Genomic DNA, 54,756 nt, shown 5'->3' with positions numbered 1-54,756 from the left:
AGACCGACACCACCGTCGTCCACTGTCCCAGCTCGAACATGAAACTCGCCAGCGGGATCGCACCCGTCGAGGGCTACTTGCAGCGGGGGATCACCGTCGCGCTGGGCAACGACGGCCCTCCCTGCAACAACACGCTCGACCCGTTCACCGAGATGCGCCAGGCGGCTCTGCTGGCGAAGGTCGACGGACTCGACGCGACGGCGCTGCCGGCCGCGACCGTCTTCCGGATGGCGACCGAACACGGGGGGCAGGCAACTGGCTTCGACGTGGGCGCTCTCACGCCGGGGCGGCCCGCCGACGTGATCGGCCTCGCGACGGACACCGCCCGCTCGACGCCGGTTCACGACCCGCTCTCGCACCTCGTCTTCGCCGCCCACGGCGACGACGTTCGGTTCACGATGGTCGACGGCGAGATCGTCTACGACGACGGCTCGTTCGCACGCGTGGACGGCGACGCCGTCCGCGCGGATGCTCGACGGCACGCAGACACGATCTACGCTGAGCTTTCGTCCAAGGATTAATGCCCGTTTCGTCCCAACGACAGGCCGCGGAAGGGTGGCTCAGTGGTAGAGCGCCGTGGACCGACTCCAGCACCGGTCGACGGTCGTCCCCTTCAGGGCTTCGCGTGGTTCGAATCCCGCCCCTTCCATCGTGCTCCGAACGACAGTGAGGAGCCGACGGTGTACGCGCGGCTTCATGCCGACGGGAGACTGGCGACCGACAGGACAGTGTCTCGTACGAGCGCTTCGGCTATCGATCGTGAAAAGCGTAGGAAAGGGGTGGTGGGTGGTGGTGGGTGCTGGCACCGGGATGGTGCCGTACTTACGCATTGTCGGTGGATGGTGATAAATGCGTCGGCCAATTATCAATGGATATAATTGGGGTGGACGGCCGCCGTTCTCTCCACTCTGACAGTACCGTTCGAGTGTTCTGCCCAGTGCCGACGGCCGGTACCGACTCCGCGACGACTCTCCCGAAGTAGTCGAGTCGGAAACTGCGTGGGACCGGATTCGAACCGGAAGAAGACTCGCTCACGCTCGTCTTCTGGGGCTCGAATCCTCGGGACGATCTTGCCACTCACGAGCTTGTTCGTGGCAAAAATGCGTGGGACCGGATTCGAACCTGCGGAAGACGGTCGGCCTCGATTCACTCGGCCGCTGCGACTTCCCGGGTTCGAATCCTCGGGGCGATCTTGCCACTCACGGGCTTGTTCGTGGCAAAAATGCGTGGGACCGGATTCGAACCGGCGGACCCCTACGGGACAGCGCCCTCAACGCTGCGCCGTTGGCCTGGCTTGGCTACCCACGCTCGTTGCGTCGTGCGCATTCAGTCCTATTCCGTGGTTGGGTAAAAGCGCTTTCGTTTGCGACTCTCCGCGCGAACCTCTCACACTCGCGACAAAGCGGGCATTTCAAATACGTTCGGTCCGCTACGGCCCGCATGGCAAAATACTCGACCGGCAGTGGCAGTGGCAGCGCCGGCGAGAGCTGTGAACTCTGTGGCGCGTCCGACGCCGACCTCGAAACGGCGAACGTGGCGGGGGCGACGCTGCAGGTGTGTGCGGACTGCTCTCAGCACGGTGAGACCTCGAAAACCGAATCGTCCGACGGTTCTCGTGGTGACCGAGACACCGATCGAAAGCGCCGTGCGGCCCAGAACGCGGCCAAGATGGCCGACGCACAGCAGCCCGACGCCTCCCACTGGGAGGACGGCGCGAACTACGAGGACGACCAGCTCCCGTATCTCGTCTCCGACTACGGCTCCGTGGTGACCGAGGCACGCCAGGACGCGGGCCTCCAGACCCAGGAGCTGGCCGAGGAGCTGGATGTCGACGAATCCGACGTTCTCGCCGTCGAACAGGGCCGTGCGACGCAGGCCGGCGTCGGCGGGTCGGTCGTCGCCAAGCTCGAAGACTTTCTCGACGTCGAGCTGACCGAGTGACGGGTACGCCGTGGCACCTATTGGCAATGGGGCTGTACGTAGCGTATGGAGCTCTCGTCCGAACAGCGTGCGATCCGTGACACCGTCCGCGAAGTCGCCGACGAAGAGATCAGGCCGGTCGCACGCGAGTGTGACCGCGAGCAGACGTTCCCCGAGGACGCTTGGGACACGCTAGCCGAGATCGACGTGACTGGCCTGACAGTGCCCGAAGCCTACGGTGGCCTCGACGTGGACCGCCAGACGTACGCGGTCGTCAACGAGGCCGTCGCCCACGGCTCGCTGGCGGTGGCGACCGCGCTGTCGGTCCACTGTCTCGCGACCTCCTGTGTCGCGACGTTCGGTGACGAGCAGCTCCGGGAGGCGTGGCTCCCCGATATGGTCGCGGGCCGTCCGGTCGGGGCCTTCGCCCTCTCCGAGCCCGAGGCGGGGTCGAACCCTCGCCAGATGCAGACCGTCGCGCGCCGCGAGGGCGACGAGTACGTGATCGACGGCGAGAAGGCCTGGATCACGAACGGACAGCGCTCCGGAGTCGTAATCGTCTTCGCGAAGACCGACCCGGACGATCCGGACTCGGTCACCCAGTTTCTCGTCCCGAAAGACAGCGACGGACTGACCGTCGGCTCGAAAGAGGAGAAGCTGGGGCTGCGAGCCAGCGACACGACGACGCTGACCCTCGATGGCGTCCGCGTCCCGGACCGGTACCGGCTCACCGAGGAGGGCCGCGGGCTCGCTGCGGCCCTGTCGATCCTGACCGGCGGACGGGTCGGGATCGCCGCGCAGGCGGTCGGCCTCTCGCAGGCAGCCCTCGACGAGACCGTCGACTACGTCACGGAACGCGAGCAGTTCGACGGCCCGATCGGCGACATCCAGAGCGTCCGGCACACGATCGCGGAGATGGAGACGACCGTCCGGGCTGGCCGCGAGTTGACGCACGCGGCGGCACGAGCCATGGACCGCGACGAGGACACCCGTGCGAGCGCCAGCGTCGCGAAGTACTTCGCCACCGAGGGGGCCGTCGACGTGACCCAGCAGGCCGTCCAGCTCCACGGCGGCTACGGCTACACGACAGAGTTCGATGTCGAGCGATTCTACCGAGACGCAAAGGTGACGACGATCTACGAGGGGACGAGTCAGATCCAGAAGAACGTCATCGCTCGCTCGCTCCTCTCCTGATTTCCGACACGACGGCGCTCCGAGCGCGTCGGCAGTGCCACCAGCCGGTCTCTCCGCTCCGCTAGGGACGGCGAAGCGACCGAACGCTCTTCTCTGTCGGGGCCGTGCCCACGTGTATGAGTGCCGACTACGACGCCGTCGTCTACGACCTCGATGGCACGCTCGTGCGTCTGGCGGTCGACTGGGACGCGGTCGCGAGCGACGTCGACGACGTGTTGCAAGCACGCGGCGTCGACACGGCGGGCCACTCGCTGTGGGACATGCTCGAACTCTCAGCGCAACGGGGCCACCGCGACGCGGTCGAGTCGGCTATCGCCGATCACGAACGCCCGGGAGCGCGCGACTCGGAACGACTCCCGGCGCTGGACGAACTGCCCCTGGACGTTCCCGTGGGTGTGTGTTCGCTCAACTGCGAGGCGGCCTGCCGGATCGCCCTGGAGACCCACGGCGTCGAGGGCCACGTCGATGCCGTCGTCGGCCGCGACTCCCTGTCGGCGTACAAACCCGATCCGGCCCCGCTCCGGGCGCTGCTTGCGGAGTTCGACGTGTCGCCGTCGGCGGCCCTGTTCGTCGGCGACTCGGAGAGCGACGCGACCGCTGCGCGACGCGCGTCGATGGACTTCCAGTGGGTCCGCGAGCGTCACTCCCTGTAGCGTGCGTAGGCGTACACACCGGCGGCGGTACAGAACCAGACGACGGCACCGACCCGGATCGCGAACTCGGCCCACTCCGCCCAGCCCGTCAACTGGACGAACAGCGAGAGGGTGGCGACGATCGGCGCGCCGACCAGGATGGTCGTCACGAAGGTCATCTGCATGACCCAGCCGAAGTCGACGCCATCCGGGTCCGTCTCCTCGACGTGTGGCATGGCACACACTCGTGGTGTCCGGCGCTAATCAGTTACGGAACCGTCGAACGCGCGTGCCTGTGAGTGCATGGCAGGGCTTATGCGCCGGGGCGTCCCAGCCCAAGCCATGCGGGCCAAGGACATTCGCGCGAAGGCAGGTGAGGAGCCGGTGACGATGCTGACGGCCTACGACGCACCGACCGCGGCGGTCGTCGACGAGGCCGGCGTCGACATCGCGCTGGTCGGCGACTCGGTCGGGAACCTCCGTCTGGGGTACGACTCGACGCTGCCGGTCACCGTCGAGGAGATCGCCAGCCGCACCGCTGCGGTGGCGCGGGCCACAGAGGACGTGTTCGTGCTCGCGGACATGCCCTTCCTCTCGTACGGTGCCGACGAGGCCGAGGCGATCCACAACTGCGGTCGCATGGTCAAGGAGGCGGGTGCGGACGGGGTCAAACTCGAATCCGGCCCCCACACCGTCGATCTCACCCGTCGGCTGACGCAACTGGGCATCCCGGTCCAGGCACACCTCGGACTGACTCCCCAGCGCGAGAACGAGACTGGACTGTTCCGCCAGGGCACCGACGAGGAGTCGGCCACGGAGATCGTCGAACTCGCACGGGCCCACGAGGAGGCCGGCGCGTTCTCGCTCGTCCTCGAACACGTCCCCGCCAACCTCGGTGCGGCGGTCACGGACGCGCTCGACGTTCCGACCATCGGCATCGGTGCCGGCCCCGACTGCGACGGCCAGGTCCTGACCGTCGACGAGGTGATCGGCCTCTCCGAGGACGTGGCCCCCTTCTCCAAGCGCTTTGGCAACGTCCGCGAGGAGATGGCGTCCGCGATCGAGGGGTACGTCGACGCCGTCGAAGACGGCACCTTCCCGGCCGAAGAACACAGCTACGTCGAGGAGGAACTGGACGACCTGTACTGATCGAGCGCAGGCCGTTCGGTCGTCGTGACGGCGGCGAATTCGTTCGTTTGACGGGGGTATAGAAGATATGATACCAAAATGTTGATTTACAATCCAATAAGTCACTTCTCTATGGTCTCTGATCGGTCCCCCACAGAAGATATCCTCCTTCGGACGAATCTATGGCGGTGGCTCAGTGTGGTGTTTGCTCCGTTCGTTCTCACGGTTATCGTGCTCACTGCTGTGTTCACCGTGACCGGCGGTGAGTCACCGATTCCGCGCCTATCGACCGGTGTTTACTCACTTCTCAGTGCCCTCGTCGTCGTATTGCTCCTTCTACGGCTATCGCCGACGGTCCGGGCGGAGGTGTTTCCGACACAGATTCCGAAGCGGACAGAGGTCGGTGCCGTGATCGCAGCAACGCTGGTGACGGTGCTGCTATTCGATCCTATCGGTACGTTCATTGCGGATGTCTTCGGCAGCGGTGGTGGAACCGCCGACGCGTTCGATTCGTCACTCGGGGCAGCTATTTTCGTCGTCAGTTCCGTGGCCATCGCACCGATCGTCGAGGAGTATCTGTTCCGTGGTGTTGCCCTCGACGCACTTCGCTCGAGGTACGGCGTGGCAACGGCCATCGTCGGGTCGAGTGTACTCTTCGGCGGAATCCATTTTTTGACCGGGGGCATCTCGGTGCTTGTTTCGGCGACGCTTTCGGGGTTCCTGTACGCGGGGATGCGCGTCAAGTTCGAAAACCTCACCGGAGCGATCGTCGCTCACCACTTGAACAATCTCTACTGGGTCTTGACGATGGCCGGTGTACTTCCGAATGTGGTTCCGACGTAATGACGCCGAGAGAGCCCGTCACTTCGCACACCCACTACCCAGCGTTCATAGCCGCTTCGACGACCGAAGCGACCTCACGTCGCCCGTGACTGCTCGATACTGCCGAGGAACGAGGCGACGGCGTCGTCGAACGCTTCCGGCTGCTCGATCATCGCGAGGTGTGCAGTGCCGGGAATGGTCTCGAACTCCCCCGCCGGGATCTCCTCGGCGAGGGTCTCGTGGTACGACGGCGGTGTGAGGCGGTCGTGCTCGCCACACAGTGCCAGCGTCGGCACGTCGACCTCACCGAGTCGGTCTCGAACGTCGAATCGATGGCAGGTCTCGAAGTCCCGGCGCGTCACTCCCTGTCCGACGGCGCGCATCGTCTCGATCGAGTGCTCGCGCGCACGCTCGGGCGGGTCGTGGAAGAGCATATCCTCGCCGTGCAGGAACGAGACGGCCGCCTCGAAGTCGGCCGCCAGATCGTCCCGGAGCGTCTGGACCACCGGGAGCTTCGCGCCGCTGCCGGCGAGGACGAGCCCGTCGAGCGGGACGGCGCGTCGCAGGACCGTCGCCAGTGCGACCGCACCGCCGAGCGAGTTGCCGACGAGGACCGCCGCGTCCGTCGCTTCGGCGACGGCCACCACGTCGTCGACGTAGCTCGTCAGCGTCGCTTCACCCGGTGGGGTGTCGACGTCCTCGCTCGCGCCGTGGCCGCTCAGATCGAGCGCAACGGCCGACGACGCCGGCCCACTCGGCGCGTACTGCTGGCTCCAGAGCGCGTGTGTGCCGGCGCTGCCGTGGACGTACAGTACTGTGGTGCTCTCGCCTTCGCCCGGGACGGACCGGTACGCCGTCGTCCGCCCGTGGTGTTCGACCGTCTCCATGCCACTGCTTTCGTGGGGATCCCGTATAGTGGTGGGGCCGGCGTCGGTGTGAACCGCAATCAGTGGGTTCTTTCTCTGTCCGAACGCCTTATTGCGATTTTTGCCGAAAGGTTTATATACTCGCCTCACTAACTCGTAGTTAGCATGACTGACCAACAGCAGCTTGTCGGCGATGCCCCGTTACGACGCTACGAGTACGACGACGCGGTCGTTCTCGCGGCGGACATCGGTATCACCGGCGATGCGACGGTCGACGTCGTCGACGACACCGCGATCGTCGTCGTCGGTGACGAGCAGTACGACTTCGATCTCCCGGCGGGTGACGCACGAGCGTTTATCCGGAATGGGGTTCTCACTGTCGAGATGAGCGAGGTGTCCCACTGATGAAACTTACCGTCAAACCACTCAAGCAGAAAGACGCTGGACGCGGTCTCGCGGCCGTCGACCGGGCAGCGATGGACGAGATGGACCTGGAGAACGGCGACTACATCGTCATCGACGGCGAGGGCGGTCGCGCGGTCGCCCGCGTCTGGCCCGGCTACCCCGAAGACAGCGGCAAGAACGTCGTTCGAATCGACGGCCAGCTCCGACAGGAAGCCGGCGTCGGCATCGACGACCAGATCGAGGTCGAGAAGGCCGACGTACAGGTCGCAAAGCAGGTCACCGTCGCCCTGCCCCAGAACCTCCGGGTGCGGGGCAACGTCGGTCCGATGATCCGCAACAACCTCAGCGGCCAGGCGGTCACGCAGGGCCAGACGGTGCCCGTGAGCTTCGGGCTCGGCCCGCTATCGAGCATGAGCGGCCAGAAGATCCCGCTGCGGATCGCCGAGACCGACCCCTCGGGGACGGTCGTGGTGACCGACCAGACCGACATCGAGGTCAGCGAGAAGCCCGCCGAACAGATCGCGGGCGACGCCCCGACCGAGGGCGGCGGCGAAGCCACGCCGGACGTGGCCTACGAGGACATCGGCGGCCTCGACAGCGAACTCGAACAGGTCCGCGAGATGATCGAGCTGCCGATGCGCCACCCCGAACTGTTCCAGCAACTCGGCATCGAGCCGCCGAAAGGCGTCCTCCTGCACGGCCCGCCGGGCACCGGGAAGACGCTGATGGCCAAGGCCGTCGCCAACGAGATCGACGCCCACTTCACGACCATCAGCGGCCCGGAGATCATGTCGAAGTACTACGGCGAGAGCGAAGAGCAGCTCCGCGAGGTCTTCGAGGAGGCCGAGGAGAACGCCCCCGCCATCGTCTTCATCGACGAGATCGACTCGATCGCGCCAAAGCGCGGCGAGACCCAGGGCGACGTGGAACGCCGCGTCGTCGCACAGCTCCTCTCGCTGATGGACGGGCTCGACGAGCGCGGTGACGTGATCGTCATCGGCGCGACCAACCGCGTCGACGCCATCGATCCCGCACTGCGCCGTGGTGGCCGCTTCGACCGCGAGATCGAGATCGGCGTCCCGGACAAGGAGGGCCGCAAGGAGATCCTTCAGGTCCACACCCGCGGCATGCCACTCTCGGAGGACATCGACCTCGAGTCCTACGCCGAGAACACGCACGGCTTCGTCGGTGCGGACCTCGCACAGCTGACCAAGGAGGGCGCGATGAACGCGCTGCGGCGCATCCGCCCCGACATCGACCTCGAAGCCGACGAGATCGACGCCGAGGTGCTCGAATCGCTGGAGGTCTCGAAGCAGGACTTCAAAGAGGCGCTGAAGGGGATCGAACCCAGCGCGCTGCGTGAGGTCTTCGTCGAAGTCCCAGACACCTCCTGGGAGTCCGTCGGCGGCCTCGAAGACACCAAAGAGCGCCTGCGCGAGACGATCCAGTGGCCACTGGAGTACCCCGGGGTCTTCGAGCAGATGGACCTGCAGGCCGCCAAGGGCGTCTTGCTCTACGGCCCGCCGGGCACCGGGAAGACGCTGCTGGCCAAGGCCGTCGCCAACGAGGCCCAGTCGAACTTCATCTCGATCAAGGGCCCCGAACTGCTGAACAAGTTCGTCGGCGAGTCCGAGAAGGGCGTGCGCGAAGTGTTCAGCAAGGCCCGAGAGAACGCCCCGACCGTCGTCTTCTTCGACGAGATCGACTCGATCGCGGCCGAGCGTGGCTCGGGCGGCGGCGACTCGCAGGTCGGCGAACGGGTCGTCTCCCAGCTACTGACCGAACTCGACGGGCTCGAAGCGATGGAGGACGTGGTCGTGATCGCCACGACCAACCGGCCCGACCTCATCGACTCGGCGCTGATTCGCCCCGGTCGACTGGACCGTCACGTCCACGTCCCGGTCCCCGACGAGGACGCTCGCCGGGCGATCTTCCAGGTCCACACTCGTGGCAAGCCACTGGCCGACGGCGTCGACCTCGACCAGCTCGCCCGGAAGACCGAGGGATACGTCGGTGCCGACATCGAAGCGGTCGCCCGCGAGGCCTCGATGGCCGCGACCCGGGAGTTCATCAACAGCGTCGATCCCGACGACATCGACGACTCCGTCAGCAACGTCCGCATCACGATGGACCACTTCCAGCAGGCGCTGGACGAAGTCGGACCGAGCGTCGACGAGGACGTGCGAGAGCGCTACGACGAGATCGAAGAGCGCTTCGACCACGCCGAGGCGGAGCTGGACGACGGCGAGACGGTCTCGCGAACGTTCCAGTAGTACCTTTTTACTTCGGCGGGTTTCCTCGGGCCTTCGGCCCTGCCTGAACCCCCGCTCGCAAAAATCTACGCTAAAAACACGCCGAAAGTCGCGCTCTGCGAGCGCGCTTGCGGCGAACCGCCTCACTTCGCTCGGCGGACGTTCGTGGTTCAGTCCACCGTGTCTACCGAATCGGATCACGACAGCGTCACGCTCACTCTCCCATACTCTGTTCGAACCGATCTCGTCCGCCGTCACGGCTGTGTCCTCTACGAGATCGTGGCAGAAGCCAGCGACGACGTGTTTCTCGTAGTTCCAGTAACTGCGTACTTACTGAATTTTTGGCTCGGACGCGGCTTCTGTCCGGAGCTGGACGAACGCGTCGGCCAGGATGCCGTAGTTGACGATCGTGACGATGGAAATGATCGTCAGGATCACGATCTGTCCGACGGCCGGGCCAGCCATCGCGAAGAGGGAACTCAGACCGCCGACCGCGCCCGCGACGATCCCGACGATCAAGACGAGCCCGAACAGTCGCCAGCGGTTGCCCGTCGCGAGCTCCCAGCTCCGTCGGAGCGCGTCGATCGGTCCCTGATCTTCCACGCCGATCGCGAAGAAGGCGAACGTGAAGCTCACCGACAGGAAGAGGCCGGGGACGACGAGCGCGATCAGTCCGAGCGTGACGGTGATCGAGACGACGACGTTCGCGACCACGGCGGCGACCAGTGCCCGGCCGACGCGGTGGGTGAACAGCTCGCTCGGGAGCGACGACAGCTCGCCGGGTTCCCGCACGAGGAGTCGCGTCGCGACGAGGAGGACGTACGTCCCGAACAGGATCGAGACCACTGCCAGCAACCCGGAGACGCTCGTCGAGATCGGCAGCGTCAGCCCGATCTGTCCCTGCTGGGCCGTGTCCGGCAACAGGCCGGCGACGGCCGTGTTGATCGAGCCGACGAACACCAGTTGATACGCGACGGTCAATGCCATCAGGGCGATACCACTCGTCGACAGCGCACGTCGGCTTCCGCGGCCGAGTGCAGTTCCTATCTGGAGGGTCACGACCGAATCCACTCCCGGACGGGACTTAAATGGTGAACGTGAGTTACAGAGCCAGAAAGTTTACAGTTCTGTTCACGAAGACGGGAGAGTATTCTCCATTCGTTCATCGCTCGGGACAGCTACCGGGAGAGATTAGCGTTTGACATCCTCCTCCGCGTGAACGCGGAGGAATCCCGAGCGGTGGGAGTTTCAGGTCTGTAGTCCAATCACCGGACTCCCAGTCCTTTCGGGCACGGGTAGTCCCACAGTGTCGGACTGGTGGACTGCTGGCCATGCCAAGTGGCCGTTACCCCTATCCTCGACCGTATATGGCGTCCCGGTGTTGTTTTTGCCACAGGGACGCCAGTAGGCGTCAGCAGAGTCGGGGGTACCTTCTGACTCGCTTTGAGCAGTCGGCACAGACACACTCTGCTGGAATGTGCGTTCACCGACTCCCCTTTCGGATACTGTCTCATTGCGTGGGTGGACAGGCCACCTCCGAAGGACGGTTCGGAATCCGCTCCGTTCCGACCGATTCCTACCTACTGATAGGGTTCCCTGTCGCTTAAACACCAGTATTCTGAAACTCAGAATGCTGTCGAACGTGGATACTTTCCCCAAGTGACGGCGCGTATCCACGGCGTGAACGCCGTGGTATTGCGCCTGTTCAGCGTATAAGGTGTCTAGATGCACGACACCACAATTAGGGAAACGCGTTTTACTGACTCTACTGTGAGTGAAGGTAACATGGTACAGTGTGACAGCTGCGACGCCGACGTCCGCGAAGTGTGGCGACACCGCAAACACGCCGAATCGATGACCCACCGGAGTATCGAGTGGGTCTGTCCCGACTGCCACCCGGAGCTGCCCGCGACGGCCGAGACGCCGCCCAGCGCCGGGAGGGCCATCGCCGACGGTGGCCAGCCGACTGCAGCGTGTCCGATCTGCTCGGCGGCGACGGTCAACGGACAGGGCCTGTGCAGTTGCACCGAGTGTGGCTGGACCGGACGGCTCTGACATCGCCGCCTGTCACGATCTCTGGCCCGTCTTCGCGAGGGCCGCACGGTAGCTCCCGTCCCGGTTGGGTCGGATCACGTCTTCGACGCTCCAGGGAGTCGGGACCGTCGCTTCTCGCAGTCGCTCCGGACCGAACAGTCGAAACTGCAGAATCTCGCTCGTCTCGCCCTCGTACTCGAAAGTCATCACCCGGTGGGCGAGTCCCGGCGTCGGGTCCGCTCGGTAGCCGACGAGTTCTTCGGTCCCGTCGACGGCCGGATCGTAACTGTGGACGACGGCGGTCGCGTCTGCCGTCGTGACGTGGGCCAGATCGGCGAGAAACTGCCGGAGTCCGTCCATCGAGCCCGCGAGACACATCTGCGTGCCGATGGCCAGGGCCGACTGGAAGCGGTCGCGCTCGAAGCGGTCGGGCAGCGCGAACATGTCGCCACGTCTGGCGTCCTCGACGCCTCGCTCTCGCATGGTCTCGACGAGCGCGTCGCTGGGCTCGATGGCGACGGTCTCGAACCGCTCCTGGAAGTACAGCGCGTGTCGGCCGGTGCCCGCCCCGAGATCGAGCAGGGGGCCGTCGAGCCAGGCTTCGAGCCACTCGCCGTGGCCCTCACCGTCGAACGGTTCGAAGTAGAACGTCTCGATGGGGTGTTCTTCGGTGTCGTCGCCGTCTCTCACGAGCAGGGGAGCCGACCGCTCTCCCCGGTGGTGGTCGCGGATCGCGCGGCCGAACGCGTCGGACATGGACGACGGTGGTCTCCCCTCGAACTTGTGTGTTATTGTGACATGGTGTCGTGGGACGTGATAGCGATCGGCCGCGTCAGTCGAGGTCAGTCAGAATTTCCTCTGCGTGTCCCTCGGGCGAGACGCCCTCGTAGACGCGTTCGATCACGCCGTCGGGGTCGATCACGTACGTGTTCCGGAAGACGCCGTCGAAGGTGTTTCCGAACATGTTCTTCTCTCCGTAGGAGTCGTACTGGGCGGCGACAGCGCCGTCCTCGTCCGACAGGAGCGTGAACGGGAGGTCGTACTCCGCCGCGAAGGCCGCCAGGTCGTCGACGGGGTCGTCGCTGATCCCCAGGATGGCGACGTTTCGATCCGCGAACGCGTCCCACTCGTCGCGGAAGCCACAGGCTTCTTTGGTACAGCCCGGCGTGTCGGCTCGGGGATAGAAGTAGAGGACGACGCGCTGGCCCTCGTACTCCGAGAGTGCGACGGTCTCGCCGTTCTGATCTGGCAGTTCGAACGTCGGGGCGGTGGCTCCGGCTTCGAGCATGTCGCTCTCTCCGTGGGGGCGTCCCAAAGCCGTGGCGTTCCACGAACGCAACCGCCTTGTCCGCGCGGACCAACTGCCGCCCATGGAACGACTGGTCCGAGAGCGTACCGGGGTCCTGACGACCCTCCTCACGATCGTCTCGCTGGCGCTCGTCTTCGGTGCCGTCTTGCGGGTCGGTCCCGCGACGGCGCTGCCCGCAGCGCCCGACTCCGTCCTGGCGGCGATTCCCCACGCCAACGCGGCGATCAGCGCGACCGCGATCGGGACGATCGTCGTCGGCGTCCGTGCGATCAAGCGTGGCGACGTTGGCCGCCACAAGCGACTGATGGCGACGACGTTCGCGCTGTTCGTCGCCTTCCTCGTCCTCTATCTGTACCGCGTCTCGCTGCTCGGCCCGACCGGCTTCCCCGAGAGCGCGCCGGCCTGGATCGAGACGTACGTCTACTTCCCCGTGCTGGCCGTCCACATCCTGCTCGCGATCGTCTGCATCCCGCTGGTGTACTACGCGCTCTTGCTGGCGTACAGCCATCCCATCGCCGAGCTACCGGACACGCCACACCCGCGCGTCGGCAAAGCAGCGGCTGGCCTGTGGCTGATTTCGTTCGCCCTCGGAATCGTCGTCTACGCGATGCTGTACTGGCTGTTCTGAGACGGTCGGAAGAAGATCGCGGGGCTCAGTCGTCGGCTTCCATCGTCTGGTCGCCGATGACGGGGCGGTCGACCTCGCGGTCGGTCTCCTCGCCCTCGATGTCGTAGGGGTACTCGCCGGTGACACAGCCCAGACACAGCTCGTCCTGGCCCTTGTCGAGGCTCTGTGCGATGGCCTCGACCGAGAGATACGACAGCGAGTCGGCCTGGATCTCGTCGCGGATCTCCTCGATGGACCGGTCGGCCGCGATCAGCTCGTCGCGGGTGGCCATGTCGATGCCCATGTAGCACGGCGAGATGATCGCGGGGGCACCGATGCGGACGTGGACTTCCTCTGCGCCCGCGTCCTTCAGCAGCTCGATCAGCTGCGTCGAGGTCGTCCCGCGGACGATCGAGTCGTCGATGATGGTGACGGTCTTGCCCTCGATCGTCGACTTGATCGGGTTCAGCTTGAGCCGCACTGCCCGCTCGCGCTCGTCCTGGGTCGGCATGATGAACGTCCGGCCGACGTACCGGTTTTTCATCAGCCCCTCGGCGAACTCGATGTCGACGCCGCTCTCCTGGGCCGCCTCGGCGTAGCCGGAGGCGAAGGCGCGCCCGGAGTCGGGCACCGGGAGGACGACGTCGCTGTCGACGCCGGACTCGTCCCAGAGCTTCCGGCCCAGTTCGCGCCGCACCTCGTAGACCAGATTGTCGTCGATGGTCGAGTCGGGGCGCGCGAAGTAGACGTGTTCGAAGAAGCAGTGGGCCGTGTTCTCCTGTTCGACGAGCTGGTAGCTGTCGAAGCCGGTGCCGTCGTCGTGGAGCACGACCAGCTCGCCGGGCCTGACGTCTCTGATCAGCTCGCCGTCGAGCGTGTCGATGGCGGCCGACTCCGAGGTGAGCACGTAGCCGTCGTCGAGCTTGCCGATACACAGCGGGCGGTTGCCCTCCGGATCACGAACGCCCATGACGGTGTCGTCGTGAGAGATCGTCAGGGCGTAGGAGCCGTGGATCCGTGACATCGTCCGCTTGACCGCACGGACGAGGTCGGCTTCGAGGAGGTTCCGGGCCAGATCGTGGGCGATGACCTCCGTGTCGCCGTCGCTCGTGAACGCGTGGCCGAGGTTCGCGAGTTCGTCGCGAATCTCGTCGGCGTTGACGAGGTTCCCGTTGTGGGACAGTCCCAGCGAGCCGGACTTGAACGAGACCGAGAACGGCTGTGCACAGCAGGAGTCGACGCTGCCGGCCGTCGGATAGCGAACGTGTCCGATCCCGTTCGAGCCGTTCAGCGACGCCAGATCGTCGGGCTCGAACACGTCGCCGACCAGCCCCATCTCGACGTGGCTGTGTTGCTGGAAGCCGTCGTGGGTGACGATACCGGCCGACTCCTGGCCGCGGTGCTGGAGCGCGTAGAGAGAGTAGTAAAGCGGGCGGGCGGCGTCACGGTCTTGGAGTGCGATGCCGACGACGCCGCACTTTTCGTGCATGTTGGGTTATTCGCCGGATTTGCTCTGCCACTCGTAGTCGCGGCGTTTGGCCGAGTTACCGAAGCCACACGCCGAACAGACTTTCTTCTTTGTATGATAGGACTTTTCGCCGCACCGACGACACTTCGTGTGCGTCGTGGTGTTCTTCTTACCCTGGCTCGGAGTTCCTGCACCAGTCATGGTTTGATAGAGACGACGTTGTCGCCGCGTATAATCGTTGTGTCTTCGTCTTCGATGACGAGATTCATGTGCTGATCGTAGCCCGAGAGCTCACCTTCGTACAGCTCGCCGCCCTTGAGATGTACGGTGACTGTCTCGCCCAGTGACGCCTCGAGCACGTCGAGCGGTCGTCCACTCATACCCCAACGGGCTGGCGACGAGTGTATAAACGTACCGCTTGCGAACTCACAGGTCGACGCTGAACGGCGCGAGCGCGTCGGCCTGGGCCGCGAAGCCGGCCAGGAGGTCTGCCACGGCTTCGAGGTCTGCGGGGTCGATCACCTCGACGGGGGTGTGCATGTAGCGGTTGGGGAGACCGACGTTGAGCGACGGGATCCCGCCACGCGACGTGTAGAAGGCGTCGGCGTCGGTGCCGGTTCGGTTGCCCGTCGCCTGCAACTGCACGTCGATGTCCTCGGTCTCGGCGGTGTCTCTGACCGCGTCGACCAGCACGGGGTGGTTCGCGCTCCCGCGGGCGATCACCGGGCCGTCACCGAGCGCGACGCCGCTGGAGCGCTTTCCCGGCGAGTCCGGCTGGTCGGTCGCGTGGGTCACGTCCACGGCGATCGCGGCGTCTGGATCGAGGTCGAAGCCGACCATCTTCGCGCCCTGGACGCCGACTTCCTCCTGTACCGTCGAGACGGCGTAGACCGTCGCGTCGGTACCGGTCTCTGCGGCCCGGCGCAGTCCCTCCGCGGCCGCCCAGATGCCGATTCGGTTGTCCATCCCGCGGGCCGAGAGGTAGCCGTTCTGCAGTTCGCTGATCGTCTGTTCGAAGGTGATCGGGTCGCCACGCGAGACCAACTGTTCGGCCTCGTCGCCGTCCTCGGCCCCGATGTCGACGTGTTGTTCGTTGATCCCGGGCACGTCGTCGTCCTCGCCGTTTCGCAGGTGGATCGCCGTCTGTCCGACGACGCCGTCGATCGGGCCGTCGTCGGTGTGGACGGTGACGTGCTGGCCCCGCGAGACGGTGCTGTCCGAGCCGCCGATGCGGTCGATCCGAAGGAAGCCGTCGTCGGTCACGTCCCGGACGATGAAGCCGATCTCGTCGCCGTGGCCCGCCAGCGCGACCTCGGCGTCACCGCTTCCCTTCAGCACTGCGACGGCGTTGCCGTAGTCGTCGACTCTCACCTCGTCGGCGTACGATTCCACGTAGTCGATCCAGACTCGCTGGCCCGCCGTCTCGTAGCCGGAGGGCGTGGCGGTCGAGAGCAGTTCGTCGAGAAACCTGCGTCGGTCCTCGTCCATGGCCGGGCTTTCGCCGGCATCCGTCATGTATCTTGCCAGAGACCTGCGGGTCGTGTTTAGTTAAGCGTGAAAAGTGAGGCGGGAGAACTTCTTGGTGCTCTATGCCAGAAATCACCCGCCTCAGTGGGAGTAGAGAGTGGATTGATTTGGATTTTATGGAGCGTGAGCGGACACCCGAACCGGCGATGGCGCTGGGTATTCAGTCCCATCTTGCGGGACTCTCGCTGTCGAATACCGTCGATTTGCTCGAAGCACTGGGTGTCCAACGCAGTCGGAAGGCGATCCACGATTGGGTTCAGAAAGCCGATCTACAGCCAGACTCTGGCCGATCTCCGAATCAAGTTGCGGTGGATGAAACAGTGATTCGGATCAACGACGAGCAATTTTGGCTGTACGCCGCCGCAGATCCCGCCACAAACGATCTGCTTCACGTTCGTCTCTTTTCGACTACCACGACTTCCCTCACCGAAATCTTCCTGCGCGAACTTCGGCAGAAACATGATGTCGAAACTGCCGAATTTCTCGTTGATGGCGCTCAACACCTCCAAACTGCGCTACAACGAGCAGGACTGCGATTTCAAATATCTCGCCACGGAAATCGGAATGCTGTCGAACGGATTTTCCGAGAACTGAAGCGCCGAACCTCGTCGTTTTCGAACTGCTTCAGTCACGTCGAACCGGAGACAGCCGAAAATTGGCTCCAAGCCTTCGCCAGCTGGCACAATGCTCCAAACTAAACACGACCGACCTGCGGGCGAAGCGATAAGTGTCGCCCGTTCGAAACGCCGCCATGGCCGAGTTTACGTTCCTCGAACTCCACCTCGACGACGCGACGATCACGAACAACGCACCCTATAGCGGTGCCCAATCGGAGTCACAACGAGCGGACACCGACGACGAGGACGACAGCGGGCGTTCGATCGTGCGACTACTGGCGGTCGCGCTCGGCGTCGCCGCCGTCGCGGCGGTGGCCGGACGCGCACTCTCCGGGGGCGAGGGTCTGGTCGACACCGACGATCTGTCTTGATCGGCCGGTCTCCCCACTGTTTGGTCATTAGTTTAAGTAGTTTCAGTGAGAACACGTTTCTCGTGAGTCAAACAGACAATCCCGAAGAGCGCATCGACGAAACGACCACCTGGCCCGACCTCGCGATCAGCCTCTACGACCGCCTGACCGGCCGCAACGCCGAGATCACGTACGAGTTCGAGGATATGGAAGTCGACGTGCCAAGCGGCACCGGCGACGACGCCGACCACGCTCACTGGCGGGTCGACGGAACGCTCCGGGTCACGACCCGTGAGCAAGACTGATCGGTTCCCGCCGCTGTCGGTCGACGCGGAGCTGACCCTGACCGTCGACGGCCACGAGTACTACGTCCGCGATCGCGGGAACCGGCTCGTCGTCGACGCACCGACGCTCTCGGCGGCGCTGGCGTTGCGCGATTCGCTGCCGGAGGGTGGCGTCGGCAGGCTCCTCTCGACGACCGACCTGACCGTCGACGTGGCGGTCCACGACGCCGTCGTCGCCACCACCGGTCCCAGCGCCGACGGCCCGATCGGGACGACTGTCGGTGGGTCGCCGACGACGGTGCGACCCGCTGGACTGGCCACGGCACTCGTCCGCGAGGGGCGGGCTCGCCCGGTCGCCACGGCGGCTGTGGTGGCGACTCTCCTCGCGCTGGTCTGGCTCGTCGGACGCGCGGTCGACGCCGTCGGAGCCGACTAGTCCGGAGTCCGAAGACGGGAACGGACCACGGGGAGAAGGCCTATCCCGACCCGTCGCCTTGTGCGCGTATGGGATTGTACCACAGCGTGCAGGCCGTCGCCGGGGCCTCCGGTGACGGACCGATCGACTGGAACGCCGTCGCGGCGGCGGCCAAGAGCTCGACCGATCCCGGCTCGCTGGCACTCACCGATCGGCAGGAGGCGGCCTACGCCGACGACGTGCGTGCCGCTCGCGACCGCGTTCGGAACGTCGCCGACGTCGGCTTCGACCTCCCGGAGACCGTCGAGATCCAGAACCGCCACCACTGGATCGACGCCAACGTCGAGACCTTCGAGCGGGTGATGCGCCCGATCGAACAGCAAGCCGACCTCATGCCCGGCGTCGCCCGTGTCGCCAACACCGGCTCGATGGCGTTCGCGCTCTCCTTTCTGGGCCGGAACGTCCTCGGCCAGTACGACCCGCTCTTGCTGGCCGACGACGGCGACGACCACGCGCTGTACTTCGTCCACCCGAACATCGAACAGGTCGCGTCGACGCTCGCCGTCGACCCCGACCGCTTCCGTCGCTGGATCGCCTTCCACGAGGTCGCCCACGCCGCGGAGTTCGGCGCGGCCCCGTGGCTCTCCGATCACCTGGAGTCGACGATGGAAGACGCCATCGGCGCGCTCACCGAGGGGTCGATCGACCGGGCCTCGCTGGGCGAACTCGACACGACGATGACGGCCGTCGAAGGGTACGCCGAACTCGTCATGGATCGTGCTTTCGACGACGAGTACGACGACCTCCGGCGCAAGCTCGACGAGCGCAGAGGCGGCCAGGGACCGATCGCGAAGTTGATCCGCAGACTGCTCGGGCTGGGGATGAAGCGCCGCCAGTACGAACGGGGGAAGGCCTTCTTCGACGCCGTCGCGGACGAGCGAGGCGTCGCGGGGGCCGGGAAAGTCTGGGACAGCCCCGACTCGCTGCCGACCGACGCCGAGCTGGACGATCCCGCCGCGTGGCTCCGTCGCGTCGACCCGTGACGCCCCGATGGCCAGCAAGCATATGGTCGCTGGCGCGAACCCATCTGTATGCGCAAACTGGCGATTCTCCTGTCGGTCGCGCTCGTCGCGACCACGGCCGGCTGTGGCTTTCTCCTCGGCGACGAAGCGCTCGCGTTCGAATCTGCACCCGCGAGTGTCAGCGACGAGGCCCTCTCCGAAACTGGCTACGAGCAGACGCTCAATGAGAGTCAGACGGTCTCTCGGGAGTTTACCGTCGCGGGCCAGAGTCGGCAGGTCAACGTGACGAACCACCTCACACAGTACGAGCGTTCGATCGACCTCGGCCCGCTGGGCGAACAGCGGGCGGCGGTGTTCGCGACGTTCTCCAGCCCGGAGGTGAGCGTCGCCTCCCAGACGTTCAACCCGATCAGTGACATGTCCAACCGCGAGCTGCTCTCGCAGTTTGGCTCCAACTACGACGGTCTCAGCGTCGGCCAACAGGTCGAGAATCAGACGCACACGGTACTCGGATCCGAGGCGGGCGTCGAGAAGTACGAGGGGACGGCGGAACTCGGCGGACAGTCCATCGACGTGTACATTCACGTGACGACGGTGAAACACGACGGGGACTACGTCGTGGCGCTGGGGCTCTACCCACAGCAACTCTCCGGCGAGGAGACACACGTCTTCGCGATGCTCGACGGCCTCCAGCACGGCGAATGACCGAGTAGGCTCTCGCCTCGCGACTGCTGTCACGTCGTCGGCGCGGCCCGCCATCTCGGGGTAGCGAAAACCGGACGGCTCGTCGATCGTCTCAGCGACGCCGGTTCACGAAGCCAAGCGCCACGCTGTCGGGGAACACCCACCAGCCGAGTACGGCACCGGCGACCGTCCCGGCGACGCCGGCCCCACCGATCGTCGGGAGACTCGCCGAGACGTTCAGCGCGACGAGTGCCATCGACACGCCCACGAACAGGGCGAAGCCGACGCGGAACTTCAGGAGGAACGACCGGCGGTCCTCGTCCGTGACGGAGGGCTGGACCATCAGTGAAAGCCCCTGCCAACGTCTTCGTCGACCACGTCCTCGAACTCGGCTTCGAGCAACTCCTCGGCCTCTTCGAAGGTGTCGGTCAGTTCGTCCATCTCCTCGGGGCGGTCGTAGTGGTCGAAGTCCATCGGCCCGTAGGCCGGCGAGTCCAGCGCGTCCATCACGTCCTCGAACAGCGCGTCGGGCGTCGTCGGCGCGTCGGCGTGGGTTTCGAGGACGGCCGCCAGTTCCTTCGCCGTCTCCTCGGCCTCGCCCTCGTCCTCGACGGGCTGTTGGACGCCGAAGGCACCGGTCCCCTGCTCGGGAAACAGCGGATCGAGCTCGTCGTCGATCCGGCGAGCCACCTGCGATCCCACGCCCTGCACGTCGTAGGGGTTCCTGGCGTAGGTCTTGAGCTGGAAGACGCCGGCAGCCGGGTGGCCGATGTAGAGGTCTTCGCCGATGCCGCTCGCGCGGTCGCCACCGACGGCTCGCCAGCCACCGGGATCGGCGTTCGATTCGACCACGTCTTCGAGGATGTCGTCCCACTCACGAACGCGCATGAGATCCGTTTGGGGGCGGTTCTGAAAATACCCTTCGGTCAGCCCGACCGCCGGCTGGACCGGGGATTTCTTTGCATCCGAATCCGAGACGTGCAATAGAGCAGTCGTCCGCCGTCTTGCCGGGCCGCCCGGCTGCCCTCCCTGCGCGGCGGCGACCCACTGAGATCATGGTCCCTACGCACCGCACCGCCTCCCGGACGAACGCCCCGACCCGACAGCTCCTGATCGTGGCGACGTGTGTCGTCGGCCTCCTCGTCGCCGCGGCAGCCATGCCAGCCACGGCACCACAGCCGACGCCCCCGGACTTCCTGAGCGGGGAGTCGGACTGTCAGATCCTCTTCTCCGAGGATCCGGTCGCCGGACACGAACTCACCACGACGGTCCTGTACGACGAGGAACCGGTGTCGGACTCCCCGGTGTGGTTCAACGGCGAACGCGTCGGCCGGACGGACGAGGACGGACAGGTCGTCGGCACCGTCCCCTACGAGCAGACCCTGCAGGTCCGGGTCGAACTGCCCGGCGGGGGCAGCTGTGCGGCCAGCATCGACACCGGCGACTCGGACGCGCCGCTGAAGACCGTCGACCGCTCCGGTCTCGGTATCGCCGCCCTCGACGGCGTGGCCCAGCAGCAGGCCCAGAACGGGTCGGGCGCGTACCCCGTTCGTGGCCGGATCGACCTCTCGGTCGACGAACAGCCCTACCCCGGCGAGACGACGACGCTGCGGGCGACGATCCAGGGCAACCCCGTGGCCGACGCGACGGTCTCGGTCGACGGACGGACGATCGGACGGACCGACGCCGACGGCACGATCGAGATTCGCGCGCCGATCGAGGGCGACCGGACGCTCACCGTCCACGTCGAGCGGGGAGCCTTCGAACGCGAGACCGAGATCGTCGTGCTCCGCCTCGACGCGACGATACGGACCGACGCACTGCTCCCGCTGCCGGGGCAGAGCGCGACGGTCGCCGCCCGGCTCGGCGACCGCCCGGCGGTCAACGCTACCGCGCTAGTCGGCGGCGAGCGACTGGGCCGAACCGACGCCGACGGCCACGTCGAGATGACGCTCCCGGCCGACCCGACGGCACGGCTCACCGTCGCGACGGCCGACCAGGTGGCCACCACGCCGGTCCTGCTGGCGTTCGCGCCGACGATCCTGCTGACCCTCCTCGCCGTCCTCGCCCTCGTCGGCGTGCCGGCGGCCGGCTACTCGATCGCCGGTCGCCGTGGTATGGCGATCGGCTCCGGCGTCGCCGTCAGCGTCCTGGCGCTCGCGTACGTGTTCCTCCGCTTTGGCCGGACGATCGCGCTGCTGGGGTCGCTGGCGCTGCTCGCGGTCGTCGGACTCGCCGCCTTCCTCCGGAGCGACTACAGCGCACTCCAGGCGGCCCGAGCGACCGCCGGCTGGTTCCGCCGTCTCGGACGCCGACTGGCCGCCGACGGCCTGTGGCTGTCCGGGCGACTCGAAGCGGCCGTCGGGAGCCTCGAACGCCGTCTCCGGCGTCTGCGGGACCGATTGACGGGTCCAGACGCGACGCCGCTCGCGGACGCCGGCCGCTGGCTCACGTCGCTTCCCGCACGCCTGGTCGCGTTCGTCCGCGCGCTCGCCCGCGGACCGAGCCGGCTGTTCGATTCCGAGGAGAGCGACCACGACGATCTCGCGGGCGAACCCGGACACGCGGACGGCGAAACGACGCTCTCGCGGCGCGCACAGTTCCGCCGCGTGTGGCGTGCGTTCGCCGGTCGAGTCGCCCCCGAGACGTGGCCGCGTCGCACGGCCGGCGAGGTCTCCCGTCGGGCGATCGATCGCGGGCTCTCGCCCGGGCCGGTCCGCGAACTGACCGACACGTTCCGGGCCGTCGAGTACGGCGACGAGTCGCTCACCGACGGGCAGGTAGAGCGCGCTCGCGCTGCGCTGAACGAGATCCGCGACGAGTCCGAGGAGGGGTCGGCGTGAACCGTCTCGTCGTCGGGGGCGGCGTCGTGTCGATCCTCCTCGGCCTCGTCGCGCTCGCGGTCGGCGTTCCGGCGACGGCGGAGACGATCGTCGCCAGCGCCGTCGCGCTGCTCGCGATCTTCGGCGTCGGCGTGTCGCTCTGGAAGCTGCTCGCGTCGCCCGACGGTGACGGACCGGCCCTGCCGCCGCCGTGGACCGACGACGGCGCGCTCTTCGACCGCGCGCCGGAGCGAAGCCGCGGCGAGGACGCTCTCTCGGGCGAGTCCTTCGGGGCCGTCCTCGCGGACGCCGGTCAGACGGCACGCTCCGACGGGACGGTCGAGGCCGGCTACGACACCGTTCGGCCGGTTCTCAGGCGCGCGCTCGTCGACGCCCTCGTCATCCGAGAGGGCGATCGCGCCGCAGTCGAGGCGTCGCTGGCAGCGGGGAGCTGGACCGACAACCAGATCGGGGCCGCCGTGCTCGATCCGGGCGTCGATCCGCCCCCGCGTTCGCTGCGAGCCCGGATCGAGGCTTGGCTCTTCCCGGAGCGCGTCGTCAGGCGACACCTCCAGATCGCCGTCCAGGCCGTCGCAGAGGCGGCCGACGACGCGGTGCCGACGGTGCCGGGCCAGAACGCGCCCCGCTCGGTCCCGGTCAGCCAGCCGCGACTCGAAGACCTCCAGCGCGGCGTCGACGGCACCGTCCAGCGCGCCGTCGATCCGCTGGCGACCGCCCGCGGCCCGCGACCGCCCGGTAGCGAGGCCCGAGAGGTCCAGGTCGATGTCGAACCAGCCGGCGCGGACGGCGACGGTGCAAACGGTGAAGCGGCGGGCGACGAAAGCGCCGAGCCCGCTGGCGAGGCGGGAAGCGGCGACGAGACGGCCCGAGAATCCGACAGGAGTGGGGACGCCCGAGAGCGGGATCACTTCGCCACGGACGGTGGTGTGCGATGAGCCGTCAGTCGACGCGCTGGCGGGCGACGGTGGCGGCGGCGACGCTGTTCGCTGCGGCCGGGCTCGTGGCACGTAGCGGTGCGTTGCTCCTCGCCGCGATCGTTCCGCTGGTGTATCTCGCGTACTCGCTGGTCACGAGCGGTCCCGATTCGGTCTCGCTCTCGGTTACCCGCCACGTCGAGCCGGAGCTGTCGCCGCCGGGGACGCCGGTCCACGTCACGCTCGAAGTGACCAACGAGGGCGACCGGCCGGTGTCCGACCTCCGCGTCGTCGACGCCGTCCCGGCGGATCTGGCGGTGACGCGTGGCACTCCCCGGACGGGCGTGGCGCTCGAACCCGGCGCGACGACGACGATCGAGTACGTGCTGGTCGCTCGCCGCGGTGTCCACGCGTTCGAACCCCCGCGCGTGAGGGTCCGGAGTCTCGGGGGCACGAGCGTCACGACGCTGCGCCCGACGGTGTCGGGCGACACACAGCTCGTCTGTCGTCTCGACGCGGACGCGCCACCGATCGACGACCAGGGCGCGCAGTTCGTCGGCGACCTGACCACCGACGAACCGGGCGAGGGGCTCACCTTCCACTCGACTCGGGAGTACCGGCGTGGCGACGACGCGCGCCGGATCGACTGGCGGACGTACGCCAAGACCGGCGAGCTGACGACGGTCGACTACGAGCGTCGCCGGGCGGCCTCGGTCGTCCTCGTCGTCGACGCTCGCCGCATCAGTCGCGTCTCGGCGGGTCCCGGGCGACCCACTGCCGTCGAACTGTCCGCCTACGCGGCGACCCACGCGGTCACCGACTTCGTCGCCAGCGGTCACGATATCGGCGTCGCGGTGATCGGGGCCGACGGTCCGGGGCCGGCCGGGCTCCACTGGCTGGCTCCAGAGAGCGGCGACGGGCAGCGGTCCCGAGCGATCGACTACTTCCGGACGGCGACGGAGGTGACCGGCGGCGCGCCCGACACCGACCGCCAGCTGGCCGAGTTGCTCGACCTGGTGCCACCGGGAGCGCAGCTGGCACTGTTCTCGCCGCTGCTCGACGATCTACCTGTCGAGGCCGTCCAGGCGTGGCGCTCGCAGGGGTACCCCGCCGTCGTCCTCTCCCCGGACGTAGTGACCGACAACACCGTCGGCGGGCAGTTCGAACAGGTCCAGCGGTACACGCGACTGGCTCGCTGTCAGGCGACCGGCGCGCGGGCGACGGACTGGCGACGGGGAACGCCGCTCCCGATGGCGCTGGCGTACGCGTTCGCGGCCGACGCACGGCTGCCGAGTCAGCGCCCGACCGGCGCTGGGGGGGTCCCGTAGATGGCGCTGTTCGGTCCCCGTCTCGATCGGCCCAGCGCCCTCGGCGACGAGGGGCGGCCGCGGGCGACGAGCCTGACCATCGCGTCCCTGCTGGTCTTCGGGCTGTTCGTCGTCGCGACGACCTGTCCGTGGAACTACGGCCTCCGGTTCGGCGACGGGCTGGTGCCGTCGCTGATCGTTCCCACCTGCGCCCGGCTGGGCCGGCTGACGCTCGCTTTCGGCACCGTCACGGGGCTGTTGACCGCCGGGCTCGCGCTGTTGACCCGCGAGCGGTTCGTGTCGCTGTTCGTCGGACAGATCTGCTTCCTGCCGGCCGGTGCGGCGCTGGTGGCCGGTCTCACGGGGCTGCTGGTCACCAGCCCGGCCTACGGCATCTTCTTCGGCGGCTTCGCCGTGGCACTGGTCGCGCTCGGGAGCACGTGGACGGACACGACCAGTGCGTCGGCCGTCCGCCCGGCGCTGTTCCAGGAGGGGCTGACCTACCTCTCGATGGTCGGCTGGGGGATCGTCGTGGTCGTGCTCGGCGGAGCCGCCCTGCTCGTTCGCACCGTGGTCGGCCCGGCCGGGAGCGGCCCCGGTCCGACCGCGGCGCTCTCGACGTTCCTCGTCGTCGTCTTCGTCGGCGTGCTCTCTTTCCGACTGGGGCTGCGCTGGCTGCCGATCCGACAGCTCACACCCCGAAATCGCCGTGAGGCCGTCGACAGACGACTCGGACAGCTCAGGCTCGCGACCACCGTGGTCCTGATCGGAACTCTCGTCGCCGTGCTCTGTGTCCTCCCCGCCTGGTTCCTGGGGTGGTTCGACGCGGTGTACGCGCTCTTCCCGCCCGCTCGCGTGCTCTTTCCCGTGCTCGCGACGCCGATCCCGGTCGTCGCCGTCCTCGGCGTCGGCGTGGTGACGCTCGCGCTCGGACTGGTCGCGCTCACGCTGCGCCGGCTGACTCGCCCGGTCGACACGACGGCGAACCGCTTGCTCGCGCCCGTCGCGGCGGGACTGGTGCTCGTGATCGGGTTCCTCCCCTTCGCCCTGTCGCTGATCCCGGTGCCCGGCAGCGCACCGCCCATCGTCCTCGTGGCGTTCCTGGTGCTGGGGCCGATCGCGCTCTACCTGCTCGGCTGGACGGTCGTCGCCGCCCAGTACCTCTCGCTCGTCCCCGAGCGGGCCGGCGGGCCGGCGCTCGCGGCCGGCGGGATGGTCTTCGCCACGATCGGGGCGGCCCTCACCGGGGTGCCGACGCCGCTCGTCGTCGCGACGGCCGTGGTCGCGATGGTCGTCTGGGACGTGTCCTCGTTCGGGCTGGGCGTCACCGCCGAACTGGGCCACCTCCCGGAGACGAGACGGCTGGAGCTGTTCCACGCCGTCGTCGCGGTCGTTCTCGGAGCAGCCACGGTGCTCTCGCTGAGCCTGCTCGGCGTGGTGCGTACCTCTCTGGCCGGCGAGGTCGCGGCGACCGTCGCGGCCGCGCTGGCCGTCTTCGGCGTCCTGGTGTTACTGACGCCGCTGCGGGGATACGTCGCCGGGGAAGGGAGAGATTGATGGGGGCGGGCGACGAGCCACCGCGCATGGTCCACCATTCCGGCGGCGACACGGTCGAAGATGCAGCCCAGACCTGCCTCTCCGTCGTCGAGCGTATCGAGGAAGCCGCCGTCGTCGAACGCACCGTCCTCCACGAAGTCCTGTCTGCCGTCCTCGCGAAGGGCCACGTCCTGCTGGAGGACGTGCCCGGCACCGGCAAGACGGTCACCGCCCGCGTCCTCGCAGAGGCGCTCGGCCTGGAGTTCACCCGCATCCAGTTCACGCCGGACCTGCTGCCGGCGGACGTGACCGGTTCGAACGTCTACAACGAACACGAGGGTGCCTTCGAGTTCGCTCCGGGGCCGATCTTCGCCAACGTCGTGCTGGCCGACGAGATCAACCGCGCGCCGCCCAAGACCCAGTCGGCGCTGCTGGAGGCCATGGAGGAGGGACAGGTCAGCGTCGACGGGACGACACACGAACTGCCCGACCCCTTCGTCGTCGTGGCGACCCAGAACCCGATCGAACAGGAGGGGACCTTTCGGCTCCCCGAGGCACAGCGAGACCGCTTCAGCGTCAAGACCTCGCTGGGGTACCCCTCCGTCGACGGCGAGATGGAACTGCTCGACCGGCGAGCGCAGCGCCGGACGCTCGCCCCGAGCGTCGAGCCGGTGGTCGAGGAGGCCACCGTCCGCGAGCTACAGGACCTCGCCGAGGACGTCTCGGTGCGGGTCCCGGTCCGACGGTACATCGTCGACATTGCCCGAGAGACGCGGGCCGACGAGCGATCCGAGGTCGGCGTCTCTCCCCGCGGCGTCCAGCGGGTGTTCGAGGCGGCGCGTGCCAGCGCTGTCCTCGCGGGTCGGGACTACGTCGTCCCGGACGACGTGAAGCGTCTCGCCGTGGCGACGATGGCCCACCGGGTCGTGCTCTCGACGAACGCTACCGTCGAAGGCACCGAGACCGCCGATATCGTTCGCGACGCGCTGGACCGCGTCGAGGTGCCGGCCGTCTCGCCCGACGCCCCCGACTCGGACGCCGGCGTAGACGAGGCGGCCGCGGAGTCGCCAGAGCAGTCCGCCGAGACGACGCCTGCGACCGAGCAGGCGACCAACGGCCACGAGGAGCCGTCTGGCGACGTGTCGACGGACGCGCCCGCTCCCGACTCGACGACGACCGACGGCGACGCCGAGCCCGACGGATCGGACGACGACCTGTTTTGAGACGGTCGCCAGCCCACCCCGACCGACAGCGTTTTTCGGCCTGCCCGCCAGACTCCGTGCGTGCAATTACGCGGCGTCGCAGTCGAGGTGAGCGACGAGCAGACCGTCGACACGCAGTACGGCGAGAGCGATCTCTGTGAGGTGACGGTTCGGCCCGACGACGGGCGTGGCGAGCCCGTCACCGTCACGCTGTGGGGGAAGTGGACCGAGACCGGCGCGGTGCTCGAACCCGGCATGAGCGTCGCCGTCTACGACGCCGAACCGCGCGAGTACCGAGGCGAGACCCAGTACTCCGTGGGCAGCGACGCACGCATCGTCGTCGAACCGGAGTTTCTGGTCGACGTGACCGACGTTCGCTCGTGGGTCCAGTGCCCGCGGATGTACTACCTCAACAAGCTCTCGGGGACTCCCCAGGCCTACCCGGTCGTCAAGGGGACCATCGTCCACGAGGTCTTCGGCGACCTGCTCCGGGGCCGTGACGTGGAGGAGGCGGTCGCAGCCCACGTCGAGGACGCCGGGCTCGACCTGGGGCTGCTCGGCCGCGACGCCGACGAGGTCGCCGCCGACGTTCGCGACCACGCCGCGGCCATCGACGGCTGGCTCAGGCAGGGAACCCTGACCGAAGCGGACGAGTGGCGATCCGAGATGACGCTGCTCTCGGCTCGCTACGGCATCAAGGGCCGGGCCGACGCCGTCCGACGCGGGATGCCGGTCGAACTCAAGACCGGCAAGAACACCCGCAGAGAGCCACGCTTCCAGGACAAGATCCAGGCGGCCTGCTACGCGCTGCTCCTCGGCGAGCGCCGCGAGGAAGCGCCCGACACCGGCACGCTGCTGTACACCAAGAACGCCGCCGTCGAGCGGACCGAGGAGTCCGGCGATCTCTCGCCGGCCAAGGAGTTCTCGATCAACGACGGCCTGCTGAACTTCGTCGTCCGGACGCGCAACGAGATCGCGGCCATGGAGTACGACGCGAGCGTCCCGACGGGCTACGAGGCCGACGCCAAGTGTGAGTACTGCTTCGAGCAGGACACCTGTATGGCGGTCTCCGGACGACTGGACCAGGAGTCGAAGGCCGGCCAGGTCGGCACGGCCATCCCCGACGAAGAGCGCGAGTACTTCGACCGGTTCTACCGGGCGATCGAGGCCGAGCGCCGGGCCGTCCACCGCGAGTACGCCAAGCTGTGGGACCAGCGCCCCGAGGAGCGAGCCGACGACGACCGCGCCCTGATCGACCTCGAACCGACGGGCAAGCGTCGCCTCGACGGCGGCCGCTGGGAGCTGCGAGCCCGCGGCACGGGTGCGGTCTCGAAGATCCGCGAGGGCGACATCGCGCTCGCAAGCGACGGCGACCCGATCGACGGCGACGCTGAGATGGCTCGCGTCGAGCGACTGGGTGGCGAAACGAGCGAGGGACGCAGCGACGATTCGACCCGCGGTGAGATCGTCATCACGACCGACGAGCCGGTCGAACTGCGTCGACTGGACGTGTACCCCTCCGAGATCGGCACCGACCGGATGTTGACGGCGCTGCACGACGGCTTGCTCACCCAGCCCCCCGAACAGAAGGACGTACTCTTCGGCCGGCGCGAGCCATCTTTCCGATCGATCGACGAGACGTTCATCGACAACAACGACGCCCAGAACGAGGCGGTCCGGCTCGCCGTCGGAGCCGACGACTGCGCGCTCGTCCACGGGCCGCCGGGAACGGGCAAGACCTACACGCTCGCCCGGATCGTCCGGGCGCTGGTGGCCCGCGGCGACCGGGTGTTGCTCTCGGCGTTCACCAACCGCGCGGTGGACAACTGCATCGAGGCCCTCGAAGCGCAGGGCTTTACCGACATCGTCCGGCTGGGCACCGAGAGCGGCGTCCGCGAGGACATGCAGCAGTACCGCCTGGAGACTGCCGGCGATCCCGACGACTGCGTCGGCCGGCTGGAGGACGCGAGCGTCGTCGCGGCGACGACGGCCTCCTGTGGCTCTCGGGTCGCCAAGACCCAGTCGTTCGACGTGGCGATCGTCGACGAGGCCGGCCAGCTCACTGAGCCGGGGACGCTGGCCGCGACGACGCTGGCCGACCGGTTCGTCCTCGTCGGCGACCACCAGCAGCTTCCCCCGGTGGTCCAGAGCGAGGACGAGACGCTCTCGCGGTCGCTGTTCGAGCGGCTCATCGAGGCCTATCCCGACGCCAGCGTCCTGCTCGACCGCCAGTACCGGATGGCCCAGCAGATCCAGGCGTTCGCCTCCCGGGAGTTCTACGACGGCCAGCTCCGGCCGGCCACCGGCGAGGTGGCGGCCCAGCGAATCGCAGACCTGGACGGCGTCACGCTCGACGCGCTCCCGGAGACGCTGCGTGACGGCGTCAACTTCGTCGATCCCGACGGGCACGTCGACGGCAACACGAACCCGGCGGAGGCGAGCGCGGTCGCCGACGTGGTCGATGCCTACCTCGCTGCCGGGGTCGAGGCCGGTGCCGTCGGCGTGATCGCACCCTACCGTGCGCAGGTCGCCGAGATCGACAAACACGTCCCCGAGGGGGTCGCCGTCGACACGGTCGATCGCTTCCAGGGATCGAGCAAGGAGGTCATCGTCGTCTCTTTCGTCGCTACGGGTTCGCTCGACGGTCCGATCTTCGAGGACTACCGTCGCATCAACGTCGCCCTGACGCGAGCGAAGAAGGCGCTCGTGCTGGTCGGCGACGAACGCGCGCTCTCGACGGACGAACTGTACGAACGGATGGTCGAGTGGGCTCGCTGACGGTCCCCCCAGTGACCCTCGTCAGGGTCAGTCTGTCAATCGCTTGATTCGGTTCATGCGACAGACCGGACAACAGACGGCCGTCTCGTGCTGTGGGATACTGAATCGCACCCCGCAGGTCCGACACCGGTACGTTGCCACGCGGTTCTTAGAGAGTTCCGCCATCACCCTCGGTTCGTCGCTCGATGGCTGCTGTCGGTCGTGACGCGGCCGATTCGGTATCACACATCTGTGCTCACGTTCCGGTCGTCGGTTCGGCGGGGCGCGTTGTAGCCGTTGTTTCCAGTTCGATAGGTCTGCCTCCCGCTCGGCCACGGTCGGCCGTCAGAGGCGTTCGATTTAATTACTAACCTCGGATCATTCTTTGCGGCGTCGACCAGGACCAGAGCCGGCGACGCCACCGACAAGACACACGATCGGCCGCTCGATCACCAGCCACCACACTCTGTTCGTACGATTTCCTGTCATAGTTGTCCACCCTGGCGGTTCGCGTCCGGTTCGATTCCGGGCGGTGGACCTAACCCCAGTGGACGCCGGTTCGAGTCCGGCCTGGGGCATATGCTACTGATACCAACAGAAAACATTGTCGTCGCTGTACTCAGATCAGTCGCTGTCTCGGTGTATGTTGGTCTGATTACGGCATTGTACAGAGTTCCACAACGGAAACTCGATCAATTGGCTTCGTGGTTCCACTCTCTTCCCGGAATCAAACAAATAGCAGTCGTCTCTGCACTCATCTCAGGAGCATATCTATTCGGAATCACAACACCAACCATCTACTTTTTCTCAATTCCTATCGTTGGTTGGCTCACGATTCTTCGACTGCTTCACTAACCCGCAAAAATGGCTTCGTTGATTCGAGCAACATATTCGGGGCCGTAGTAAACGAATGCAAGCGTCGCGAGCATCCCGAACATGATCAGGTGCCCGGCGGTTCCGACTGTCCACATGGTCATGTATACACCTTCTCACCTGATCAGTATATTTCTTGCTACGATTGTCGGTTTGGAAGCGATATTTTTGCAGACACCCTCTCTTCTGGATCCACAGGACACAGAACTCCAGTGACCTACGCTGGCGTAGGACGGTTCGATCCCGTCCGTGGGCCTCTGTCGGTGTACAGTCGACAGTTTTGCACTCCGACTTACCGATGTGACGACCCTCGTCCGTAATTCGTCTCGCTGCACTGTCCCGGTCGATCTGGGAGGTGACGCCGGGGTGGCTGATCGAACCGGCGGCCGACCGCGGGCGATGTAGCACGCTGTCGCCGTGCTACGGCTCGCGAGTGGACGATTCGGTCGGCTCGGGCGCACCCGCGTCGCCCCCCTCGTCCGGGGCGTCGGCCTCGTCGAGCAGCGCCGTCAGCCCTTGTCGTCGGTCGCCTCGTTCGCCGGCCCGGAGGTCGGCCATCAGGCGCTCGCGGAGCGTCTCGTGGACTGTCCGGGCGCGCTGGTCGTCGAGGTCGTACGCCGTCGCGTCCCCGCCCAGCAGGCTCGCCGTGCTGGCGGTGTCGGCGGTCACGCTGGCCAGCGAGAGACGGCGCTGGAAGATCGTTCGCGTGTCGATCACGGTCTGGACGCGGTAGTACGGCACCAGCCGGGTCGACCGCACGAGGACGCCGCTCCGGGTGGCAAACAGGTGCTCCAGCAGTGCGAACCCGCGGTGCTTCCAGCTCAGGTGCCCGGCCAGTACCGCGACCGGGACCAGCGCCAGCGGCGCGTACCAGTAGGGGACCGTCTGGACCAGCGTGTCGACGGAAAGCAACAGCCCCGTCGCCACGAGCGGGAGCAGCGAGTACCGGACGGCGTAGCGTCGGCGCGACCTGTCGGGGAGTCGCTCCATCGCCGGCACGTCGGCGTCGGTCAGCGCCTCGGCGACGGCCAGCACCGTCTCGCGATCGTCCAGCGGAATCGCCGTGTTGCTCGCGTCCTGACTCCCCGAACCCGGCGCGTAGCCGGCCGTCTCGACGGCCAGGGCGGCGTATCCGACCTGTCGCATCAGTAGGTTCTCGCGGACGGTGACCGTCTGGACCTTCTCCAGCGGGATCGAGCCGCTGTACTGCTGGATCAGTCCCCGCTCGTATCGCAGGTCGTCACCGACGTAGTCGAGGTGAAAGCCGTGGTACTCCGTGATCGTGAACGCGGCACTCAGGAGCCAGGCCGCGAGTGCGAACAGCGCCGCGGCGACGCCGACGGTCAACAGCGCCTCTCCCGTCGAGTAGGTCTGGAGCCCCGACAGCGAGACCCTCGACGGGCCGCCCAGTGTCTCGACGGTCGCCGAGAGCAGTCGGAGCGCGTACTCCTGTGCGAACGGGACGCCGAAGAGGACCACCGCGGGGGCTGCAGGCCGGAACGAGACGAGCGCGAGCGTCAGCAGGTCCCTGGTCGAGAGCTCGTAGAGCCGACGCTGCTCTGGCTCTGCGGCCCCTCTGGCCACTGTGTCGTGTGCTGGCTCGCCCTCGTCGCCTTCCGTCTCGTCGTCCTCCCGTCGGTACTGAGCGACGGCCGACTGGAGCGCTCTGGCCTCGTCGACGTCGACGGCGTTCAGGACCGCCTCCGTCGCGCTCCCCCCGGCCGTCTCGAACTTCACGACGGCGAGACCGAAGAGCCGCTGGACGGGGCCACGTTCGATGTCGACGTTCTGGATCCGTCCCAGCGGAATCTCCCGTTCCTGTCGGTCGAAGACGCCGGAGTCGACGGACAGCGTGCCCCCCGCGAGTGCGTAGGTAAAGCGGTAGTACCGCGCCACGGCGTAGGCGGCCCCGACGAGGGCACCGACGGGTGCGAGGACGAACACCACTCCGAGCGGGAGCACGTCCAGTGGACCCGTGAGCATCATGCCGGCGAAGAAGCCGATGCTCCCGAACCGGACGACGTTGGTGACGACGCTCCCGACGGCGCTGATCGGGTGGAGACGGTTCATACGGCGTCGGTGGCCTCGCTCTCGGCCGCGAGCTCGCGCAGTTGCTCGCGCAGTTCGGTCGCTCGCTCCGGACGCAGCCCCGGAATACGGATGTCGGCCCCCCGCGTTCCGGCGGTGTAGACGACGACGCTGGAGAGACCGACCAGCCGCTCGACCGGCCCGCGCTGGGTGTCGGTGTGCTGGAGCCGGACGTAGGGGACCGAGGTGTCGACCTGCGTCACGACCCCGCGGACCAGAAAGAGCGCGTCGTCCTGAATCTCGAAGCGCCAGCGTCGAAATCTGAGGACGGCGTGGACGGTCCCGAGAACGGCCGCCACGACGACGACGGCGGCGATCAGTGGCGGGTCTACCGGGACCGCGAAGCGGTCGATCGCGACGGCGACGCCCGCGAGTACCGCCGCGACCACGACCGCCCGCCCGATCCACAGCAGTTGCACGCGGGAGTTGAGCCTCTCCATGCGATGTGGGGCGGTCCGTGCGGGGAAAAGCGTAGGGGTCACGGACGATCCAGCCCACCCGACGACGCACGTCAGGTCGGCACACAGTAGCTTTTTTACCACCCGGTCAATCATCCGAATCATCCGCAACAACACTTATGTCGGCAATTCTACCTCTCTCGCTTCCGCTCCAGTCCGGGGGTCTTTCGACGTTCGCACTGGGGCCGATTTACCTCATCGCCATTCTCGTTCCGGGTCTGCTGTTCTACCGTGGTCTGATGGCTGGCGGCAATCGCTACGACACCCTGTCTCGACTGGACAAACTCGGTGCGGCGCTGGGTGGCGGAGCGGTCTCTTGGCTCCCGACACTGCTGTTCTTACGTCTCTTCGGATATGGCCCGTTTGAAGTCGGGAAATCGAACGGACTGACCTTCCTCGTCGTCGTTGTCACACTCACGGTTCAGATGGCCGTGGCCTACTACGTCGGGGAGTTTGTCGGCGACGTGTCGAACCGGCTGTTCGGCGAGACGGTCCGCAATTTCAACGACCAGCAACAGCCGTGGGACTACGCCTCGACGAAGATCCGAGAGAAGGAAGTGACGGTCGTCACGGACTCGTTCGAATCTCCTTTGCACGGAATCGTCGCGCGCTATTCCTCGTTCGACGAGGGCGGTGACCTGGTCCTCTCGCCCGTCTCGCCCGAGAGCCGAATTGCGACGGGCGACGAGAGCGATCGGGACAAAAACAACGCCCTGTACATCGAGAGGGAGACGATCTCGGCGGTCTTCTTTCACGACAGAGACGGATCAGACGACTACGGCGACGTACTGACCAGAGGCGATCTTCAAGAGCCGAGCGAAGAAGAGTGGGAACAGGTCGTCCAAGCGGCCGAAGACGCGCTCGAATCCGCGATCGACGAACCAGACGAGAGAATGGACGATGCGTCGGGGGATCCCGAGGGCGGGTCGGACTAAAGGACGCTTTCCTCTGCGTACGACTCGTACTGATTGTAGACGTATTCGAGCAATCGAGACACCGAAATATCGTTGAAGTTCGTCTCGACCAGCTCGGCGCGCTCTTCGATCTCCCGTCGGTCCGAAGGGGAGAGCGTCGACAAGAACTGTCGTAGCTCGTCTCTCCCGTCGTCTTCGAGCTCGTATATATACTTCTCACCGCGCTGGAGATCGATGTTCCGCTCAGAGACGAGTCCGGTCTGTTCCAACGCTTCGATGTCGTTTAGCAGATCCTTCGAGAAGGGACCGTAGTGGTACGGGTAGAACTCGTACTCTGACGTGTCGAGGTCGTCGGAAAACTCCTCTTGGGCCAAGAACACCAACTTTTGCAGACGAGTGCGACCGCTGATCGTCCCCTCGTCGTCGGCGTCGAGCAGGGCCAGTAGCAACGCCTGTCTCTTGTTCATGTTCTTCGCCTCCGTTGCTAGAGCGTAGCTTCCCGACCGGCAAACCTCTTTTGGGTGCCCATCGTCTCCGGTTTTCGACCGTTGTCGTCCCCTCAGATCGTCACGGGTAATAAACCGTCGCCGGTATCAGACCTCGCCAGCGTCGTCGTCGATAGCCGCCAGCACCCGGTCGTGGAACGCCTGCAACACCGCGGACTCGTCTTCGGCCAGCACCACGTCGCTGGCCAGCAGCGTCGCCAGCCCGAACGCGCGCGGCGATGGTGAGTCGACCCGGACGGTCTCGACGGCGAGTTCGCCGGCCTGGATCGCGCCGGTCACGTCCTCGATGGCGTCGACGTTGAGCTTGTCTTCCAGGATCTCGCGATACGTCTCCTCGACGACGGCGAACTCGCCCAGTTCTTCGGCGAACGAGAGCAGCATCTCGGCGTTGACCTGCTGTTCGCTGGCCGACTTCTCGTAGCCCTTGTACCGCTTGAGGATCATCAGCGCCCGCGTGGCGTTGATCCGGAAGTACCGCTGGAGCAGGTCCGTCCCGTCGAGGCTGGCCCGCAGATCCGCCCGGACCGCCGTCGGATCGATGTCGGTGACGATCCCCTCGATGTCGACTTTCCTGTTCAGCGGCATCGAGAGGGTGAAGCCGTTGTCGGCGACGGCGACTTGGACGTTGGCGCTGGCTCGCTGGGCGACGCGGTATGCGACGAGCCGCGAGAAGCCGTCGTTGAACCGTCGTCCGTACCCGGAGTGGACGTAGTAGTGGCGCTCGTACTCGTCGTGGTCCAGCGCGACCTCGATCACGAGTCGGTCGTCGGTCGAGACGCTCTCCGAGCCGGCGTACGCGACCTGCTCGGAGAACATCCGCGTGATCGCACGCACGGTGTTCTCGTCCAGGGGGAACTCCCGGAGCCACAGTCGAACGGCCGGCGGGCCGCCCTCCTCCAGTCGCGCCAGGAGCTGGCGCTGGAAGGCGAGGATCTCTCGGCCGAGGTCGTACGACAGCGGCAGCCGTTCCGAGAACCACGACGGGACCGTCGGCCGCGCGCTGGTCCGGTCGACGTACACCTTCGAGCCCCGACGGTACCGATACTCGAAGTTGTCGCCCCCGAGCACGAACACGTCGCCGCTCTCCAGCGTGTCGAGGTAGCCCTCGTCGAGTTGCCCGACCCACTCGTCGCTTGCCCGGGTGTACACGTCGCAGGTGAAGGAGTCGGGGATCGTCCCGATGTTGGTCATGTAGATGACGCGGGCCATCCGCCCGCGCTTGCCGATCAGGTGTTCGCCCACCGGATACTCCTCGTAGTGGTGCTCGCCGTCGGGAGGATCGTTCGTGTCTCGCCAGATCTTCGCGTAGACGTTCTTGTCTTCCATCCCCGGATAGTCGGCGGTGAGGTACCGACAGAGCTGCTCCCACTCGTCGTCGGTGTACTCGCGATAGGGGTAGGCACGCCGGAGGATCGCCTCGGCCTCGCGTTCGGGCCGGACGGCGTTGATCGCCATGCCGTAGACGTGCTGTGTCGCCACGTCCTGTGCGCGTTCGGGGACGAACACCCGGTCGACGAACCCCTCCGTGGCCTTCTTCAGCATCACCGCACACTCGACCAGCTCGTCCCGGTCCAGCGCCACGACCCGCCCCGTGACGGTCTCTCCGAGCTGGTGGCCCGCTCGCCCGACTCGCTGGAGGAGCGCGGCGACGGACTTGGGAGAGCCGACCTGCACGACTAGATCGACGTGGGGCATGTCGATTCCCAGCTCCAGACTCGTCGAGGTCGTCACCACGTCGAGTGTCCCCGCTTTGAGACGCTCCTCGATCTCCTGGCGGCGCTCTTTCGAGAGGCTCCCGTGGTGGCACCCGGAGTTGTCCTCCCCGTAGTCGTCGAACTCCGAGCGGAGGTTGTGCAAGACTCGTTCGGCCCCCGATCGCGTGTTCGTGAACACGAGCGTGTTCGTGTGTTCCCGAATCAGCTCGTGGAGCTGCTGGTAGAACCGTCCCTGAATCACGTCTCGCGGGGTGTCGATGAGGTCGTCCGTGGGCGTCGTCAACTCCACGTCGAAGTCACGGGCGAAGCGGGCGTCGACGACCTCGTACTCGCGGGGTGACCAGTCGTCGCCGCCCGCGCCGTGGCGCTCACACCCGACCAGGAACTGGGCCATCTCGTCGAGTGGCTCGACGGTCGCCGAGCAGCCGATCCGGGTCGGCGAGCCGTCGGCCAGCGCCTCCAGGCGCTCCAGAGACACCGAGAGGTGGGTCCCGCGCTTGTTCTCGGCGAGGCTGTGGATCTCGTCGACGACGACGTACTCCACCGTCCGGAGCTTCTCTTTGAACTTCGGGCTGTTGAGCAAGATCGCCAGCGTCTCCGGCGTCGTGTTGAGGATGTGTGGCGTCGTCTCCAGCATCTGCTGGCGGTCGCGGTCGCTCGTGTCCCCGTGGCGAATCGCGTGCCGGATCTCGACGGTCTCGCCCCGCTCGTCGAGCTTCTCGGTGATGTCGCTCAGCGGGACCGCCAGGTTCCGGTGGATGTCGTTTGCCAGTGACTTCAGGGGCGAGACGTACAGACAGTAGACGCTGTTGTCGAGGGCGTCCTCGCGGGCCTTCGCGAACAGCTCGTTGACGATGCCGGTAAACGACGCGAGCGTCTTGCCGCTGCCGGTCGGCGCTGCGATCAGGGCGTTCTCCCGCTCGTGGATCAGCGGGATCGCCTCCTTCTGTGGCGGGGTGAAGAACCCCCCGTTCTGCGGGACGAACTCGCCGAACTGCTCGACCCACCACTCCTGGACGACCGGCGCGAGCCGGTCCAGCACGTCGCCGTCGTCGATCGCGACGCTCTCGGGGTCGAACGCCGGGTCGACGCCCGCGAGCCGTTCGCGTCCCTCCATTCGTTGTCGAGGGGTAGGACTGGGACGACAAGTGCCTTCGGACCGCACGGTGAAAGTGAAATCTCGATTCCCAAGCGCTAACTCGCTGCCACTCCCGATTCCGGTATGGACTACAGCGTCGGCTGTCCGATGGTGACTCCGTTCGAGGACGACGGCACGCTCGATCGCGCGTCGCTCCGGTCGCTCGTCGATCACCTCGTCGCGGGCGGTGTCGACAGGCTCGTCCCCTGTGGCACCACGGGCGAGTTCGCGTCGTTGACGGATGCCGAGCGACGGAGCGTCGTCGAAACGACCGTCGAGGCCGCCGACGGCCGGGCGAGCGTGATGGCCGGGGTCGGTGGGACGGCGGTCGCAGACGTTCGCGAGCGCATCGCGGCCGCCGCCGACGCGGGTGCCGACGCGGCGCTCGTCGTCGCTCCGTACTACGGCGGTCAGGCCGCTCCTGCCGGCAACGAGCGGTTCTTCGACGCCGTCGCGGCCGGTGCGTCGATCCCGCTGTACCTCTACGACATCCCCAGTGCGACCGGGCAGTCACTCGCGGTCGAGACCGTCGCGTCCCTGGCCGAACGCGGCCGCTACGACGGCATCAAGGACTCCAGTGGCGACCTGACTCACTTCGACGAACTGCTGGACCGGACGCCCGACTCCTTCGAGGTGCTCCAGGGGTGGGACGCCCAGTACGTCCCCTCGCTGCTCATGGGCGGCGACGGCGGGATCAACGCCGTCACGCACGTCCGGCCCGCGGCCCTCGGGCGGGCCGGAAGCGCCGTCGCCGACGGCGACGTGGCCGCCGCCAGAGCGGTCCAGTTCGACGAGATCGATCCTGTGTTCCGGTCGGCAGCCGAGCACGGATTCGCGCCAGTCTGTAAGGCGATCCTCGCCAGGCGGGGCGTCGTCGAGAACGCCGCGGTCCGTCCGCCACTGGTCGCACTCGACGACGCGACCGCCAGCGAACTGGTCGAGCGGCTGGAAGACTGAACCGTCGGCCGGTAGGCTCGGCTTACTCGGCCACTCGTTCGCTCGCTGATCGGTCAAACGTCGCTCGGACACTCCACGAGATTCATTACACTGGCCGTCTGTGGTTTCGATATGTCGCTGTTGCCCTCCAGAGGCCCCGATACGAGTACGTCACAGGAGGGGGAACTCCAGGTCGTCGGCGTCGACGACGAGGTGGCCCCGCTACTCGACGCGCTCAACTCCGAGACTGCCCGCGCGATTCTCAACGAGATCTACGACGAGCCGGGCACGCCGTCGGAGATCGCCGACAGACTGGACATGTCGATCCAGAAGGTCTCCTATCACATCGAGAAGCTCGACGACCAGGACCTGATCGCCGTCGCTGGCACCCAGTACTCCGAGAAGGGTCAGGAGATGACGGTGTACCAGCCGCCGGACGATCCGACGGTGCTGTTCGTCGGGACCGAGGAGCGAAAGCGGTCCCTGACGACGATGGTCAAGCGCCTGCTGCCCGTGGTGGGTGTCGTCGCGCTCGGTAGTCTGGTCATCGAGCAGCTGTTCGGCAACGGGCTCTCGGTCGGGTTCACTTCTGCCGGGCCGTCCTCGCAGGGCGGCGACGGCGCGGGTGCCAGCGACTACGGCGGCGTCGCGAACACGACGGACACGTCTGAGACACCGACGGAAGCGCCCGCGGACACGCCGACGCCCACCGAAACGGCCAGCGACGGCGGCGACATCGGCATCGCCGAGGCGACGGAGACGCCCGCCGACAGCGCCACGTCGACGCCCACTCCACCACCCGAGACCGACACGCCGGTCCCCGAGGAGGAGACGGTCGATCTGGCCGCCGAGACGACCACCCAGGCCGCCGATCTGGCGGCAAACGGCGGGCTGGAGCTCTCTCCGGGGCTGGCCTTCTTCCTCGGCGGGATGACGGTCGTCGCGGTGCTCGGCGTCTGGTGGGCGTACACGAGGTACGCTTAAACTGGATTTTGAGCCACAGGTGGGGCTTTATGAGTACCCGTCGTAGGCGTATCTGCGCCGTCGGCGGGCGGTTCCCGTCACCCACCGCCCTCGCCGATGGCCGCCGCCTGCCCACCCCGACAGACAGTCCCGCTGACCCCATCCAAATCGCTTAGGCCCTCCACCCCGAGCGATCCGACATGCGACTCACCTTTCTCGGAACCGGCAGCGCGATGCCTACTGGCACTCGCTTCCAGTCCGGACTGTTGCTCGAAGACGGCTCCGACCGGCTGCTCGTCGACTGTGGCAGCGGCGTCCTCCACGCGCTCGCACGCACCGACGTTGGCTACGAGGGCGTCGACACCGTCTTGCTCACCCACCACCACCTCGATCACGTCTCCGACCTCGACGTGTTCATGAAAGCGCGGTGGCTCGCGGGCGAAACCGACCTGACGATCGCCGGACCGCCGGGGACCCGTGACCTGATCGAGGGGCTCCTCGATCTGCACGACTACATGCGCGGCCGACTCGACCTCACGATCGAGGAGGTCGGCGTCGACGCGCCGTTCGCGCTCGCTGGCTTCGATATCGAGGCCATGGAGACGCGCCACTCGATGTCGTGTTTCGCCTATCGCTTTCGGGCCGAAAGCGAGGAGCCGGCGCTGGTCTACAGCGGGGACTCGGAGGCGTTCACGGAACTGATCGAGTTCGCGGACGGGGCGGCCGTGCTCGTTCACGACTGCTCGTTTCCGGACGACGTGGACGTGTCCAACCACCCGACGCCCGCCCAGCTCGGGACGGCCCTGGATCGGGCCGAGGCCACCGTCGGCCGCGTGTACCTCACCCACCTCTACCCTCACACGGAGGGCCGTCACGAGGAGATGCTGGACTCGATCGGGGCGGCCTACGACGGCGACGTTCGCTTTGCCGCCGACGGGCTGTCCGTGACGATCGATCCGACAGCACCCTGACCCGCCGGCAGTCTCGGTCTGGCACCGGGACACGCGGCCGTATCAGGCACGCTGAAGCCGAACGCGGAACTCCGCGCCGCCGGCATCGCTCTCGGTGACGGTCACGTCGCCGCCGTAGGACTCTGTCAGGGCACGGACGAAGCCGAGGCCGAACCCGCTGCCGCTGCTGTCTGGGCCTTTCTCGCCCATCTCGAACAGCTCGTCGCGGACCGACGGGTCGATGCCCGCTCCGTCGTCGGCAAAGCAGACCACCACGTCGTCGACGCTCGTCTCGACGCTCGTCCGGACCGTGATCTCTCCGTCGTTGTGGACGACGGCGTTCGTGAGAATGTTCGTGAACACCGATCCGAGCAGATCTCCGGCGTACACCGTCTCCTCGAAGGCTGCCTTGTCGAACTCGACGGTCAACTCGTCGTAGCCGGTCTCGGCCTCGCTGACGGTCCGTTCGAGTATGGGTGCGACGTCTCTCGGTTCCGGTTCCTCCTCTTCTTCCAGCGTCGAGACGAGGTTCCCGACCCGCTGGATCAGGTCGGCAGAGCTGTGTGCGGCCTCGTTGATCCGCTCGGCGTAGGCGGCGGTCTCGCCGTCGGTCTTGTCGGCGAGGACCTCGGAGAACCCGGTGATCACCTGCAGGTCGTTGCCCAGGTCGTGGCGCAACAGCCGGTCGTACAGCTCGATCATCTCCTTTTTCGTCTCCAGGTCCTGTCTGGCCCGTTCGAGTCGCTCCCGCGATCGGATGTTGCTGATCGCCGTCGCGGCGTGAGACGCCAGAATCTCCATCGGGCGCACGACCGCGTCGTCGAACTCGGACCGACTCGTCGAGCGCATCACGAGCACCGCCGTCACCTCGTCGACGATCGTCGCCGGGACGGCCAGCGCCGCGGTCGTCTCCGTGTCGGCAGCGACACGAGCGTCCGCACCGCTCGCTACCTCGGTCGTTCTGGACTCGTAGGCCCGCCGCGCCACGCTCGTCGGCGCTTCACCGACCGACAACGCCGGATTCGTGCTGTGGACGACCTGCAGATCGTCGTTTCGCACTTCCACGAACGTGTTGTCGGCGGCGTCGAACAGCAGTGACATCGCTTCCAGCGTCATCGAAACGACCTCCTCGACGCTCTCACAGCGGTTCAACGCCTGTCCGTACTTGTTGAGATCGGCGACCTGCCTGGCGAAGTCCGTCTGATTCTCGAATGACATTCTGGTGACTGGCTCCGGTCGGTAGCTGAACTGTCAGTACCTGAAGATAGATGTCGCCAATGAAAACCGTTTCGCCCCGTTCGCTCTCTACTGTAGCCGATACCGCAGTAGCGCGGCCACGCCGCCCAGATTACGGAGCTGTTGACCGGGATCGAACTCGTGGGAGAAGACGGTCACGTCGCCGCCTTTCTGTTCTGTCGTCGTGACGATCTCGTCGACGTCCACGTCCCACTCGCTTTCCTCGCCTCGCTCCTCGCGGAGTCGCTCGTCGAGCACCAGCAGTTCCTCGATCGCGCCGAACTCGGCGGCTTCGGCGACCGCGTCGGGGCCGTACGCGACCTTCGCGCCCGTCGCGATGCGTTCCATCAGCTCGTCGATCAGCTCGGCTTCCTCCGCGATACGGGTCCGCTCCTGGACGTCCTCGACCGCACCGCGCTTGAGCACCTCGTGGACACCGCGGTCGCCGACGGCGCTGGTGTCGACGGTCGTGATCTCCGCTGCCAGATCCGGGTGCTCGTCCTGGATGTACTTGAGCGCGTCCTGCTTGGTGAAGCCGGGGCCGGCGAGGATGTAGGCGTCCACGTCCATCCGCCGGAGCACGTCCGAAAGCTCCGCGAACAGCTCCTCTCGCGGTCGAGCGTAGTCGCCCTTCCCCGTCGTCGAGGTGATCGACGCGCGCGACTCGGTGCCGTACTGGGCGACGGTGTGGACGTGTGCTTCCCCTTCCTCGACGGTGGCGATCGCCACGTCGGGCTGGTCGGTCGCCTCGGTCGCCTCCTCGACGCGGTCGATCTGGTCGGGCTTCCAGACCTTCTCGACCTCGATCTCGTCGTGTTCCTCCACGTTGAACGTGTGGTGGAAGTCCAGCTGGTCCTCCCGCGAGCAGTCGACGATCGTCCCGCCGACGCGCAGCCGATTGGCGAACTTCGCGAACTCTACGTCGGTGACCGCGACCGCGATCCACATCGGCTCGCGCTCCCCACCCTTGTCGCGCAACTGATCGTCGTCGCGCTGGATCCGCCGGGTGGTGTCGCCCGCGACGCGGTCGCCCGGCTCGATCACGTACGTCAGGTGCCACAGATCGTCGAGCGTCTCGGGGACGAGCGTCAGCCGCTCGCGCCCGCCCTCGACCTGCTGGCGGTCGGCGATGCGCATGCACTGTGGTGGGCCCGTCGGTGGTAAGTGCCCTCCGGTTTCGCCGTTCAGGGCTCTGTGTCGACCGCCTCGGGATCGCCCGCGTCGTCCACATCGTCGACTGCCAGCCCGAGTTCCGACTGGACCAGTTCGACGGCGTTCTCGACCGCGCCGACGCTGCCGAGATAGCCCGCGCCCACGGAGGTCTTGAGCGCGAGCGCCGCCCGGCCGGTCAGGACGCCGTCCCCGACCTGTGCGACCGCGCCGTCGCCGACGCTGACGAGCCACCCGAGCGAGTCGAACGTGTAGCGAGCCAGCCGAGGCTCGAAGCCGCCGGCCCCGGACAGCCGATGCTCGACCAGTGTCGTGACGTTCTCCGCTGCGACCCCGGCCTCTCGGATCGCCGCCTGCGCACTCGCCGGGACCGGCTCGCCGTCCGTGTCGACGACCCTCGCCGCGTCGCCGACAGCGAACGTGTCGCCCGTGAGCCGCAGGTCGCTCCTGACGACCGGTCGCTCGTCGTCCAGCGCAGCGGGTCCCTGCAGTCCACCGGTCCAGACGAGCTGCTCGTACGACAGATCCTCCCCTTGGGCGACCGTGATCGTCTCTCCGTTGACGGCTTCGACGGTCGCGTTCGTGCGGATCTCGACGCCGCGCTGGCCGAGCTGATCGGCGACGGCCCGCTGGAACGCCTCGGGAAAGCTCGGCGCGACGCTGTCGAGCTGTTCGAGCAGGAGGATCTCGGCGTCTCCGCCGTCTGCCCCCTCGTCGTCGGCTGTCTCGTCTCCGTGTTCCCGCGCCATCGCCGCGAGTTCGCCAGCGACCTGCACCCCCGAGAGGCCGGCACCGCCGACGACGACGCGCCCACCCTCGTCGAGCACGTCCAGGGACCGCTCGCGGATCTCGCGGGCGTGTTCGAGGCGCTTCAGCGGCGTGGCGTGCTCCCGGAGTCCCGCGATGTCGTAGAACGCCGTCTCGGCACCGAGACAGATCGCACCCACGTCGTAGTCGAGGTCCGGAGCACCGTCCAGTCGAGCGACGCCCGCCTCGGGGTCCACGTCCGTGACCGTCGCCTGCCGGACCTCGCAGTCCAGCAGGTCGGTCAGCGGGATCGAGATCTCGTCCTCGACTGCGGGCCGGCGAACGACGCGGTGGAGTTCGTGCTGGACGACGTGGGTCTCGGACTCGTCGACGACGACGAGGTCGACCGATTCGGGCAGCGACGATTCGAGCTTCCGGGCGAGTGTGAGGCCGGCGTAGCCAGCACCCAGGACGGCGACGCGCATACCGTCGGTTGGGCGCGCCGTCGTATCAACGTTGGCCGCTACATCGTCGTCGACAGCATCACTTCGTCGACCTGCTCGTCGTCGATCGTGTAGTGGTTCCGGCGGATGGCCTCGGTGTCCCAGCCGTGGTCGGTGAGGAACTCGATGGCCCGGTCGTTCGTCATCGGGAGGCTGTTGTACACCTTCCGGTAGCCGTTGGCCTCGGCCCAGGAGAGGCCCCGTTGGAGGAGTTCGCTGCCGATGCCCCGTCCTCGATAGTCGCTGTCGACGCCGACGGTCTGCTGGGCGGTCCCGGCCAGCGAGTCCAGTTGCGGCAGGTCCAGGTGGGTCCACCCGACGACCTCGCCGTCGACCGTCGCGACGAAGAACACGCGAGACTCGACGGTCGTGTGGCGGTTGACGGTGTCCTCGTAGAGCAGTTCCTCGGCGACGGTCTCGGCGACGACGTAGGTCTCCTCGTCGGTGACGTCCCGGATCGTCCGGACGAGGCCGTCGAAGTCCTCGTGGCGGGCCGGCCGGATCGTCACCGACAGGTCGTCGGTCTCGTACTCCTCGACTGCCCCCACGTCCAGCGCGACGCGGATCGTCCCGCCGTCCTCGCTGAGGTACCCTCGCTCTTTCAGTTCGTCGAGGTGTTCGCCGAACGATTTCGCCGACGCGTCGCTTTGCTCCAGCAGAATGTGTCGCTTCGCGGTGCCGTGGCGCTCGACGTACTCGTAGATGCGGCGACTGGTATCAGACTCGAACGTCGGTCGCTCGACTGTCTCCATACCCCCGCTTGGTGGAGCGGGCGCTTAATAGTTGCTATGGTATCACATACCGCGACCGTCACCAGCGGTCGACGGCCGCCGCCGTCGAGAAGACGGTGGCGAACTCCCCGTCGAGGTGTGCCAGCGCCGTTCTGTGAACGAGTGCCGCGTCGAACTGCTCGTCTTCCAGCGTCCGGTCGAACGTCGCCGTCGCGTCTGCCACGACGAACACCTCGAACCCTCGATTCTCGCCCATCCGGACGGTCGTCGACACGCAGTGGTCGGTCGTCAGCCCACAGACGACGATCGACTCGTGACCTCGTTCGCGGAGCCACGCCTCCAGGCCGGTGTCGACGAACGCACCGTTGACCTGCTTGCGGAACGTCGCCTCACCGTCGGCGGGGGCGAGTTCGGGCTTGTAGTCGAACCCGGGCGCGTCTCCCCGCAGCGGCGAGTCGGGCTCCGTCGAGTCGTGGCGGACGTGGACGATGGGGCGGTCACGCGACCGCCACGTCGCGAGGAGTCGTGCCGCGTTCGCCTCGGCGTCGGGGTTGTTGCGCGTTCCCCAGCCGGGTTCGTCGAACCCCTGCTGAAAGTCGACCAGCACCAGTACCGGTGTCCCCGACATCGTCTCAGTTGGGGTGGCCCACGCCCTCGCGAGCGTCCAGCAGCCGCGTCGACTTGGGGTGCTCGCGGCTGGTCGCGATCGGACACTCGCTCGGTGCCTGTCGTTCGTCCTCCGAGAGCATGTACTGTGGCCACTCTCGGTCCCCTTCGACGCCCCAGTCCCCGAGATCTGCGTGCGGACAGACGCCGTCGTACCCTTCGAGTCGGTCCTGGATGATCTCCCGGGCGTGTTCGCCGGCTTCGGTATCGGCGGTCACGCCCATGTCCTCGAAGAGCGCCCGCGGCTGGAAGGTGATCTCCAGTCCCACCGGGCAGTACCGGCTCTTTCGGGTGTCGTAGAAGGGTGCTCGGCAGGTCGGGAAGATCGGCTCGCCGCCGAAGGAAAACTCCCAGTGGGGATCGTCTGGCTCGGTCGGGATCTCTTCGGGCCAGGGCGCTGGATCGTGGACGTGCAGGAACTGCAAGATGTTCCACAGCGCCTCGTGGTACTGGGCCTCCGTGAGGTCGCGCTCGGGTGGCTTGAAGAACGCGACCAGCGACGCGCGGTCGCTGTGTTCCTGGTACGTGTCCAGATATCGCAGGAGCGTGCGGCCCAGATCCAGCAACGCGTCCTTGTCGGTCATCGACGGGACCGCGGTGTACAGCGGGTCCCCGTTGGCCACGGATTCGGCCCCGAAAAAGCACGGGAACGGCGTGCCGTTTCGCTCGCCGAGGAGGCCATCACGGAACGTGGTCCAGTGATCGACAACCCAGTCGGTCGTCGCGCCCGATGCCACCCGTTCCTCGACGGTCGCCTGGTCCTGAAGCTCGCCGACGATCCGGTCGGACATAGCTGTGGCGTACGGTCCGTGGATGCATTTATGCGTCGGTATCGGCGACGGAAGCGCCGTCGCTCCGGCCGTACTGTGGCTTCGCGAACGGATTCGCGACCTCGGTGTAGCGAAATCGGTCGCCGATTCGTGGTCGGCCGTCTCAGAACAGCGCCTCGGAGTCGTCGAGAATCCGCGCGGGGCCGCCGACCTCCCAGACTCGGGTGTCGACGCCGCAGTCGGCCACCGTCTCCTCGACGCGGTCGACGTACTCCGCCGTGGTGTTGACGTAGACGCTCGCACCGGTGTCGACGGAGAAGTAGACCGGGACGTCCTCCGCTCGGAGTTCGCGGACGGCGTTGAAGATCTCGATCGTCCGGGGCTGCCAGTACACCCAGCCCGCCGGCCCGGTCATCGTCGTCGCGGCCAGGGACAGCGAGTCGTGTTCGGCCAGCTCGAAGGTCCGGTCGAACTCGCCGCCCGCGATGGCGTCGCGTGCCTCGGCGATCTGGCCGTGGATGTGGGCCATCCGGTTCTCGAACATGTGACTCGCCGCGGCCTCCTCGTGGGCCGCCTCCGTCTCCTTGTAGGACGGGACCATGCCGGCGACGACCCGAAGCTCGTCTTCCAGTTCGGTCTCGATGCGCTCGGAGCGACAGTCCGCGTCGTTCATGCCGTTCTTGAGGTGGGAGAACCCGCCCGTCACCGCCCGCGCGGCGGAGCACGAACCGCGACGCGCGACCGTCGACACCTCGGGGCGAGTCATGTCGAGGCCTGCCGCCTCGACGAGTGCCATCGCCGCAGCCGCGAACCCGGAGGCAGAGGAGCCAAAGCCGATGTTCGTCGGGAAGGAGTTCGCCGACTCGAAGCGCACGCGGTGGTCGATCCCCGCCAGTTCGCGGACGTGGTCGACGACGGCCGCGATGCGCTCGGCCCCGCGCCCCTCGACTGCCTCGCCGTCGACGACGTACTCGTCGGCGTCGAGTTCCGGATCGAACGCCGCGGTCGTCTTCGAGTGGCTCGGTGCCGTACAGACGCTGATGCTGTCGTGGTAGGGCAAGCGCAGTTTCTCGTCGCGCATCCCGTGATACTTGACGATCCCCTGGATCGGGTGTGCCTTCGCGGTCGCTTTCATACCTCAGCCTCCCGGCGACTCCACTTTGCAGTTCCGAACCGAGGCCGTCCGGAACCGAGCCGTCTTTGATCGTCCAGCCCCGACTTGGGCTATGGAGCGTCGCGCCTACCTGCGAACGGTCGTCGGGGCGAGTGCGGTCGGACTGGCGGGGTGTCTCGGTGGCCTCGCCGAGTCAGGGGACTACGACGTCGGGATGACGAGCAACGCGTTCGATCCCGCCGAGATCACCGTCTCAGCCGGAGACACCGTCGTCTGGCGAAACACGAGCTCTCACGCCCACTCCGTGACTGCCTACGAGGACGGCATCCCGGACGGGGCAGACTACTTCGCCTCCGGCGGGTTCGACGACGAACCGTCGGCCCGCGACGGGTGGACGAACGCGACAGACGGCTCGCTGTACCAGGGTGACACGTACAGCCACACCTTCGAGGTCGCCGGCCAGTACCGCTACTTCTGTATCCCACACGAGCGCGGCGGAATGATCGGAACGGTCGTCGTCGAGTAGCGAAGACGGCCCCGCTCGCTCTCTCGTCCGGGCCGCTGCCTCGTTTTCGTCGGCGTTCTCGTCGTTCACCGCGCCATCGCTGCGACCGCCGTCTCATACGACCTGCTGTCCATCTGTGACCGATTTCGCCACCCCAGGGTGGCGAAGATCGTCACGAAGGTACAGCCGGCAGTATCAGGCAACGTCCCGATCTGCCAGCGCCAGCTCCCACTCTCGCTCGGTCGGATCGACGCCGGCAACGTCGACCGGCCCGTCCTCCGAGCGGTGCGCCGGACGCACCGCGAGGACGGACCTGTCGGAAAGCATCGACAGCGGGAACGCGTCACTCGCCCGGAAGCCGAACGCGTCGAGGACGGACGACGGGATCGGTCCCTCGCCGACCTTGACGACGTCCGAGTCGGCCGCGTCGGCGACGATCGGCGTCAGCAGCGCCTCGAAGACCTCCGGCGCGACCGCGCTCCCGCGTGGCACCGTATCGAGGACGGCAGTCGTCAGGATGCCGCCGCGCCGCTCTCGACAGACGACGCAGGCTGCCACGGCTCTCTGGTCGCGCCGGGCGACGTACGTCGTCGTCTCCCAGCGGGGGTTCGCGAAGCGCCACCGGTAGTAGTCGGCGTCTCTGACCACGTGGACGGGGTCCCGTCTCTCGCCGTCGCTCAGTCCGGCGAGCAGGTCGGCGGGAACGCCGTGGTGTCGCTCGACGGCAACCCTCGCCCCGTCGCGGCGGAGTCGGTCCCGGACGGAGAGATAGCCCCGGGCCAGGGGCGTCGCCAGCCGGCCGAGGTGGCGGGACGCGATCGATCGGAACTCCCGCTTGGAGCCCGAGTCGTGACGGACGAGCCGCTGGGGGTTCTGGATCCGGTAGTGGGTGCGTGGCCCGTCCCTGAGCGTCCAGTCGAACGACTCCAGGCCCGGAACGAGGGCGGCCGTCGGGAAGTTGAAGTACAGTTGTGCGGGGCCGTCGCTGTACCGTTCGAGCAACCGTTCGGTCATTCCGGTGAAGACCCCGCGCTCGCGATGGTCCGGGTGGACGACCCAGTCGGCCGGCTGGAAGGCCAGCACCGTCTCCTCGCCGAGCCGCACTCTGAACGTCAGACAGGGCTCGGCACCGACGACCTCGCCGTCGCACTCGGCGACGACCATCGGAATCTCGTCGACGTACGGGTTCTCTCCGAACCGCCAGCGGAACCACGCCGCTCGCCGCTCGTGTCCCCAGACCGTCTCGTGGAGGTCGAGAAACCCCTGTACGTCGGTCGGCTCGACGGGCCGGTACTCGTAGCTCGACCGCCTCTGTTCGAGGTGACTCATTGGGGCGTGGTTCTGCCGACGGCCCCTTCGTTGGGCTCCGTCTACCAGCGATTAGCCGGCTGCTACGAGGGTTGCGTCGAAAAAACGCGGCGAAAGCGCAGTTACTCCTCGACGTCGACCGAGGTCTCTTCTTCGGCTGCGACTTCCTCGGGACGGGCTTCCATCGTCGTCTTCTGGATCTCGACCCGGCGAAGCGGGTAGATGTCCTTGCACTCGCTGTACAGTGCAGAGGAGAGTCGCCCCTCGACGATGGAGTCGACGAGCTGCTCGAAGCTGCGGTCTTCGGCCGTCTCCTCGACGATGTCGATCATCTGACGGCGGATCGCCTTCTCCTGGGAGGCGTCGGCCTTCTTAGTCGTCAGCGCGACCGGCTGGATCTGGACGCGGTAGTCGTCCGTCGTCAGCACGGTGATGAAGGCCTCGACCTTCGAGGAGCCTCGGCGGACGAGCGACCGCAGGTAGTCGCGGGTCAGCTCGTGCTTGATGAACTCCGTGTACGCGGAGTCGGAAGCGACCTCGTTGATCTTGAAGGTCAGCTTCGTGTTGTTCTCGCTGGCGTCGTCTTTCAGATCGCCCAGCGTTGTCTGGATGGTGCGTCCGAGCACCTTCTCTGCCTCGTCTGCCGTGGTCTCACCGAGTTCCTCCCGGTCGAACTGCTCGGGAGCGAGCACGGTGTACCACCGCTTTTGCTGCTTCTGTCGGGATACGGATCGTTCGCTCATGATGTGTGTGTTGTGTGTTGGTCGGCAAGCTGTGCTGCGACGCGGAGGTTGACGACGTAGTCGTCGACTGTCGAGTGGAGTCCGCCGGTCGTCTCGCGGTCGATCGTGGTCACGATCTCGTCGCCGTCGACGCGCGTGGCCATCTCGTCGGTGTTGTCCGGGCGGAGCGCGCTGGCGATCCGTTCGGCCGTGGCGTCGTCGCCGTGGGCCGTCCGGATCGTCGCTTCTCTCATAGTGCCTCCCGGACCTGCTCGACGAGATCGTCGGTGTCGCCCTCGAACCGCGCGTTCGTGCGGGTCGCGGTTCCGCCGACGGCGGTCGTCGCGGCGTCGAGCGCGGGCGCGACGGATCGGTCGTCGGTCCCACGAACCGCGGCCCTGTCGCCGGCGACGACCAGCGTCACCGGCTCGGGCGAGCGAAACCGCGCGACGAGTCGGGCGACCGTCTCGACTGGCATCGCGTCGCCCCGGACGACGAACAGGCCGTCGTAGCGCTGGGTCGACGCGGTCCGGATGCCGGTGTGGGCCCGACTCGCGTGGGTCCGCCAGACGTCGAGTGCCTGCTCGCGCACGCCGTCGTGGCCGAGCGCGAGCGCGACGCCGAGTCCGGGCCGTTCGCGTGCGACGGCATCCAGCACGTCGCCGTAGCCGCCGATCGTCTCGAACGGGCCGCCGACGTAGGGGTGCAGCGCCCGCTCGATCGCCTCGGTGGCCCGATCGTTGGCGGTCTCGTCGCCCGCGATCGCCAGCGCGACCAGCGAGGCGACGCGACGGTGTCGGTCCGTGTCGGCCTCGGAACTCAGCGCCTCGATCGCCTCCTCGACGGCCGCGCGCTCGCCGGAGAACGGCGCGTGCAACAGCGTCGAGTGTGCGAGCCCGTCGACGTACTCGCTCACCGGGACGGCGACGCCGGGGCGGCGCTCGAACCCGCCGGCCTCGGCCAGCGTGGCCCCGTCGGAGTCGCCATCGGCGACGGTCGCGCCGGCCAGCGCGAGCGCCAGATCGGGCTCGGTGCCCAGCGCCCGCACCGTCTCGACGGCCGCGGTACTCAGTGGCTCGTCCGCGAGCGTCGCGGTCGCGTCGACGCCGTCGGCACCGACGCTGACCGTGACGTCGGCGTCCGTCGTCCGGGCTCCCGCCTCGCCCGTTCGCGCGATCGACGCCTGGAATGGCGTCTCTCGTGCCGTGAGAGCGCGTGCGAGGAGTCCCGTCGCTGCCAGTCCGTCACCGTCGGCGCGTGCGACGAGCCGAACGAAGTCGGCCCCGTCGAGCGTGCCGGCGAGGTCACTGGGCGGCGTGGCGGACGCCTGATCGCGACCGGCTGTGGACATCGATTACTCGAGCAGTTCCTTCGCTCGCTCGTAGCTGTAGGTGAAGTCCGCGTCGATCTCGTCGCCGCGGTAGTAGTCGACGAGACGGCGGATCTTCGACTGGTTGTTCTGGAGCGCGCGCTTGTTCTGGTGGTCGCCCGGGTTCTCGTCCATGTGCTCTCGCAGGCGGACGGCCTTCTTCATCAGGTTCCGGAGGTCCTCGGGCAGTTCGTCGGTCGCGTCGTTCTCTTCGAGGATCTCGGTGACCTTCTTGCCCGTCGCGAGCGAGACGTCCGGGATCGGCGTCCCCTGGACGCCCTCGTCGCGGAGCTTGAGGCCGATCTCGCTGGGCGAGTGGCCCTGCTCTGCGAGCTCGACGACTCGCTCCTCGATCGCGTCTTCGTCTACGTCGCTCCACTCCGGCGGTTCGTCTGCCACGGGCTTGTCCGAGTCGGACGAGCCGCGGCGTCGTGTGTGCATTCGTGCCATTGTTAGGTTGGAACGGCACAGACCGCTACGTGCTACTCGCAGCGCGAGCGTGTGGTGTCGAAACACCGGACACGGCCGCAATCTCGAAGCCACGCAACCGCGTGGCGGGTCAGATTTGCGGTCGTGCTGTTCCCGACGTACTCTCCCCACTCGGCGCGTAAAACCGTTTCTACTGCGGCCGGCGACGCTCTGTCGACGGCGACGGGCCGGCCCGACCGATTCCTCTCCCGCTCGAATATCACCGGCGATAACCGTTTGAACGGTCCTAAACGGTTCGAACGGTCGCGCGCCTTATTCCCTCCAGTCGCATCCGTGACGGTATGTACCGGGGCCTCGGCCGGCGCGGGCAGTCCTCGCCGATCGCCGTCGTTCTCGTCCTCTCGATGGTCGTCGCCGGCTCGCTGGCCGTCGTGACGCTGGGTGCCCAGTCGCTGTCGGACACCCGCGAGACGATGGACGTCGAGCGCGCAGAGAAGGGCCTGACGCAACTGGACTCGAACGTCGCGATGGTCGCGCTGGGGAGTGCCGGCGGACAGGAACTCTCGCTGTCGAGGACGGACGGGGCCGCCTATCGGCTCCGAGACGACGCGGGGTGGATGACCGTCGCGGTGACGAACACGTCCAACGACTCCACGAAGACGGTGATGAACGCGACGCTCGGCTCGATCGCCTACGAGAACGACGGCCGCTCGGTCGCGTACCAGGGCGGGGGCGTCTGGAAGACGGACGGCAACGGGGGGTCGCTGATGGTCTCACCACCGGAGTTTCACTACCGGGACGCGACGCTGACGCTCCCGCTGGTGACCGTCTCCGGCGAGGAGTCGCTCGACGGGCGGATCGCGGTTCGGCCGGGCGGGCGCTCGACGCAACACTTTCCGAACGCCTCGGCCGACGAGCAGTGGGTGAACCCGCTGGACGGCGGCCGCGTCAACGTGACCGTCAAGAGTGAGTACTACCGGGCGTGGGGCCAGTTCTTCGAAGAGCGCACGGACGGCGACGCCACGCTCGACCACGCGAACGAGACGGCGACGGTGACACTCGTCGTCCCGGCCGGGCCACAGACCGTCACGAACGCCGTCGCGGCCACGTCGGCGGGCGGCGAGATCGTACTGGCCGGGAGCGGCGATCAGACCCGAACTGACAGCTACAACTCCTCGAAAGGGACCGGGCTGTACGCCGACACGAAGACACACGACGGCTCGATCCGGACGGCTGGCGACGTGACGGTCAAGGGCAACAGCCAGGTCAACGGCTCGCTGGCGTCGGGGGGCAAAGTGACCGTCAAAGGGGGCGGTGTAGTGACCCGAGACGCCGGCTACACCGACGACATCAAGGTCACCGGCAGCGGCGGTGTCGACGGCTCGATCGAACAGCTCTCGGGCGTCGACGGGATCGGTCCGGTCGACGCCGTCATCGAGCGGCGATACGAGAACGCGACCGAGGACAACGACAACGGCGACGCGAGCGCGATCTCGGGGACGACGCTCGACGACGGCGACCAGACGCTCTCGGCCGGCGAGTACCACCTCGATCGACTCGTGCTCGACGGCGAGACGCTGACGCTGGACACCGGGACCGACGGGACGATCAGTATCGCGGTCCGTGACTACGTCCAGCTGAAGAACGACGGCCGCATCCACGTCGTCGGAAACGGGACGGTCCGTCTGTACGTCGACGGGCAGGCGACGACGGCGTCGGACCATCACTTCTCGATCGAGGGAAGCGGCGGCCAGATCGACGTCGACGAGGGGCAAAACGCCTCGCAGTTCTGGCTCTACGGCCGCGGCGACTTCCAGGGACGGATCGACGGCACCTCCGGTGACACCCACCTGCTCGAGGGCGTCGTCTTCGCGCCCGGCGGCACGCTCGGCAGTAGCTCGTTCACGGTCGAGAAGGGAAGCCTCTACGGCGGCGTCGTCACCGGGACCGTCATGATGGACAACGGCGGGCAGGTCCACTACGACCGATCACTGAAGCGGGTCAACGCCGTCCCGCCGGCCGAGAACATCGTCCGGCTGACCTACCTCCACGTCTCGGAGATCGAGATCGAGGCTCGCGACTGATACCGTTGGCTGCCACGTCGTGACGATATTCGCCGCCCGGGGTAGCGAAATCGGTCACAGATGGCCAGCCGACAGTATGCTCTCCTCGGTCGTCACAGCTCGATCGTCAGATCGATCTCGTGGACAGGAACGTACAGTCGATCCGGCGACGTCCCTGGCTCCAGGTAGCACGTCACGCTGCCCGCGCCCGGATCGGGCGCACACGCCGAGAGTGCGGTCTGCTCGAAGGACTGTTGCCAGAGCTCCCACCGCGGCGACGTGACGGTCACGCTGACGTTCTCGAACTGCCCGCCGGTACCGGCGACGGCGACGGCCGAGGACTGCTGGTTCGCACGCACCAGGACCGTCGACCCGCCGACGCTCCGGACGCGCTCGGTCCGCGTCTGGACGATCGGGACGAGCACACGGCCGTCTCGGACCACCAGCGGCGGCTCGACGGTGGTGAAGCCGCCGTCACGGGAGACCTGAAACACCGCGCCACCCTCGTAGACGAGCCGTTGCGCTCCGTCGCCCTCGTAGACGATCGGCCTGACCGACCGCTCGACGCTCTCGTTTCCGTCGGCAGTGTCGCGGTCGATCGCGGTCACGTTGATCGTCACGTTCTCGCCCGTGTACAGCTGTGCGCTGCCGAGACTGACTTCGGTCGCTCGGCTCGGGGCCCCCCGCTGGTGGATGTCGGCCATGTTGTCCGCCAGCACGTCGAAGGCCCGCTGTGCGTTGTTCGTCTGCTCGGCGTCCCGCACGTCCTGGAGCGTCCCCAGTCCGC

Annotated in this window: 56 protein-coding genes and 2 tRNA genes (2 of these 58 only partly in view); 29 read left to right on the top strand and 29 right to left on the bottom strand. The window is 67.1% G+C overall.

Annotated elements, in window-relative coordinates:
• On the top strand, nt 1–521 hold the final stretch of the coding sequence (locus tag ACAH01_RS10390; protein WP_372479124.1) for a 5'-deoxyadenosine deaminase. Its footprint begins 790 nt before the window's first position; 521 of the gene's 1,311 nt are visible here — the last part of the coding sequence; its start codon lies beyond the left edge, outside the window; the stop codon is at nt 519–521.
• A 28-nt stretch (nt 522–549) separates the two neighbouring features.
• Nucleotides 550–649 (top strand) — tRNA-OTHER (locus ACAH01_RS10385).
• A gap of 574 nt (nt 650–1,223) precedes the next feature.
• Here ACAH01_RS10385 and ACAH01_RS10380 read toward each other — a convergent pair.
• Nucleotides 1,224–1,308 (bottom strand) — tRNA-Leu (locus ACAH01_RS10380).
• A gap of 132 nt (nt 1,309–1,440) precedes the next feature.
• Between ACAH01_RS10380 and ACAH01_RS10375 the strand changes: the two genes are divergently transcribed.
• The 3 genes from ACAH01_RS10375 to ACAH01_RS10365 all read left to right on the top strand — a co-directional run bounded on the left by ACAH01_RS10375 (nt 1,441) and on the right by ACAH01_RS10365 (nt 3,767).
• Complete coding sequence (locus tag ACAH01_RS10375) at nt 1,441–1,941, top strand: multiprotein-bridging factor 1 family protein (protein ID WP_372479123.1); 501 nt, start codon at nt 1,441–1,443, stop codon at nt 1,939–1,941.
• A 45-nt stretch (nt 1,942–1,986) separates the two neighbouring features.
• Complete coding sequence (locus ACAH01_RS10370) at nt 1,987–3,114, top strand: acyl-CoA dehydrogenase family protein (protein WP_372479122.1); 1,128 nt, start codon at nt 1,987–1,989, stop codon at nt 3,112–3,114.
• 116 nt (nt 3,115–3,230) lie between these two features.
• Entirely contained in the window at nt 3,231–3,767 is a 537-nt protein-coding gene (locus tag ACAH01_RS10365) for an HAD family hydrolase (protein WP_372479121.1), read from the top strand.
• Here the strand turns inward: ACAH01_RS10365 and ACAH01_RS10360 are convergent.
• A complete protein-coding gene (locus ACAH01_RS10360) occupies nt 3,755–3,982 on the bottom strand; it encodes a DUF5822 domain-containing protein (RefSeq protein WP_170094085.1) in 228 nt (75 codons plus the stop codon). The genes ACAH01_RS10365 and ACAH01_RS10360 overlap by 13 nt on opposite strands.
• Nucleotides 3,983–4,088: 106 nt before the next feature.
• Between ACAH01_RS10360 and panB the strand changes: the two genes are divergently transcribed.
• Together panB and ACAH01_RS10350 are read left to right on the top strand one after the other, a co-directional pair.
• Nucleotides 4,089–4,895 carry a 3-methyl-2-oxobutanoate hydroxymethyltransferase gene (panB, locus tag ACAH01_RS10355; protein WP_170094086.1) on the top strand — a complete coding sequence of 269 codons (807 nt, stop codon included), beginning with the start codon at nt 4,089–4,091 and terminating at the stop codon, nt 4,893–4,895.
• Nucleotides 4,896–5,006: 111 nt separating this feature from the next.
• Nucleotides 5,007–5,717: a CPBP family intramembrane glutamic endopeptidase gene (locus tag ACAH01_RS10350; RefSeq protein ID WP_170094087.1), complete on the top strand. Its 711-nt coding sequence runs from the start codon at nt 5,007–5,009 to the stop codon at nt 5,715–5,717.
• A 74-nt stretch (nt 5,718–5,791) separates the two neighbouring features.
• Here ACAH01_RS10350 and ACAH01_RS10345 read toward each other — a convergent pair whose 3' ends face one another.
• Nucleotides 5,792–6,583, bottom strand: a complete 792-nt coding sequence (locus tag ACAH01_RS10345; RefSeq protein ID WP_372479120.1) for an alpha/beta fold hydrolase — start codon at nt 6,581–6,583, stop codon at nt 5,792–5,794.
• A gap of 144 nt (nt 6,584–6,727) precedes the next feature.
• Between ACAH01_RS10345 and ACAH01_RS10340 the strand changes: the two genes are divergently transcribed.
• Nucleotides 6,728–6,967, top strand: a complete 240-nt coding sequence (locus ACAH01_RS10340; RefSeq protein WP_153553217.1) for a hypothetical protein — start codon at nt 6,728–6,730, stop codon at nt 6,965–6,967.
• The gene (locus ACAH01_RS10335; RefSeq protein ID WP_372479119.1) at nt 6,967–9,240 is read left to right on the top strand and encodes a CDC48 family AAA ATPase; all 2,274 of its coding nucleotides are present in this window, start codon (nt 6,967–6,969) and stop codon (nt 9,238–9,240) included. The genes ACAH01_RS10340 and ACAH01_RS10335 overlap by 1 nt, the downstream gene beginning before the upstream one ends.
• A 309-nt stretch (nt 9,241–9,549) precedes the next feature.
• Here the strand turns inward: ACAH01_RS10335 and ACAH01_RS10330 are convergent, their stop codons facing one another.
• Nucleotides 9,550–10,206 (bottom strand): hypothetical protein, encoded by a 657-nt coding sequence (locus tag ACAH01_RS10330; protein WP_240937023.1) that lies wholly within the window; start codon nt 10,204–10,206, stop codon nt 9,550–9,552.
• Nucleotides 10,207–11,004: 798 nt separating this feature from the next.
• On the opposite strand from ACAH01_RS10330, the gene ACAH01_RS10325 reads away from it, so the two are divergent.
• A complete protein-coding gene (locus ACAH01_RS10325; protein WP_372479118.1) occupies nt 11,005–11,274 on the top strand; it encodes a hypothetical protein in 270 nt (89 codons plus the stop codon).
• A 12-nt stretch (nt 11,275–11,286) separates the two neighbouring features.
• On the opposite strand, the gene ACAH01_RS10320 is transcribed toward ACAH01_RS10325, so the two are convergent.
• Together ACAH01_RS10320 and bcp are read right to left on the bottom strand one after the other, a co-directional pair.
• Nucleotides 11,287–12,009: a class I SAM-dependent methyltransferase gene (locus ACAH01_RS10320; RefSeq protein ID WP_372479117.1), complete on the bottom strand. Its 723-nt coding sequence runs from the start codon at nt 12,007–12,009 to the stop codon at nt 11,287–11,289.
• A gap of 76 nt (nt 12,010–12,085) precedes the next feature.
• Entirely contained in the window at nt 12,086–12,541 is a 456-nt protein-coding gene (gene bcp, locus ACAH01_RS10315; RefSeq protein ID WP_372479116.1) for a thioredoxin-dependent thiol peroxidase, read from the bottom strand.
• A gap of 82 nt (nt 12,542–12,623) precedes the next feature.
• Here bcp and ACAH01_RS10310 point away from each other — a divergent pair, with 82 nt between their 5' ends.
• Entirely contained in the window at nt 12,624–13,190 is a 567-nt protein-coding gene (locus tag ACAH01_RS10310; RefSeq protein WP_170094095.1) for a DUF420 domain-containing protein, read from the top strand.
• A 25-nt stretch (nt 13,191–13,215) separates the two neighbouring features.
• On the opposite strand, the gene purF is transcribed toward ACAH01_RS10310, so the two are convergent.
• From purF to ACAH01_RS10290, 4 genes are read right to left on the bottom strand one after another with little or no spacing between them, the layout of a single operon-like run.
• The gene (gene purF, locus ACAH01_RS10305) at nt 13,216–14,658 is read right to left on the bottom strand and encodes an amidophosphoribosyltransferase (RefSeq protein WP_170094096.1); all 1,443 of its coding nucleotides are present in this window, start codon (nt 14,656–14,658) and stop codon (nt 13,216–13,218) included.
• A 6-nt stretch (nt 14,659–14,664) separates the two neighbouring features.
• Nucleotides 14,665–14,838, bottom strand: a complete 174-nt coding sequence (locus ACAH01_RS10300) for a 50S ribosomal protein L37e (RefSeq protein ID WP_015763051.1) — start codon at nt 14,836–14,838, stop codon at nt 14,665–14,667.
• A complete protein-coding gene (locus tag ACAH01_RS10295) occupies nt 14,835–15,017 on the bottom strand; it encodes an LSM domain-containing protein (protein ID WP_015763052.1) in 183 nt (60 codons plus the stop codon). Before ACAH01_RS10295 ends, ACAH01_RS10300 begins: the two co-directional genes overlap by 4 nt.
• 46 nt (nt 15,018–15,063) lie before the next feature.
• Entirely contained in the window at nt 15,064–16,125 is a 1,062-nt protein-coding gene (locus ACAH01_RS10290; RefSeq protein ID WP_170094097.1) for a M20/M25/M40 family metallo-hydrolase, read from the bottom strand.
• A 101-nt stretch (nt 16,126–16,226) separates the two neighbouring features.
• On the opposite strand from ACAH01_RS10290, the gene ACAH01_RS10285 reads away from it, so the two are divergent.
• From ACAH01_RS10285 to ACAH01_RS10260, 6 genes are all read left to right on the top strand, one after another.
• Nucleotides 16,227–16,862 (top strand): IS6 family transposase, encoded by a 636-nt coding sequence (locus ACAH01_RS10285; protein WP_372479081.1) that lies wholly within the window; start codon nt 16,227–16,229, stop codon nt 16,860–16,862.
• A 53-nt stretch (nt 16,863–16,915) separates the two neighbouring features.
• Nucleotides 16,916–17,152, top strand: a complete 237-nt coding sequence (locus ACAH01_RS10280; RefSeq protein ID WP_372479115.1) for a hypothetical protein — start codon at nt 16,916–16,918, stop codon at nt 17,150–17,152.
• 62 nt (nt 17,153–17,214) lie between these two features.
• Nucleotides 17,215–17,436: a hypothetical protein gene (locus ACAH01_RS10275; protein WP_153553227.1), complete on the top strand. Its 222-nt coding sequence runs from the start codon at nt 17,215–17,217 to the stop codon at nt 17,434–17,436.
• A complete protein-coding gene (locus tag ACAH01_RS10270) occupies nt 17,423–17,851 on the top strand; it encodes a hypothetical protein (protein WP_372479114.1) in 429 nt (142 codons plus the stop codon). The genes ACAH01_RS10275 and ACAH01_RS10270 overlap by 14 nt, the downstream gene beginning before the upstream one ends.
• A 68-nt stretch (nt 17,852–17,919) precedes the next feature.
• A complete protein-coding gene (locus ACAH01_RS10265; protein WP_153553229.1) occupies nt 17,920–18,873 on the top strand; it encodes a zinc-dependent metalloprotease in 954 nt (317 codons plus the stop codon).
• A gap of 48 nt (nt 18,874–18,921) precedes the next feature.
• Nucleotides 18,922–19,557, top strand: coding sequence for a DUF6517 family protein (locus ACAH01_RS10260; protein WP_372479113.1), 636 nt, complete (start codon nt 18,922–18,924; stop codon nt 19,555–19,557).
• A 91-nt stretch (nt 19,558–19,648) separates the two neighbouring features.
• Here the strand turns inward: ACAH01_RS10260 and ACAH01_RS10255 are convergent, their stop codons facing one another.
• Both ACAH01_RS10255 and ACAH01_RS10250 read right to left on the bottom strand, forming a co-directional pair.
• Nucleotides 19,649–19,879 (bottom strand): hypothetical protein, encoded by a 231-nt coding sequence (locus tag ACAH01_RS10255; RefSeq protein WP_015763059.1) that lies wholly within the window; start codon nt 19,877–19,879, stop codon nt 19,649–19,651.
• A complete protein-coding gene (locus ACAH01_RS10250; RefSeq protein WP_372479111.1) occupies nt 19,879–20,424 on the bottom strand; it encodes a hypothetical protein in 546 nt (181 codons plus the stop codon). Before ACAH01_RS10250 ends, ACAH01_RS10255 begins: the two co-directional genes overlap by 1 nt.
• A 167-nt stretch (nt 20,425–20,591) precedes the next feature.
• Here ACAH01_RS10250 and ACAH01_RS10245 point away from each other — a divergent pair, with 167 nt between their 5' ends.
• Genes ACAH01_RS10245 through ACAH01_RS10220 form a run of 6 tightly spaced genes read left to right on the top strand, consistent with a single transcriptional unit; the run spans nt 20,592 to nt 30,116 of the window.
• The gene (locus ACAH01_RS10245; RefSeq protein WP_372479110.1) at nt 20,592–22,379 is read left to right on the top strand and encodes a DUF4129 domain-containing protein; all 1,788 of its coding nucleotides are present in this window, start codon (nt 20,592–20,594) and stop codon (nt 22,377–22,379) included.
• Entirely contained in the window at nt 22,376–23,314 is a 939-nt protein-coding gene (locus tag ACAH01_RS10240; protein ID WP_372479109.1) for a hypothetical protein, read from the top strand. The genes ACAH01_RS10245 and ACAH01_RS10240 overlap by 4 nt, the downstream gene beginning before the upstream one ends.
• Nucleotides 23,311–24,621 carry a DUF58 domain-containing protein gene (locus ACAH01_RS10235; protein ID WP_372479108.1) on the top strand — a complete coding sequence of 437 codons (1,311 nt, stop codon included), beginning with the start codon at nt 23,311–23,313 and terminating at the stop codon, nt 24,619–24,621. The genes ACAH01_RS10240 and ACAH01_RS10235 overlap by 4 nt, the downstream gene beginning before the upstream one ends.
• Nucleotides 24,622–26,157, top strand: coding sequence for a glycosyl transferase (locus ACAH01_RS10230; protein WP_372479107.1), 1,536 nt, complete (start codon nt 24,622–24,624; stop codon nt 26,155–26,157). It abuts the gene before it with no gap.
• 26 nt (nt 26,158–26,183) lie between these two features.
• Entirely contained in the window at nt 26,184–27,359 is a 1,176-nt protein-coding gene (locus ACAH01_RS10225; RefSeq protein ID WP_372479106.1) for an AAA family ATPase, read from the top strand.
• Between the two features lie 60 nt (nt 27,360–27,419).
• Nucleotides 27,420–30,116, top strand: a complete 2,697-nt coding sequence (locus ACAH01_RS10220) for an AAA domain-containing protein (RefSeq protein WP_372479105.1) — start codon at nt 27,420–27,422, stop codon at nt 30,114–30,116.
• A 1,272-nt stretch (nt 30,117–31,388) separates the two neighbouring features.
• Here the strand turns inward: ACAH01_RS10220 and ACAH01_RS10215 are convergent.
• Both ACAH01_RS10215 and ACAH01_RS10210 read right to left on the bottom strand, forming a co-directional pair.
• Nucleotides 31,389–33,038, bottom strand: a complete 1,650-nt coding sequence (locus tag ACAH01_RS10215; RefSeq protein WP_372479104.1) for a PH domain-containing protein — start codon at nt 33,036–33,038, stop codon at nt 31,389–31,391.
• On the bottom strand, nt 33,035–33,496 hold the full coding sequence (locus ACAH01_RS10210; RefSeq protein ID WP_170094109.1) for a PH domain-containing protein: 462 nt from the start codon (nt 33,494–33,496) through the stop codon (nt 33,035–33,037). Before ACAH01_RS10210 ends, ACAH01_RS10215 begins: the two co-directional genes overlap by 4 nt.
• A gap of 257 nt (nt 33,497–33,753) precedes the next feature.
• Here ACAH01_RS10210 and ACAH01_RS10205 point away from each other — a divergent pair, with 257 nt between their 5' ends.
• The gene (locus ACAH01_RS10205) at nt 33,754–34,449 is read left to right on the top strand and encodes a hypothetical protein (RefSeq protein WP_372479103.1); all 696 of its coding nucleotides are present in this window, start codon (nt 33,754–33,756) and stop codon (nt 34,447–34,449) included.
• Here ACAH01_RS10205 and ACAH01_RS10200 read toward each other — a convergent pair.
• Entirely contained in the window at nt 34,446–34,895 is a 450-nt protein-coding gene (locus ACAH01_RS10200) for a hypothetical protein (RefSeq protein WP_372479102.1), read from the bottom strand. The genes ACAH01_RS10205 and ACAH01_RS10200 overlap by 4 nt on opposite strands.
• 126 nt (nt 34,896–35,021) lie before the next feature.
• Nucleotides 35,022–37,766, bottom strand: coding sequence for an ATP-dependent helicase (locus ACAH01_RS10195; protein WP_372479101.1), 2,745 nt, complete (start codon nt 37,764–37,766; stop codon nt 35,022–35,024).
• A gap of 105 nt (nt 37,767–37,871) precedes the next feature.
• On the opposite strand from ACAH01_RS10195, the gene ACAH01_RS10190 reads away from it, so the two are divergent.
• The 3 genes from ACAH01_RS10190 (at nt 37,872) to ACAH01_RS10180 (ending at nt 40,657) form a co-directional block, all read left to right on the top strand.
• Nucleotides 37,872–38,744: a dihydrodipicolinate synthase family protein gene (locus ACAH01_RS10190; RefSeq protein ID WP_170094111.1), complete on the top strand. Its 873-nt coding sequence runs from the start codon at nt 37,872–37,874 to the stop codon at nt 38,742–38,744.
• Between the two features lie 111 nt (nt 38,745–38,855).
• On the top strand, nt 38,856–39,707 hold the full coding sequence (locus ACAH01_RS10185; RefSeq protein WP_372479100.1) for an ArsR/SmtB family transcription factor: 852 nt from the start codon (nt 38,856–38,858) through the stop codon (nt 39,705–39,707).
• A gap of 179 nt (nt 39,708–39,886) precedes the next feature.
• Entirely contained in the window at nt 39,887–40,657 is a 771-nt protein-coding gene (locus tag ACAH01_RS10180; protein WP_372479099.1) for an MBL fold metallo-hydrolase, read from the top strand.
• Between the two features lie 42 nt (nt 40,658–40,699).
• Here ACAH01_RS10180 and ACAH01_RS10175 read toward each other — a convergent pair whose 3' ends face one another.
• The 7 genes from ACAH01_RS10175 to mvaD form a co-directional block, all read right to left on the bottom strand.
• Complete coding sequence (locus ACAH01_RS10175; RefSeq protein ID WP_372479097.1) at nt 40,700–41,854, bottom strand: GAF domain-containing protein; 1,155 nt, start codon at nt 41,852–41,854, stop codon at nt 40,700–40,702.
• An 87-nt stretch (nt 41,855–41,941) separates the two neighbouring features.
• Nucleotides 41,942–43,009 (bottom strand): mRNA surveillance protein pelota, encoded by a 1,068-nt coding sequence (locus tag ACAH01_RS10170; RefSeq protein WP_372479096.1) that lies wholly within the window; start codon nt 43,007–43,009, stop codon nt 41,942–41,944.
• Between the two features lie 47 nt (nt 43,010–43,056).
• The gene (locus tag ACAH01_RS10165) at nt 43,057–44,274 is read right to left on the bottom strand and encodes an NAD(P)/FAD-dependent oxidoreductase (protein WP_372479095.1); all 1,218 of its coding nucleotides are present in this window, start codon (nt 44,272–44,274) and stop codon (nt 43,057–43,059) included.
• Between the two features lie 38 nt (nt 44,275–44,312).
• On the bottom strand, nt 44,313–45,044 hold the full coding sequence (locus tag ACAH01_RS10160) for an N-acetyltransferase family protein (protein ID WP_372479094.1): 732 nt from the start codon (nt 45,042–45,044) through the stop codon (nt 44,313–44,315).
• Between the two features lie 58 nt (nt 45,045–45,102).
• The gene (locus ACAH01_RS10155) at nt 45,103–45,651 is read right to left on the bottom strand and encodes a cysteine hydrolase family protein (RefSeq protein WP_372479093.1); all 549 of its coding nucleotides are present in this window, start codon (nt 45,649–45,651) and stop codon (nt 45,103–45,105) included.
• Between the two features lie 4 nt (nt 45,652–45,655).
• Complete coding sequence (locus ACAH01_RS10150) at nt 45,656–46,480, bottom strand: YqcI/YcgG family protein (RefSeq protein ID WP_372479092.1); 825 nt, start codon at nt 46,478–46,480, stop codon at nt 45,656–45,658.
• 142 nt (nt 46,481–46,622) lie between these two features.
• Complete coding sequence (mvaD, locus tag ACAH01_RS10145) at nt 46,623–47,594, bottom strand: phosphomevalonate decarboxylase MvaD (protein WP_372479091.1); 972 nt, start codon at nt 47,592–47,594, stop codon at nt 46,623–46,625.
• Nucleotides 47,595–47,685: 91 nt separating this feature from the next.
• Between mvaD and ACAH01_RS10140 the strand changes: the two genes are divergently transcribed.
• Nucleotides 47,686–48,099 carry a plastocyanin/azurin family copper-binding protein gene (locus tag ACAH01_RS10140; RefSeq protein ID WP_372479090.1) on the top strand — a complete coding sequence of 138 codons (414 nt, stop codon included), beginning with the start codon at nt 47,686–47,688 and terminating at the stop codon, nt 48,097–48,099.
• A 174-nt stretch (nt 48,100–48,273) separates the two neighbouring features.
• On the opposite strand, the gene ACAH01_RS10135 is transcribed toward ACAH01_RS10140, so the two are convergent.
• The 5 genes from ACAH01_RS10135 to ACAH01_RS10115 all read right to left on the bottom strand — a co-directional run bounded on the left by ACAH01_RS10135 (nt 48,274) and on the right by ACAH01_RS10115 (nt 51,927).
• Nucleotides 48,274–49,407: a GNAT family N-acetyltransferase gene (locus ACAH01_RS10135; protein ID WP_372479089.1), complete on the bottom strand. Its 1,134-nt coding sequence runs from the start codon at nt 49,405–49,407 to the stop codon at nt 48,274–48,276.
• A gap of 101 nt (nt 49,408–49,508) precedes the next feature.
• Nucleotides 49,509–50,129, bottom strand: coding sequence for a 30S ribosomal protein S3ae (locus tag ACAH01_RS10130; protein WP_153553458.1), 621 nt, complete (start codon nt 50,127–50,129; stop codon nt 49,509–49,511).
• Nucleotides 50,126–50,362 (bottom strand): KEOPS complex subunit Pcc1, encoded by a 237-nt coding sequence (locus ACAH01_RS10125; RefSeq protein WP_170094123.1) that lies wholly within the window; start codon nt 50,360–50,362, stop codon nt 50,126–50,128. Before ACAH01_RS10125 ends, ACAH01_RS10130 begins: the two co-directional genes overlap by 4 nt.
• Nucleotides 50,359–51,459: a hypothetical protein gene (locus ACAH01_RS10120; RefSeq protein WP_170094124.1), complete on the bottom strand. Its 1,101-nt coding sequence runs from the start codon at nt 51,457–51,459 to the stop codon at nt 50,359–50,361. The genes ACAH01_RS10125 and ACAH01_RS10120 overlap by 4 nt, the downstream gene beginning before the upstream one ends.
• A gap of 3 nt (nt 51,460–51,462) precedes the next feature.
• Nucleotides 51,463–51,927, bottom strand: a complete 465-nt coding sequence (locus ACAH01_RS10115; protein WP_170094125.1) for a 30S ribosomal protein S15 — start codon at nt 51,925–51,927, stop codon at nt 51,463–51,465.
• Nucleotides 51,928–52,247: 320 nt separating this feature from the next.
• Here ACAH01_RS10115 and ACAH01_RS10110 point away from each other — a divergent pair, with 320 nt between their 5' ends.
• Nucleotides 52,248–53,990, top strand: coding sequence for a hypothetical protein (locus ACAH01_RS10110; protein WP_372479088.1), 1,743 nt, complete (start codon nt 52,248–52,250; stop codon nt 53,988–53,990).
• A 92-nt stretch (nt 53,991–54,082) separates the two neighbouring features.
• On the opposite strand, the gene ACAH01_RS10105 is transcribed toward ACAH01_RS10110, so the two are convergent.
• Nucleotides 54,083–54,756 carry the 3' portion of a hypothetical protein gene (locus ACAH01_RS10105; protein WP_372479087.1) on the bottom strand. The gene runs 85 nt beyond the window's last position, so the window shows 674 of its 759 coding nt (coding positions 86–759); its start codon lies off the right edge, out of view; the stop codon is at nt 54,083–54,085.

The sequence above is a fragment of the Halomicrobium sp. HM KBTZ05 genome (genome assembly GCF_041530035.1).
Lineage (GTDB): Archaea > Halobacteriota > Halobacteria > Halobacteriales > Haloarculaceae > Halomicrobium.
Note: the sequence above shows the minus strand (reverse complement) of the source record. Positions and strands in the feature narration are given on the sequence as shown.

Excerpts from the sequence above, each read along its gene's own strand:
- mvaD (WP_372479091.1), bottom strand. The coding sequence starts at position 47,594 with ATGAAAGCGACCGCGAAGGCACACCCGATCCAGGGGATCGTCAAGTAT.
- ACAH01_RS10360 (WP_170094085.1), bottom strand. The coding sequence starts at position 3,982 with ATGCCACACGTCGAGGAGACGGACCCGGATGGCGTCGACTTCGGCTGG.
- ACAH01_RS10310 (WP_170094095.1), top strand. The coding sequence starts at position 12,624 with ATGGAACGACTGGTCCGAGAGCGTACCGGGGTCCTGACGACCCTCCTC.
- ACAH01_RS10350 (WP_170094087.1), top strand. The coding sequence starts at position 5,007 with ATGGTCTCTGATCGGTCCCCCACAGAAGATATCCTCCTTCGGACGAAT.
- ACAH01_RS10115 (WP_170094125.1), bottom strand. The coding sequence starts at position 51,927 with ATGGCACGAATGCACACACGACGCCGCGGCTCGTCCGACTCGGACAAG.
- ACAH01_RS10285 (WP_372479081.1), top strand. The coding sequence starts at position 16,227 with ATGCCAGAAATCACCCGCCTCAGTGGGAGTAGAGAGTGGATTGATTTG.
- ACAH01_RS10125 (WP_170094123.1), bottom strand. The coding sequence starts at position 50,362 with ATGAGAGAAGCGACGATCCGGACGGCCCACGGCGACGACGCCACGGCC.
- ACAH01_RS10190 (WP_170094111.1), top strand. The coding sequence starts at position 37,872 with ATGGACTACAGCGTCGGCTGTCCGATGGTGACTCCGTTCGAGGACGAC.
- ACAH01_RS10150 (WP_372479092.1), bottom strand. The coding sequence starts at position 46,480 with ATGTCCGACCGGATCGTCGGCGAGCTTCAGGACCAGGCGACCGTCGAG.
- ACAH01_RS10175 (WP_372479097.1), bottom strand. The coding sequence starts at position 41,854 with ATGTCATTCGAGAATCAGACGGACTTCGCCAGGCAGGTCGCCGATCTC.
- ACAH01_RS10250 (WP_372479111.1), bottom strand. The coding sequence starts at position 20,424 with ATGCGCGTTCGTGAGTGGGACGACATCCTCGAAGACGTGGTCGAATCG.
- ACAH01_RS10375 (WP_372479123.1), top strand. The coding sequence starts at position 1,441 with ATGGCAAAATACTCGACCGGCAGTGGCAGTGGCAGCGCCGGCGAGAGC.
- ACAH01_RS10300 (WP_015763051.1), bottom strand. The coding sequence starts at position 14,838 with ATGACTGGTGCAGGAACTCCGAGCCAGGGTAAGAAGAACACCACGACG.
- ACAH01_RS10195 (WP_372479101.1), bottom strand. The coding sequence starts at position 37,766 with ATGGAGGGACGCGAACGGCTCGCGGGCGTCGACCCGGCGTTCGACCCC.
- ACAH01_RS10120 (WP_170094124.1), bottom strand. The coding sequence starts at position 51,459 with ATGTCCACAGCCGGTCGCGATCAGGCGTCCGCCACGCCGCCCAGTGAC.
- ACAH01_RS10295 (WP_015763052.1), bottom strand. The coding sequence starts at position 15,017 with ATGAGTGGACGACCGCTCGACGTGCTCGAGGCGTCACTGGGCGAGACA.
- bcp (WP_372479116.1), bottom strand. The coding sequence starts at position 12,541 with ATGCTCGAAGCCGGAGCCACCGCCCCGACGTTCGAACTGCCAGATCAG.
- ACAH01_RS10225 (WP_372479106.1), top strand. The coding sequence starts at position 26,184 with ATGGTCCACCATTCCGGCGGCGACACGGTCGAAGATGCAGCCCAGACC.
- ACAH01_RS10255 (WP_015763059.1), bottom strand. The coding sequence starts at position 19,879 with ATGGTCCAGCCCTCCGTCACGGACGAGGACCGCCGGTCGTTCCTCCTG.
- panB (WP_170094086.1), top strand. The coding sequence starts at position 4,089 with ATGCGGGCCAAGGACATTCGCGCGAAGGCAGGTGAGGAGCCGGTGACG.
- ACAH01_RS10340 (WP_153553217.1), top strand. The coding sequence starts at position 6,728 with ATGACTGACCAACAGCAGCTTGTCGGCGATGCCCCGTTACGACGCTAC.
- ACAH01_RS10165 (WP_372479095.1), bottom strand. The coding sequence starts at position 44,274 with ATGCGCGTCGCCGTCCTGGGTGCTGGCTACGCCGGCCTCACACTCGCC.
- ACAH01_RS10325 (WP_372479118.1), top strand. The coding sequence starts at position 11,005 with ATGGTACAGTGTGACAGCTGCGACGCCGACGTCCGCGAAGTGTGGCGA.
- ACAH01_RS10280 (WP_372479115.1), top strand. The coding sequence starts at position 16,916 with ATGGCCGAGTTTACGTTCCTCGAACTCCACCTCGACGACGCGACGATC.
- ACAH01_RS10265 (WP_153553229.1), top strand. The coding sequence starts at position 17,920 with ATGGGATTGTACCACAGCGTGCAGGCCGTCGCCGGGGCCTCCGGTGAC.
- ACAH01_RS10215 (WP_372479104.1), bottom strand. The coding sequence starts at position 33,038 with ATGAACCGTCTCCACCCGATCAGCGCCGTCGGGAGCGTCGTCACCAAC.
- ACAH01_RS10185 (WP_372479100.1), top strand. The coding sequence starts at position 38,856 with ATGTCGCTGTTGCCCTCCAGAGGCCCCGATACGAGTACGTCACAGGAG.
- ACAH01_RS10235 (WP_372479108.1), top strand. The coding sequence starts at position 23,311 with ATGAGCCGTCAGTCGACGCGCTGGCGGGCGACGGTGGCGGCGGCGACG.
- ACAH01_RS10155 (WP_372479093.1), bottom strand. The coding sequence starts at position 45,651 with ATGTCGGGGACACCGGTACTGGTGCTGGTCGACTTTCAGCAGGGGTTC.
- ACAH01_RS10205 (WP_372479103.1), top strand. The coding sequence starts at position 33,754 with ATGGCTGGCGGCAATCGCTACGACACCCTGTCTCGACTGGACAAACTC.
- ACAH01_RS10245 (WP_372479110.1), top strand. The coding sequence starts at position 20,592 with ATGGTCCCTACGCACCGCACCGCCTCCCGGACGAACGCCCCGACCCGA.
- ACAH01_RS10330 (WP_240937023.1), bottom strand. The coding sequence starts at position 10,206 with ATGGCATTGACCGTCGCGTATCAACTGGTGTTCGTCGGCTCGATCAAC.
- ACAH01_RS10180 (WP_372479099.1), top strand. The coding sequence starts at position 39,887 with ATGCGACTCACCTTTCTCGGAACCGGCAGCGCGATGCCTACTGGCACT.
- ACAH01_RS10130 (WP_153553458.1), bottom strand. The coding sequence starts at position 50,129 with ATGAGCGAACGATCCGTATCCCGACAGAAGCAGCAAAAGCGGTGGTAC.
- ACAH01_RS10135 (WP_372479089.1), bottom strand. The coding sequence starts at position 49,407 with ATGAGTCACCTCGAACAGAGGCGGTCGAGCTACGAGTACCGGCCCGTC.
- ACAH01_RS10110 (WP_372479088.1), top strand. The coding sequence starts at position 52,248 with ATGTACCGGGGCCTCGGCCGGCGCGGGCAGTCCTCGCCGATCGCCGTC.
- purF (WP_170094096.1), bottom strand. The coding sequence starts at position 14,658 with ATGCACGAAAAGTGCGGCGTCGTCGGCATCGCACTCCAAGACCGTGAC.
- ACAH01_RS10370 (WP_372479122.1), top strand. The coding sequence starts at position 1,987 with ATGGAGCTCTCGTCCGAACAGCGTGCGATCCGTGACACCGTCCGCGAA.
- ACAH01_RS10170 (WP_372479096.1), bottom strand. The coding sequence starts at position 43,009 with ATGCGCATCGCCGACCGCCAGCAGGTCGAGGGCGGGCGCGAGCGGCTG.
- ACAH01_RS10160 (WP_372479094.1), bottom strand. The coding sequence starts at position 45,044 with ATGGAGACAGTCGAGCGACCGACGTTCGAGTCTGATACCAGTCGCCGC.
- ACAH01_RS10200 (WP_372479102.1), bottom strand. The coding sequence starts at position 34,895 with ATGAACAAGAGACAGGCGTTGCTACTGGCCCTGCTCGACGCCGACGAC.
- ACAH01_RS10210 (WP_170094109.1), bottom strand. The coding sequence starts at position 33,496 with ATGGAGAGGCTCAACTCCCGCGTGCAACTGCTGTGGATCGGGCGGGCG.
- ACAH01_RS10260 (WP_372479113.1), top strand. The coding sequence starts at position 18,922 with ATGCGCAAACTGGCGATTCTCCTGTCGGTCGCGCTCGTCGCGACCACG.
- ACAH01_RS10140 (WP_372479090.1), top strand. The coding sequence starts at position 47,686 with ATGGAGCGTCGCGCCTACCTGCGAACGGTCGTCGGGGCGAGTGCGGTC.
- ACAH01_RS10345 (WP_372479120.1), bottom strand. The coding sequence starts at position 6,583 with ATGGAGACGGTCGAACACCACGGGCGGACGACGGCGTACCGGTCCGTC.
- ACAH01_RS10365 (WP_372479121.1), top strand. The coding sequence starts at position 3,231 with ATGAGTGCCGACTACGACGCCGTCGTCTACGACCTCGATGGCACGCTC.
- ACAH01_RS10335 (WP_372479119.1), top strand. The coding sequence starts at position 6,967 with ATGAAACTTACCGTCAAACCACTCAAGCAGAAAGACGCTGGACGCGGT.
- ACAH01_RS10230 (WP_372479107.1), top strand. The coding sequence starts at position 24,622 with ATGGCGCTGTTCGGTCCCCGTCTCGATCGGCCCAGCGCCCTCGGCGAC.
- ACAH01_RS10290 (WP_170094097.1), bottom strand. The coding sequence starts at position 16,125 with ATGGACGAGGACCGACGCAGGTTTCTCGACGAACTGCTCTCGACCGCC.
- ACAH01_RS10320 (WP_372479117.1), bottom strand. The coding sequence starts at position 12,009 with ATGTCCGACGCGTTCGGCCGCGCGATCCGCGACCACCACCGGGGAGAG.